General features: G+C 54.9%; 45 protein-coding genes and 1 pseudogene. 17 read left to right on the top strand and 29 right to left on the bottom strand.

Translation table 11 applies throughout. The features are described from left to right. Positions 1 to 238 precede the first annotated feature (238 nt). From ACOTX3_RS22230 to mgrB, 3 genes are all read right to left on the bottom strand, one after another. Positions 239 to 1,228, bottom strand: a complete 990-nt coding sequence (locus ACOTX3_RS22230; protein ID WP_072205096.1) for an MBL fold metallo-hydrolase — start codon at positions 1,226 to 1,228, stop codon at positions 239 to 241. A 23-nt stretch (positions 1,229 to 1,251) separates the two neighbouring features. Continuing rightward, positions 1,252 to 1,542 (bottom strand): YebO family protein, encoded by a 291-nt coding sequence (locus tag ACOTX3_RS22225; protein ID WP_058678596.1) that lies wholly within the window; start codon positions 1,540 to 1,542, stop codon positions 1,252 to 1,254. A gap of 74 nt (positions 1,543 to 1,616) precedes the next feature. Continuing rightward, on the bottom strand, positions 1,617 to 1,760 hold the full coding sequence (mgrB, locus tag ACOTX3_RS22220; RefSeq protein WP_013096124.1) for a PhoP/PhoQ regulator MgrB: 144 nt from the start codon (positions 1,758 to 1,760) through the stop codon (positions 1,617 to 1,619). 159 nt (positions 1,761 to 1,919) lie between these two features. Here mgrB and ACOTX3_RS22215 point away from each other — a divergent pair, with 159 nt between their 5' ends. Continuing rightward, on the top strand, positions 1,920 to 2,159 hold the full coding sequence (locus ACOTX3_RS22215) for a YobH family protein (RefSeq protein WP_013096123.1): 240 nt from the start codon (positions 1,920 to 1,922) through the stop codon (positions 2,157 to 2,159). 66 nt (positions 2,160 to 2,225) lie between these two features. Here ACOTX3_RS22215 and kdgR read toward each other — a convergent pair whose 3' ends face one another. Further along, positions 2,226 to 3,017 (bottom strand): DNA-binding transcriptional regulator KdgR, encoded by a 792-nt coding sequence (gene kdgR, locus ACOTX3_RS22210; RefSeq protein ID WP_013096122.1) that lies wholly within the window; start codon positions 3,015 to 3,017, stop codon positions 2,226 to 2,228. 178 nt (positions 3,018 to 3,195) lie between these two features. Between kdgR and ACOTX3_RS22205 the strand changes: the two genes are divergently transcribed. Further along, positions 3,196 to 4,569, top strand: coding sequence for an MFS transporter (locus ACOTX3_RS22205; protein ID WP_058680167.1), 1,374 nt, complete (start codon positions 3,196 to 3,198; stop codon positions 4,567 to 4,569). 50 nt (positions 4,570 to 4,619) lie between these two features. On the opposite strand, the gene htpX is transcribed toward ACOTX3_RS22205, so the two are convergent. The 4 genes from htpX to ACOTX3_RS22185 form a co-directional block, all read right to left on the bottom strand. Next, positions 4,620 to 5,501, bottom strand: coding sequence for a protease HtpX (gene htpX / locus ACOTX3_RS22200; protein ID WP_013096120.1), 882 nt, complete (start codon positions 5,499 to 5,501; stop codon positions 4,620 to 4,622). A 192-nt stretch (positions 5,502 to 5,693) separates the two neighbouring features. After that, positions 5,694 to 7,742, bottom strand: a complete 2,049-nt coding sequence (prc, locus tag ACOTX3_RS22195) for a carboxy terminal-processing peptidase (protein WP_013096119.1) — start codon at positions 7,740 to 7,742, stop codon at positions 5,694 to 5,696. A 19-nt stretch (positions 7,743 to 7,761) separates the two neighbouring features. After that, complete coding sequence (gene proQ / locus ACOTX3_RS22190; protein ID WP_020690828.1) at positions 7,762 to 8,448, bottom strand: RNA chaperone ProQ; 687 nt, start codon at positions 8,446 to 8,448, stop codon at positions 7,762 to 7,764. 96 nt (positions 8,449 to 8,544) lie between these two features. Continuing rightward, the gene (locus ACOTX3_RS22185) at positions 8,545 to 9,042 is read right to left on the bottom strand and encodes a GAF domain-containing protein (protein WP_013096117.1); all 498 of its coding nucleotides are present in this window, start codon (positions 9,040 to 9,042) and stop codon (positions 8,545 to 8,547) included. A 132-nt stretch (positions 9,043 to 9,174) separates the two neighbouring features. Here ACOTX3_RS22185 and yebS point away from each other — a divergent pair, with 132 nt between their 5' ends. The 4 genes from yebS to ACOTX3_RS22165 all read left to right on the top strand — a co-directional run bounded on the left by yebS (position 9,175) and on the right by ACOTX3_RS22165 (position 14,924). Continuing rightward, the gene (gene yebS, locus ACOTX3_RS22180; protein ID WP_058678594.1) at positions 9,175 to 10,458 is read left to right on the top strand and encodes a membrane integrity lipid transport subunit YebS; all 1,284 of its coding nucleotides are present in this window, start codon (positions 9,175 to 9,177) and stop codon (positions 10,456 to 10,458) included. After that, a complete protein-coding gene (locus ACOTX3_RS22175) occupies positions 10,427 to 13,060 on the top strand; it encodes a PqiB family protein (RefSeq protein WP_045294400.1) in 2,634 nt (877 codons plus the stop codon). Before yebS ends, ACOTX3_RS22175 begins: the two co-directional genes overlap by 32 nt. A 76-nt stretch (positions 13,061 to 13,136) precedes the next feature. Beyond that, the gene (rsmF, locus tag ACOTX3_RS22170) at positions 13,137 to 14,579 is read left to right on the top strand and encodes a 16S rRNA (cytosine(1407)-C(5))-methyltransferase RsmF (RefSeq protein ID WP_038419909.1); all 1,443 of its coding nucleotides are present in this window, start codon (positions 13,137 to 13,139) and stop codon (positions 14,577 to 14,579) included. A 105-nt stretch (positions 14,580 to 14,684) separates the two neighbouring features. Then, positions 14,685 to 14,924 carry a YebV family protein gene (locus ACOTX3_RS22165; protein ID WP_013096113.1) on the top strand — a complete coding sequence of 80 codons (240 nt, stop codon included), beginning with the start codon at positions 14,685 to 14,687 and terminating at the stop codon, positions 14,922 to 14,924. A gap of 33 nt (positions 14,925 to 14,957) precedes the next feature. On the opposite strand, the gene pphA is transcribed toward ACOTX3_RS22165, so the two are convergent. Continuing rightward, complete coding sequence (gene pphA, locus ACOTX3_RS22160; RefSeq protein ID WP_023620457.1) at positions 14,958 to 15,602, bottom strand: protein-serine/threonine phosphatase; 645 nt, start codon at positions 15,600 to 15,602, stop codon at positions 14,958 to 14,960. Between the two features lie 166 nt (positions 15,603 to 15,768). Here pphA and ACOTX3_RS22155 point away from each other — a divergent pair, with 166 nt between their 5' ends. Beyond that, a complete protein-coding gene (locus ACOTX3_RS22155; RefSeq protein WP_058678592.1) occupies positions 15,769 to 16,710 on the top strand; it encodes a VirK/YbjX family protein in 942 nt (313 codons plus the stop codon). A 407-nt stretch (positions 16,711 to 17,117) separates the two neighbouring features. Here ACOTX3_RS22155 and ACOTX3_RS22150 read toward each other — a convergent pair whose 3' ends face one another. From ACOTX3_RS22150 to yobA, 3 genes are read right to left on the bottom strand one after another with little or no spacing between them, the layout of a single operon-like run. Further along, positions 17,118 to 17,456, bottom strand: a complete 339-nt coding sequence (locus ACOTX3_RS22150; protein WP_013096105.1) for a YebY family protein — start codon at positions 17,454 to 17,456, stop codon at positions 17,118 to 17,120. A gap of 16 nt (positions 17,457 to 17,472) precedes the next feature. Beyond that, positions 17,473 to 18,342, bottom strand: coding sequence for a copper homeostasis membrane protein CopD (copD, locus tag ACOTX3_RS22145; protein WP_058678591.1), 870 nt, complete (start codon positions 18,340 to 18,342; stop codon positions 17,473 to 17,475). A 1-nt stretch (position 18,343) separates the two neighbouring features. Then, entirely contained in the window at positions 18,344 to 18,715 is a 372-nt protein-coding gene (yobA, locus tag ACOTX3_RS22140) for a CopC domain-containing protein YobA (protein ID WP_047352446.1), read from the bottom strand. A 137-nt stretch (positions 18,716 to 18,852) separates the two neighbouring features. Here yobA and ACOTX3_RS22135 point away from each other — a divergent pair, with 137 nt between their 5' ends. From ACOTX3_RS22135 to exoX, 3 genes are all read left to right on the top strand, one after another. Further along, complete coding sequence (locus ACOTX3_RS22135) at positions 18,853 to 19,083, top strand: DNA polymerase III subunit theta (RefSeq protein WP_013096102.1); 231 nt, start codon at positions 18,853 to 18,855, stop codon at positions 19,081 to 19,083. Positions 19,084 to 19,192: 109 nt separating this feature from the next. Then, entirely contained in the window at positions 19,193 to 19,843 is a 651-nt protein-coding gene (locus ACOTX3_RS22130; RefSeq protein WP_038419917.1) for a carbon-nitrogen hydrolase family protein, read from the top strand. Positions 19,844 to 19,866: 23 nt separating this feature from the next. Then, positions 19,867 to 20,529, top strand: a complete 663-nt coding sequence (gene exoX / locus ACOTX3_RS22125; protein WP_013096100.1) for an exodeoxyribonuclease X — start codon at positions 19,867 to 19,869, stop codon at positions 20,527 to 20,529. Here exoX and ptrB read toward each other — a convergent pair. Both ptrB and ACOTX3_RS22115 read right to left on the bottom strand, forming a co-directional pair. Then, entirely contained in the window at positions 20,526 to 22,586 is a 2,061-nt protein-coding gene (ptrB, locus tag ACOTX3_RS22120) for an oligopeptidase B (RefSeq protein WP_020690816.1), read from the bottom strand. The two genes, exoX and ptrB, sit on opposite strands and share 4 nt — an antisense overlap. Positions 22,587 to 22,671: 85 nt before the next feature. Further along, positions 22,672 to 23,322: a tellurite resistance TerB family protein gene (locus ACOTX3_RS22115; RefSeq protein WP_057071813.1), complete on the bottom strand. Its 651-nt coding sequence runs from the start codon at positions 23,320 to 23,322 to the stop codon at positions 22,672 to 22,674. A 170-nt stretch (positions 23,323 to 23,492) separates the two neighbouring features. Between ACOTX3_RS22115 and purT the strand changes: the two genes are divergently transcribed. Continuing rightward, positions 23,493 to 24,671 carry a formate-dependent phosphoribosylglycinamide formyltransferase gene (gene purT / locus ACOTX3_RS22110; protein WP_127869311.1) on the top strand — a complete coding sequence of 393 codons (1,179 nt, stop codon included), beginning with the start codon at positions 23,493 to 23,495 and terminating at the stop codon, positions 24,669 to 24,671. 41 nt (positions 24,672 to 24,712) lie between these two features. On the opposite strand, the gene kdgA is transcribed toward purT, so the two are convergent. The 3 genes from kdgA to zwf form a co-directional block, all read right to left on the bottom strand. After that, positions 24,713 to 25,354: a bifunctional 4-hydroxy-2-oxoglutarate aldolase/2-dehydro-3-deoxy-phosphogluconate aldolase gene (kdgA, locus tag ACOTX3_RS22105; protein WP_029882310.1), complete on the bottom strand. Its 642-nt coding sequence runs from the start codon at positions 25,352 to 25,354 to the stop codon at positions 24,713 to 24,715. Positions 25,355 to 25,393: 39 nt separating this feature from the next. Continuing rightward, a complete protein-coding gene (gene edd, locus ACOTX3_RS22100; RefSeq protein WP_029882311.1) occupies positions 25,394 to 27,205 on the bottom strand; it encodes a phosphogluconate dehydratase in 1,812 nt (603 codons plus the stop codon). 234 nt (positions 27,206 to 27,439) lie between these two features. After that, positions 27,440 to 28,915 carry a glucose-6-phosphate dehydrogenase gene (gene zwf / locus ACOTX3_RS22095; RefSeq protein ID WP_127869310.1) on the bottom strand — a complete coding sequence of 492 codons (1,476 nt, stop codon included), beginning with the start codon at positions 28,913 to 28,915 and terminating at the stop codon, positions 27,440 to 27,442. Positions 28,916 to 29,271: 356 nt separating this feature from the next. On the opposite strand from zwf, the gene ACOTX3_RS22090 reads away from it, so the two are divergent. Both ACOTX3_RS22090 and pyk read left to right on the top strand, forming a co-directional pair. Further along, positions 29,272 to 30,141 (top strand): MurR/RpiR family transcriptional regulator, encoded by an 870-nt coding sequence (locus tag ACOTX3_RS22090; protein ID WP_029882312.1) that lies wholly within the window; start codon positions 29,272 to 29,274, stop codon positions 30,139 to 30,141. 140 nt (positions 30,142 to 30,281) lie between these two features. After that, positions 30,282 to 31,724, top strand: a complete 1,443-nt coding sequence (gene pyk / locus ACOTX3_RS22085) for a pyruvate kinase (protein ID WP_013096092.1) — start codon at positions 30,282 to 30,284, stop codon at positions 31,722 to 31,724. A 51-nt stretch (positions 31,725 to 31,775) separates the two neighbouring features. Here pyk and lpxM read toward each other — a convergent pair whose 3' ends face one another. From lpxM to znuA, 3 genes are all read right to left on the bottom strand, one after another. Beyond that, positions 31,776 to 32,747, bottom strand: coding sequence for a lauroyl-Kdo(2)-lipid IV(A) myristoyltransferase (lpxM, locus tag ACOTX3_RS22080; RefSeq protein WP_038419920.1), 972 nt, complete (start codon positions 32,745 to 32,747; stop codon positions 31,776 to 31,778). A 119-nt stretch (positions 32,748 to 32,866) separates the two neighbouring features. Next, positions 32,867 to 34,186, bottom strand: coding sequence for a murein DD-endopeptidase MepM (gene mepM / locus ACOTX3_RS22075; RefSeq protein ID WP_127869309.1), 1,320 nt, complete (start codon positions 34,184 to 34,186; stop codon positions 32,867 to 32,869). 15 nt (positions 34,187 to 34,201) lie between these two features. Then, the gene (znuA, locus tag ACOTX3_RS22070; protein ID WP_013096089.1) at positions 34,202 to 35,146 is read right to left on the bottom strand and encodes a zinc ABC transporter substrate-binding protein ZnuA; all 945 of its coding nucleotides are present in this window, start codon (positions 35,144 to 35,146) and stop codon (positions 34,202 to 34,204) included. 77 nt (positions 35,147 to 35,223) lie between these two features. Between znuA and znuC the strand changes: the two genes are divergently transcribed. Then, a complete protein-coding gene (znuC, locus tag ACOTX3_RS22065) occupies positions 35,224 to 35,979 on the top strand; it encodes a zinc ABC transporter ATP-binding protein ZnuC (protein WP_014832401.1) in 756 nt (251 codons plus the stop codon). After that, a complete protein-coding gene (gene znuB, locus ACOTX3_RS22060) occupies positions 35,976 to 36,761 on the top strand; it encodes a zinc ABC transporter permease subunit ZnuB (RefSeq protein ID WP_058678589.1) in 786 nt (261 codons plus the stop codon). Before znuC ends, znuB begins: the two co-directional genes overlap by 4 nt. 60 nt (positions 36,762 to 36,821) lie before the next feature. On the opposite strand, the gene ruvB is transcribed toward znuB, so the two are convergent. From ruvB to aspS, 6 genes are all read right to left on the bottom strand, one after another. Next, positions 36,822 to 37,832 carry a Holliday junction branch migration DNA helicase RuvB gene (gene ruvB / locus ACOTX3_RS22055; protein WP_020687650.1) on the bottom strand — a complete coding sequence of 337 codons (1,011 nt, stop codon included), beginning with the start codon at positions 37,830 to 37,832 and terminating at the stop codon, positions 36,822 to 36,824. Between the two features lie 8 nt (positions 37,833 to 37,840). Beyond that, positions 37,841 to 38,455, bottom strand: coding sequence for a Holliday junction branch migration protein RuvA (ruvA, locus tag ACOTX3_RS22050; RefSeq protein ID WP_020687649.1), 615 nt, complete (start codon positions 38,453 to 38,455; stop codon positions 37,841 to 37,843). Between the two features lie 81 nt (positions 38,456 to 38,536). After that, entirely contained in the window at positions 38,537 to 39,058 is a 522-nt protein-coding gene (gene ruvC, locus ACOTX3_RS22045; protein ID WP_013096083.1) for a crossover junction endodeoxyribonuclease RuvC, read from the bottom strand. Positions 39,059 to 39,092: 34 nt separating this feature from the next. Then, a complete protein-coding gene (locus ACOTX3_RS22040; RefSeq protein ID WP_013096082.1) occupies positions 39,093 to 39,833 on the bottom strand; it encodes a YebC/PmpR family DNA-binding transcriptional regulator in 741 nt (246 codons plus the stop codon). A gap of 27 nt (positions 39,834 to 39,860) precedes the next feature. Further along, on the bottom strand, positions 39,861 to 40,304 hold the full coding sequence (gene nudB / locus ACOTX3_RS22035) for a dihydroneopterin triphosphate diphosphatase (RefSeq protein ID WP_023620451.1): 444 nt from the start codon (positions 40,302 to 40,304) through the stop codon (positions 39,861 to 39,863). Between the two features lies 1 nt (position 40,305). Further along, positions 40,306 to 42,078, bottom strand: a complete 1,773-nt coding sequence (gene aspS, locus ACOTX3_RS22030) for an aspartate--tRNA ligase (RefSeq protein WP_013096080.1) — start codon at positions 42,076 to 42,078, stop codon at positions 40,306 to 40,308. A gap of 264 nt (positions 42,079 to 42,342) precedes the next feature. On the opposite strand from aspS, the gene ACOTX3_RS22025 reads away from it, so the two are divergent. Further along, entirely contained in the window at positions 42,343 to 42,909 is a 567-nt protein-coding gene (locus tag ACOTX3_RS22025; RefSeq protein ID WP_013096079.1) for a hydrolase, read from the top strand. Further along, positions 42,906 to 43,385 (top strand): annotated as a pseudogene (locus ACOTX3_RS22020) (DUF72 domain-containing protein); the annotation flags it as partial. The gene ACOTX3_RS22025 and the pseudogene ACOTX3_RS22020, both read left to right, overlap by 4 nt. A gap of 51 nt (positions 43,386 to 43,436) precedes the next feature. Here the strand turns inward: ACOTX3_RS22020 and ACOTX3_RS22015 are convergent. Genes ACOTX3_RS22015 through ACOTX3_RS22005 form a run of 3 tightly spaced genes read right to left on the bottom strand, consistent with a single transcriptional unit; the run spans position 43,437 to position 44,161 of the window. Then, positions 43,437 to 43,775 (bottom strand): hypothetical protein, encoded by a 339-nt coding sequence (locus ACOTX3_RS22015; protein WP_127869307.1) that lies wholly within the window; start codon positions 43,773 to 43,775, stop codon positions 43,437 to 43,439. Beyond that, positions 43,768 to 43,956 carry a hypothetical protein gene (locus ACOTX3_RS22010; protein WP_071992640.1) on the bottom strand — a complete coding sequence of 63 codons (189 nt, stop codon included), beginning with the start codon at positions 43,954 to 43,956 and terminating at the stop codon, positions 43,768 to 43,770. The genes ACOTX3_RS22015 and ACOTX3_RS22010 overlap by 8 nt, the downstream gene beginning before the upstream one ends. A gap of 4 nt (positions 43,957 to 43,960) precedes the next feature. Beyond that, entirely contained in the window at positions 43,961 to 44,161 is a 201-nt protein-coding gene (locus ACOTX3_RS22005; RefSeq protein ID WP_250116804.1) for a hypothetical protein, read from the bottom strand. Between the last annotated feature and the right edge of the window lie 130 nt (positions 44,162 to 44,291).

Here is a 44,291-nt window from a genome sequence, read left to right as displayed (position 1 = left end):
GATGATCTGTTCGTCGGAAAAACGCTTCTTCATGGGGATGTCCTCATGTGGCTTATGAAGACATTACTAACATCGGGGTGTACTAATCAACGGGGAGCAGGTCAAAAATGTTATGCACCAAAATAATGAAATTTTTATGACTCTGCCTCAAAAGAAGGCAAGCAAAACGTTTCGATAAAAATAAAACATTAGATAGTGGCTTTAATAGCAGAATATATGCAACAAATCATCGCTTCGCTTACAAGGATAAATATTCACCAATTTTCAGTATCCTGAAGGAATTATTAACCGGTGCTAAATTAACAAGCGCGTCAGTTAACTCTCTGACTGGTTCATCAAGTGATTCATCCGCCAGTTCAAACACGCCCCAGTGAATGGGAAAGGCTAAGGGACTTCCCAGCTGCTGCCGCAATGCGACGGCAGATTGCGGATCCATATGGTGTACCGCCATGAACCATCTTGGTGCATAGGCGCCAATGGGCAACGCGGCGGCGTCGATTTTGCCCAATCGTTCCGGGATCAAAAGCAGCTCCGGAGAGTAGCCCGTATCGCCGCTAAACCAGAAACGGCGGTGTCGCCCCTCAAAGACCCAGCCACACCACAGAGAGCGATTGCGGTTCCAGAATGTTCGCATGCTCCAGTGCTGTGCCGGAACGGCGGTCAGGGTTATCCCCTGCCAGGTGATACTCTGCCACCAGTCGAGCTCAACGATGCGCCTTGCTCCCCGGCGGCGAAACCACTGTGCAAGTCCTAACGGCACGAAGAAACTGACATCGGGAAAGCGCTTCAGGATACTGCGAACGGTCGCGTCATCAAGGTGATCGTAATGATTGTGGGAGATAACCACTGCATCAAGCTGCGTGAGTTGTTCCACTGAGAGAGCGGGAGGCGTTCTGCGCAGGGGGCCCAGGAACGGTACGGGAGAGGCGCGTCGGGAAAACACCGGGTCGGTGAGAAGAGTATTGCCGTCCATTTGCAGCAGCATACTCGCATGCCCCAGCCACCATACCCCATCTTCATGAGGTTGATTAAGCGACACGGGCTGCCACCACTGGCGGATAAAGTCGTCATAACCGAGCGCAGGAGGTTTGGGCAAACCGGCTTCTTTACGCGCTTTACGCCAGCGCTCAAGGTCGCCGGGCTGATGCCCAACGGGACAGGTATTCTGAAAACCGTTCGGTGTGTGATGCTTCAGGGAGGCGTCATACCAGGGATTTTTCCAGACCACAACCACCTCCCAGGTCAGAAAGATTAACGCTCTGCCACCAGACGGATAAAGTCGTCTTTGTCGTCGCTCTCTTCCGCAGCAGCCTCTTTCGCCGTCTCTTTCTCTTCCGGTTCGTTGGCCTCACACAGACGGCGTAACAGCGCATTCTGACGCTTTTGCTGATCGAGCAGCGCTTCCAGCAGTTCGATCTGCTCGTTCGTCCGGGAGCTCGCACGGTTCACGAAAAACCAGATGACAAGTCCCACCAGCAAAACAACGACAGAAACCATCGGGGATGCCATATTCAGCAGCCCTGAATTCAGTAACTCACCCATTTCACCACCTCAATAAAAACACGCATTTTACCACTGGCGCGAAGGAAGGAAATCACCTGAAGAAAAAATGCCTGTTACCACGGAATAAACTTATTGATTGCGCAAACGCCGCTAAAAAACTGTACATCCTGATCGCACATCACATTGATCGTCTGCGTCCACAACACCACGCATGCAATCAGCACGATAACCAGAATTACCCAGCGTATTTTTTTCACTCCACACTCCGTCTTAACACCTGTTGCATACAGGTTATCACGGTTATCTTAAACAAGGACTAACTGTAACGCCTGTAAGCCCTTTTCAGAATCATGCACTTGTTTCATAGAGTAAACCGTTTAGTCTTGAGGCATGACAACAAAGATAAAGAGGCAATGATGCATTTAATCATTCGAACAATTATTGCACTGGCCGTAGTATGGATTGGCCTTTTATTAACCGGATATGGCGTGCTTGTGGGGAGCACCGAAAACGCAGCTGGATTAGGTATCCAGTGTAAATACCTGACCGCCCAGGGAATGAGCACCGCCCAGTACCTGCATTCTGATAGCGGGATCATCGGGTTAACCAACTGCCCGGTCCTGCGTAAAACTTCCGTCGTCATTGATAACGGTTAATTACCCTTTTTTACGACCGATAAAAAACGCCGCAATGTCTGCGGCGTTTTTTTATGCTGAGAGGGGTTAAAACGGATACGCGTTATAGCCCATCTGCTCAGAAATCTTACGCGCGGCGGTATGAAGAATAGCAACATACTCATGCAGACGCTCTTCTGAGAAGCGCAGCGTCGGGAAGGAGATACTCAAGCCCGCAATCACCACACCAAAGCGGTCAAATACCGGCACACCAATGCAGCGCAGCCCTTCTTCCTGCTCTTCGTTATCTTCGCCATAGCCCTGCTCACGTACCTTATCAAGCACCGTCAGCAGTTCGTCCGTACTGGTGATGGTACGCTGGGTACTGCGTTTGTACTCCACCCCATCCAGAATCTGCTTCACTTCTTCACGGTCGCGCCAGGCCAGCAGAACTTTGCCGATAGCCGTGCTGTATAACGGATTGCGACGCCCGATGCGAGAGTACATGCGCAGGTTATACATAGAGTCAATTTTATGGATGTAAACAATGCTGTCTTCATCCAGAGCACCCAGGTGAATGGTTTCTTTGGTCAGACGAGAGAGCTCACGCATCTGGATATCTGCACTACGCACCAGGTCAACGTTTTGCAGCGCACGGGCACCTAATTCGAACAGTTTCAGCGTCAGAGAATATTTTTCAGACTCGCCTTCCTGCGCGACATACCCCAGTGACTTCATGGTTTGCAAAAAGCGATAAACGGTGCTTTTCGACATCATCACACGCTGCGACAATTCTGTAATACCAATTTCACGCTCTTCTCCGAGCGCCTGCAGGATGCCAAACACCTTCAGCACGGAAGAAACAGAATCGGGTTGTTTATCCAAATCTGCAATTGCCATTCATCACCTCATAGAGAGTGTTTTATAAAAATCAGAACCGGTTTTTATTATAAATTCCCGTCATGCCTGCTGCAATCAATCCGCGTTTACTTCGTTACAAATCTGCGACATAAAGCGGTTGTAACAGTGCTAAAATAGTTACCCTGAGAATAATTTCACACTGAGCTATTCATCCCACATGGAAAAAAAACTGTCCGATGGCCTGCCTTTACCCCAGCGGTATGGCGCTATCGCTACGATTATCATCGGTATTTCAATGGCCGTACTCGACGGCGCGATTGCCAATGTTGCCCTGCCTACCATTGCCAGCGATCTGCATGCCTCACCCGCCAGCTCAATCTGGATTGTTAACGCTTATCAGATAGCGATCGTGATCTCACTGCTCTCGTTCTCGTTTCTGGGTGATATGTTCGGCTACCGGCGGGTGTATCAGTGCGGTCTGGTTGTGTTTACCTTAACCTCCCTGTTCTGCGCCCTCTCTGATTCGCTGCATATGCTGACGCTGGCCCGCATTGCGCAGGGTTTTGGCGGCGCGGCGTTGATGAGCGTTAATACCGCGTTGATTCGCTTAATTTATCCTCAGCGCCATTTAGGGCGCGGAATGGGAATAAACTCCTTTATTGTGGCGGTATCCTCGGCCGCCGGGCCCACCATTGCGGCGGCTATACTGTCTGTCGCCTCATGGCAATGGTTGTTCGCCATCAATGTGCCGCTGGGTATGGTGGCCATTTTCTTTGCCCTGCGCTATCTGCCGGGGAACGGCCCCAAAAGCACCATGCCTCGTTTTGATATCGCCAGTGCGGTGATGAATGCGCTGACCTTTGGCCTGTTGATTACGGCCCTGAGCGGCTTTGCGCAGGGTCAATCACTCCTGCTGACCGTCGCAGAGGTTGCTGCTCTGCTTATCATTGGCTACTTCTTTGTTCGCCGTCAGCTCGCTTTACCTGTGCCGTTACTGCCGGTGGATCTGCTGCGTATTCCGCTTTTTTCGCTCTCAATATGCACCTCCATCTGTTCGTTCTGCGCCCAGATGCTCGCCCTCGTCTCTCTGCCCTTTTTCCTGCAGAGCGTAATAGGACGTTCGGAAGTGGAGACTGGACTGCTGCTGACCCCATGGCCGCTGGCAACGATGGTGATGGCACCGCTGGCAGGTTATCTCATAGAGCGCGTGCATGCCGGATTACTGGGCGCGCTGGGGCTGGCAGTCATGGCGGCGGGTCTGTTTGCGCTGGCGCTGCTTCCCTCGCAACCTACGGATCTGGATATTATCTGGCGCATGATCCTCTGCGGTGCCGGTTTTGGCCTGTTCCAGTCGCCGAACAACCACACCATTATCACCTCCGCACCGCGCCACCGCAGTGGAGGAGCCAGTGGCATGTTGGGTACCGCGCGCCTGCTGGGGCAAAGCACCGGTGCGGCACTGGTCGCCCTGATGTTCAACCTTGCCGGGCAGAATGGTAATCACCTTGCGCTCCTCACCGCAGGCGCACTTGCCACACTTGCCGCGATCGTCAGCGGCCTGCGCGTCACGCAGCCCAGCGTACAGGCGTAAAAAAAGCCGGGCGGAGTTACCTCCGCCCGGCTCAGACTGCATCTTCAGCGTTACTTCAGGTATTCCCCACTGCGCAGCGCTTCAATACGTTTATCCAGCGGCGGGTGAGACATAAACAGCTCGCTCAACGATTTTGATTTACCGTTGATGCAGAATGCCATCATGCTGTTTGCTTCCTGCGGCTCGTAGCTGGTTTTCAGACGCTGCAGGGCAGCAATCATCTTCTCACGACCAACCAGTTTCGCAGAGCCGGCATCCGCATGGAATTCACGGTGACGGGAGAACCACATGGTGATGATGCTGGCCAGAATGCCGAACACCAGTTCCAGAACCATTGATACCGCGAAGTAGATCAGCGGGTTACCGTTGCTCTCTTCACCTTCATCGCGGTTTCCACCCATAAAGCCAGCGGCGATCTGCGCCAGAATACGGGAAATAAAGATCACAAAGGTGTTCACCACGCCCTGAATCAGCGTCATGGTTACCATGTCACCGTTCGCAATATGGCTGATTTCGTGCGCGATAACCGCTTCGGCTTCGTCACGGCTCATGTTCTGCAGCAGCCCGGTACTTACGGCAACCAGCGACGCATCGCGACGGGCACCCGTAGCAAAGGCATTGATGTCCGGCGCATGGTAAATGGCAACCTGCGGCATGGCGATCCCCGCCTGCTTAGCTTGCTGCGCCACCGTATTCATCAGCCACTGCTCCATATCGTTGCGCGGCTGTTCAATGACCTCACCACCTACCGATTTCAGCGCCATCCACTTCGACATCAGAAGTGAAATAAAAGAGCCACCAAAACCAAACAGCAGCGCCATAATCAACAGACCCTGAACGCTACTCGACTGAATTCCTGTCAGGCTTAGCACCAGCCCGAATACCACCATTACCGCCAGGTTGGTGAGCAGGAAGAGCGCGATTCGCATCATAATTTTCTTTTAACCTCAGTTTAACAAAACGCACTATGCGATTACCCACATCGTATGGGTATTGTGGCTATTTTCAAGCATCCGAAGGGCGTAAGTCACCAGAAAGACACAACTTTACACAATTGGAAATCTGCCTGACGGAAGGATGCAGAACAAAAAGAAACAGGCACAATTTCTTGTGCCTGTTGGGGATTATTTTGCCGGAGCAGGTTGCTCGGCGGGCCTGGCTTTTTCGAGTTTCGCCAGGTCAAGAGCGATATGTACCGTCTCGTCCAGGTACGGATCCGGCTCCTGGTAATCTTTTGGCAGATCGTCCAGTTTCTTGAGCAACGGTTTACCTTCACGTTTGAAGCGATCGTTGATACGCGCCAGACGCGTTGCGTCATCCTCATTGTTCTCTTTCTCACGCTGAGCGTAGTTAAGAGAAACAATATTCCGTTTTTCTTTCAGGGCATTAAAGCGGGCAATGTCCTTCATGATGTACTGGAATTCAGGATCTTTCGCGATGCGTTCGTTGTGGTCTTTCAGTAGCTCCGGACCAAACTGGGTCATATCACCGGCTTTCACGTAAGTCGCGGCATTGATGCTATCCCACGGCAACGCGTTATCTTCAAACTTCTCACCGGTTTCCGTCTCTTCCGTGCCTGTCGGCATCATGATGTCTGGCGTCACGCCCTTACGCTGCGTACTGCCGCCGTTCACACGATAGAATTTCTGAATGGTGTACTGAACAGACCCCAGCGCAGGCCATTCCGGACGCAGCATCTGATCGTAAATACGATTCAGGGAACGATACTGCTGCACGGTACCTTTACCGAACGTCGGCTCACCCACGATCAGCGCGCGACCATAGTCCTGCATTGCAGCGGCAAAGATTTCTGACGCTGACGCACTGAAGCGATCGACCAGCACCACCAGCGGGCCTTTGTAGTAAACCACGCCATCATTGTCGGCATCTTCACGCACTTTACCGTTGTTATCGCGCACCTGCACGACCGGACCAGACGGGATAAACAGGCCAGACAGAGAGACAGCTTCTGTCAGTGCACCACCGCCGTTGCTGCGCAGATCGATGATCACGCTGCTGACGTTCTGCTTCTCAAGCTTCTGCAGCTGCACTTTTACGTCATCGGTCAGCCCTACGTAGAAGCCAGGGATATCAAGTACACCCACCTTCTCTTTACCAACGGTTTTCACCGACATTTTCACCGCGCGGTCTTCAAGACGAATACGCTCGCGGGTCAGGGTTACGATACGGGTTTTGGTGCCTTTCCCGGCAGGCAGAATTTCAAGACGAACTTTGCTGCCTTTCGGACCTTTGATCAGCGCAACCACATCGTCCAGACGCCAGCCGATGACATCAACCATGTTCTGCCCGGTTTGGCCTACACCGACAATGCGATCGCCTACGCTTATCGCTTTGCTTTTTGATGCCGGGCCACCCGCAACCATGGAGTTGATCACCGTGTAATCGTCGTCCATCTGCAGCACCGCGCCGATACCTTCCAGAGACAGGCTCATTTCGGTATTGAACTGTTCGGTGTTACGCGGGGAGAGATAGTTCGTATGCGGGTCGATTTCGTGGGCAAAGGCAGTCATTGCCAGCGAGAAAACATCTTCGCTGTTGGTTTGTGCCAGACGACGAATGGCAAACTTGTAACGGCGCGTCAGCGTGTCACGGATCTCTTTCTCATCTTTGCCAGTGAGCTTGAGACTCAGTTCGTCGTACTTCACTTTGCTGTCCCACAGGGCGTTCAACTCGGCTTCGTCTTTCGGCCAGGGCGCTTTGCTGCGGTCCAGATTAAAGGTGTCGTTGCCGGTGAAGTCCATCGGACGTTCCAGCACTTTCAGCGCATATTGATAACGTTCAAAGCGGCGCTTTTGTGCCAGATTATACAGATCGTAGAACAGATCCAGCTTGCCGGAACGCAGCTCATCACCGACGTCGGATTTACGTTTGGCGAACTGCTCGACATCGCTGGCGAGCAGTACGTTATGGCTGTAATCCAGCAAGTTCAGATAGCGGTCGAAGATTTTGGCCGAAAAGGCCTGATCGAGATCGAACTGACGATAGTGCGAACGGGTGAAGCGTGACGTCACACGCTCGCTCACCGTCGCGTGCTGCGTCTCTTCCTTGAGAACCGGAATTTGATCAACACGCGTAATATCGTCCACTGCGAAAGCATGGCCTGTTATGGCAAACAGGCCCGCCAGCGCGGTGAGCTTAAAAAAAGTGTTCATGCCAGGCTTGGCCTCCGTTTCAGAACAACAAGTGTTCTGCGCGTACAATCATTGACATACCAGAAGTCAGCTGTACACGAACGCCATCTTTGGTGATTTCCATAACGGTGGCGTCCATTGCATTGTTACCCGCTTTTACCTTCAGTGCCTGACCGACGCTCAGGGCGTTGATGTCTGAAACCGGAGTGTGGCGCTGCTCTTCACGAGGCGCGCGCGGGGCTTTAGCTGCTGGTTTGTCAGCACGCGGTTTGCGATCGTTATTTTCGGTGCGACGCGGTGCAGGACGCGGTTTACGCTCACGACGAGGCGCTTCTTCCTGGCCGTTTGCCGCAGCGGCTTCACGTTTTTTCGCCTGCTGTTCTGCACGTTGTGCCTGAACGCGTGCTTTGGCTTCTTCAAGCTGCTTACGCGCATGCTCGACGTGCTGCTCGTCCAGCTCACCACATGGGTTGCCGTCAAGATCCACGCGAGTCGCGCCCGGTTTGATACCGTACAGGTAGCGCCAGCTCGAAGTATAAAGACGTAAGGCGGAACGCAGCTGAGTTTTGCTGAGGTTCATTTCCCCCTCAACGCGTGCTACCAGATCCTGAAAAATACCGACTTTCAGGGGACGAGCTTCGCCTTCAGCGCTGAAGCACTGTGGGAAACGCTCGGCCAGAAATGCGATAACTTCTTTACTGCTATTCAACTTAGGTTGATTTTCCATGAAATTTCCTGATTACAACGGACGTTGCCAACAAGCGCAGGCATGAACAGGCGTCATTATAATGACGCTATCAGTAAATGCTACGTTATCCGTTGATTATCCTGCGACGCTCGCAAAGAATTTTTGATAATCGGTTGCTGCAAGAACGTTTTCCAGATTCGCCACCAGCTCGCGCAGCCCCTGTTCGTCCTCGATTGTAAAGCGACTGAAGACCGTACTGTCGATGTCCAGAACGCCAATAATCTGATTTTTTACCACCAGCGGCAGCACGATTTCAGAATTACTGGCGGCATCACAGGCAATGTGCCCGTCAAACGCATGCACATCCTCCACACGCTGTACCTGATTCTCGGCGACTGCCGTGCCGCAGACACCCCGGCCTACCGGAATGCGCACGCAGGCCAGTTTGCCCTGAAACGGCCCCAGCACCAGCGTTTCACCTTCCAGAAGATAAAAACCGGCCCAGTTCACGTCAGAGAGACGTTCAAACAGCAATGCGCTAGTATTTGCCAGAGTGGCTAAGAAGCTGGTTTCACCCGCCATCAATGCCTTAAAATCGCGGTTCAGATCCGCGTAGAATTCTGTTTTGTTCATTCTTCAATCACTTAGTTGTCTTACAAAATTACCGCATAGCCTATTAAAATAAGCATTAAATGCGCTCATGCTCAAGATGAATCCATTCATGAGTTATTATAACTTTCAACAATACCTATTTGTGCGCAACTGATGGCCTTAAAAACAACCAAAATCACGCCGACAAAAAAGATAACTGTCCATACGGTAAGCGCAGCTTTGCCTCGTGCACATTATCAGCGTTGCCCCCAGTGCGATACGCTTTTTATGTTGCCGAAGATGAAATCGCATCAAAGCGCCTTTTGTCCCTGCTGCGACGCCAAAATTCGTGACGGCCGCGACTGGTCATTAACCCGTCTCGCCGCCATGGCGGTCACCATGCTGCTGTTGATGCCCTTTGCCTGGAGCGAGCCGCTGCTGAAGCTCTACCTGCTCGGCGTGCGCATTGATGCCAACGTGCTACAGGGGATCTGGCAGATGACGCGCCAGGGCGATCCGGTGACTGCAGCCATGGTGCTTTTCTGCACCGTTGGTGCACCGCTGGTGCTGGTCGCCGCCATTGCGTATCTCTGGTTCGGTAATATTCTCGGCATGAACCTGCGTCCGGTGTTGCTGATGCTCGATAAACTCAAAGAGTGGGTGATGCTGGATATCTATCTGGTGGGCGTTGGCGTGGCCTCCATAAAAGTGCAGGACTACGCGTTTCTGCAACCGGGCGTCGGCCTCTTTGCTTTTATCTGTCTGGTATTGCTCAGTATCCTGACGCTGATCCATCTCAACGTTGAGCAGCTCTGGGAGCGATTTTACCCGCAGCGCCCCGCCACGCGCCCGGACGAGAATCTCCGGGTCTGTCTGGGCTGCCACTACACCGGGCTGCCCGATGCGCGCGGCCGCTGCCCACGCTGCCATATTCCCTTGCGACTGCGGCGCAACAACAGCCTGCAAAAATGCTGGGCCGCCCTCATCGCCTCGTTGATATTCCTGCTTCCTGCCAACATGTTGCCGATATCGATTATTTACGTGAATGGCGGGCGGCAGGAGGATACCATCCTCTCGGGCATTATCTCCCTTGCGCACAGTAATATTGGCGTGGCGGCAATTGTGTTTATCGCCAGTATTCTGGTGCCGTTTACCAAAGTGGTGGTGATGTTTACCCTGCTCATCAGCATTCACTTTAAATGTGAGCAAGGCTTACGTACCCGTATCCTGCTCCTGCGCTTCGTTACCTGGATTGGCCGCTGGTCGATGTTGGATCTGTTCGTGATTTCGTTGATGATGTCGCTGATTAACCGCGACCAGCTACTTGCTTTTACAATGGGACCCGCAGCTTTTTATTTCGGCTCTGCGGTGATATTGACTATTCTTGCTGTGGAATGGCTGGATAGCCGCTTACTTTGGGATGCACATGAGTCAGGAAACCCCCGCTTCGCCGACTGAAGCGAGAATTAAAACAAAACGCCGCATTTCGCCATTCTGGTTGCTGCCTGTCATCGCCCTGATGATTGCAGGCTGGCTTATCTGGACGAGCTATGAAGATCGCGGAAGTACCATCACCATTGATTTCCAGTCTGCCGACGGCATTGTGGCCGGACGTACCCCGGTGCGTTTCCAGGGGGTGGAAGTCGGTACCGTCCAGGACATCTCCCTTGGAAAAGGGCTGAATAAGATTCAGGTGCGGGCCAGCATCAAATCCGATATGCAGGATGCGCTGCGCAGCGAAACACAGTTCTGGCTGGTCACGCCAAAGGCCTCTCTGGCCGGGGTGTCCGGTCTGGATGCGCTGGTTGGCGGGAACTATATCGGTATGATGCCGGGTAAAGGTGAGCCACAGGATCACTTTGTGGCGCTTGATACGCAGCCCAAATATCGTCTCAATAACGGGGATCTGATGATCCACCTGCAGGCGCCGGACTTAGGGTCACTCAACAGCGGCTCGCTGGTGTACTTCCGTAAAATCCCGGTGGGCCGGGTGTACGATTACGCCATCAACCCCAACAAGCAGGGGGTGACTATCGATGTGTTAATCGAGCGTCGCTTTACCAATCTGGTGAAAAAAGGCAGCCGTTTCTGGAACGTTTCCGGCGTGGACGCTGACCTAAGTCTCAGCGGTGCGAAAGTGAAGCTTGAAAGTCTGGCCGCGCTGGTCAATGGTGCCATTGCCTTTGACTCCCCGGAAAATTCCAGCCCTGCCGCCGCAGATGACACGTTCGGTCTGTATGCCGACCTGGCGCACAGCCAGCGTGGCGTGATCGTCAAACTTGCCCTGCCCGATGCCAAAGGGTTAAAAGCCGGTTCTACGCCACTGATGTATCAGGGGCTGGAGGTCGGTCAGCTCACCAAAATGACGCTCAATCCGGGCGGTTCCGTAACCGGGGAGATGACGGTTGACCCAAGCGTGGTAGATCTTCTGCGCGAGAAAACGCGTATCGAAATGCGCAGCCCGAAACTGTCCCTGAGTGATGCCAGCATCAGCAGCCTCCTGACAGGCAGTACCTTCGAGTTGATCCCCGGCGAAGGCCAGCCCAGCAACACCTTTGTGGTTGCCCCGGCGGATAAAGCCCTGCTGCAAAAACCCGGCGTGGTGACAATAACGCTGAACGCGCCGGAAAGTTACGGTATCGAAGCCGGTCAGCCGCTGATCTTACACGGTGTACAGGTAGGTCAGGTGCTGGAGCGGTCGCTGTCGGAAAACGGTGTGAGCTTCTCCGCCGCAATCGATCCGCAATACAGCAATCTGGTGCATGGCGACAGCAAATTTGTGGTTAACAGCCGCGTTGACGTGAAGGTCGGGCTGGACGGCGTTGAATTCCTCGGAGCCAGTGCGAGCGAGTGGGTAAACGGCGGGATCCGCATCCTGCCGGGCAGCAAAGGTCCTGTCCACGACAGCTATCCGCTGTATGCCAATCTGGATAAAGCGATTGAAAACAGCATGAGCGATCTGCCGACCACCACGCTGACGCTGAGTGCGGAAACGCTGCCGGACGTTCAGGCAGGCTCGGTCGTGCTGTATCGCAAATTTGAAGTTGGGGAGGTCATTACCGTTCGCCCTCGTGCAGACGCCTTTGATATTGAACTGCACATCAAGCCAGAGTATCGCAAACTGCTTACCCCGAACAGCGTCTTCTGGGCGGAAGGTGGCGCAAAAGTTCAGCTTAACGGTAGCGGGCTGACCGTGCAGGCCTCCCCGCTCTCTCGCGCGCTGCGCGGGGCGATCAGCTTCGATAATCTGCCCGGCGCGGGCGGCAATATGCGCAAGGGTGACAAGCGTATCCTCTTCCCGTCTGAAACCGCTGCACGTGCGGTTGGCGGGCAGATTACCCTGCACGCCTTTGATGCCGGGAAGCTGGCGGAAGGAATGCCCATCCGCTACCTGGGCATTGATATCGGACAGATCCAGAAGCTGACGCTGATCACCGCCCGCAATGAAGTGCAGGCCACCGCAGTGCTTTATCCGGAATATGTGCAGACGTTCGCCCGTTCAGGCACGCGTTTCTCCGTGGTGACGCCGCAAATCTCGGCCGCGGGCGTTGAGCATCTCGACACCATCCTGCAGCCGTATATCAACGTCGAGCCTGGCCGTGGTAACGCGCGTCGTGATTTTGAACTGCAGGAAGCCACCATCACCGACTCGCGCTATCTTGATGGTCTGAGCATTGTGGTGGAGGTACCGGAAGCCGGCTCGCTTAGCATCGGCACGCCAGTTCTGTTCCGCGGTATTGAAGTGGGAACGGTGACCGGCCTGACGCTCGGCACGCTCTCCGACCGCGTGATGGTGGCGTTACGCATCAGCGATCGTTACCAGCATCTGGTACGGAATAACTCGGTGTTCTGGCTGGCCTCCGGCTATTCGCTGGACTTCGGCCTGACGGGTGGCGTGGTGAAAACCGGTACGTTCAACCAGTTTATTCGCGGCGGTATTGCTTTCGCCACGCCGCCGGGTACACCGCTGGCGCCGAAAGCACAGCCGGGCAAACACTTCCTGCTGCTTGAAAGCGAACCTAAAGAGTGGCGTGAGTGGGGAACCGCCCTGCCGCGTTAATCTCAGGGCTCCGGTGTCAACGCGCCGGAGCCTTTATGTTACACTGCGCACCTGAACTTTTCCCTGTGGTGTGCCCGTGGCTCAAAACTCCGTATATCTTCCTGAACAATTCCTGGCGCAGATGCGCGAGGCGCTTCCTTCTCACCTCTCGTTAGACGATTTTATCGCCGCCTGTCAGCGACCGTTACGCCGGAGTATTCGCGTCAACACGCTGAAAATCAGCGTCGCGGATTTCCTTGCGCTGGTATCACCTTACCACTGGCAGCTCACGCCCGTTCCGTGGTGTGAAGAGGGTTTCTGGATCGAACGGGAGGACGAGGCGTCACTGCCGCTGGGCAGTACCGCCGAGCATTTGAGCGGTCTGTTTTATATTCAGGAAGCCAGCTCAATGCTGCCGGTTGCAGCGCTGTTTGCCGATGGCAACGCGCCTGAACGGGTCATGGATGTGGCTGCCGCCCCCGGTTCAAAAACCACGCAGATTGCCGCCCGCATGGCTAACCGCGGGGCCATTCTCGCCAATGAGTTTTCAGCCAGCCGCGTGAAGGTGCTGCATGCCAACATCAGCCGCTGCGGCATTCAGAATGTTGCCCTGACGCATTTCGACGGACGCGTGTTTGGCGCCGCCCTGCCGGAAGCGTTTGACGCCATACTGCTGGACGCTCCCTGCTCCGGTGAAGGCGTGGTACGCAAAGATCCCGATGCGCTAAAAAACTGGTCAGTTGAAAGCAACCTCGACATTGCCGCAACGCAGCGCGAACTGATCGACAGCGCGTTTCATGCCCTTCGTCCAGGCGGTACGCTGGTTTATTCCACCTGCACGTTAAACCGTGATGAAAACGAAGACGTCTGCCTGTGGCTGAAAGCGCAATACCCCGATGCGGTTGAGTTTCTGCCACTGAATGACTTATTTGCCTCGGCTGAAGACGCCATCACCCCGGAAGGTTTCCTCCACGTATTCCCGCAGATTTATGACTGCGAAGGTTTTTTTGTCGCCCGTCTGCGTAAAACTGCCGCCATCACACCACTGCCCGCGCCAACATTTAAGGTCGGTAATTTCCCCTTCACACCGCTGAAGAGCCGTGAAGCAGAGCAGGTCACCACCGCAGCCCGCATAGCCGGACTGAACTGGAATGACGATCTTCACCTCTGGCAGCGCGATAAAGAGATTTGGCTTTTCCCGGCGAACATCGAACCGCTTATCGGCAAAGTTCGTTTTTCCCGAATCGGGATCCGCCTGGCGGAAGTGCATAACAAGGGCTATCGCTGGCAGCACGAGGCGGTCATTGCCCTTGCCGGCACGGCTAACACCTTCGCGTTGACGCATCAGGAAGCTGAAGAGTGGTACCGGGGGCGCGATGTCTATCCGGAAACGGCCCCTTCTCAGGATGACGTTGTGGTGACGTACCAGGGATACCCGCTGGGACTGGCAAAGAAAGTGGGTTCGCGTCTGAAAAACAGCTATCCACGCGAACTGGTGCGCGATGGTCGCCTGTTTACCGGTAACGATCGCGCCGACTAAAAAAAGCGCACTTTTTTACTGGCGATTTTGCTCTCCTTGTCTACGATCAAAAATGGATGGCTGTACTGGTCATACCAGATTTTGACAACACACCCGGAGAGCATTATGACGAAAACCAGCGTGCGAATTGGCGCTTTTGAAATCGACGACGCAGAATTGCGCGGCGAAACACAGGGCGAACGAACGTTAAGTATTCCCTGCAAATCCGACCCGGATTTGTGTATGCAACTGGATGCCTGGGATGCCGACACCAGCGTTCCGGCAATCCTTGATGGCGAACATTCCGTCCTTTACCGCGAGCATTACGATAGTAAAACCGATGCCTGGGTCATGCGTCTTGCCTGACCAGAGAGAACCCGCCCGAAGGCGGGTTATTTATTACTGCAGCTGCGCCAGCGTGAAATAGCCGTCAAACACCGCGCCGGTATCAATGTAGTGCAGGTTGTCAAAATCATATCGCTTATCCAGCGGCGTATGACCAAACCAGAAGTGATCCGCTCCGCGAATTCCCTGCCCTTTTCCTGCCATAAACCCCATTAGCCGATCCCGATCCCACAGCACCCGCTCAGCGCTCACCGGCTGCTGCCAGCGATATTCCGCTGCCGGATAGTCAGCATGAGCAATAACATTCAGGCCGTTTGTGCAGGTTATCTCAATAATCAGCGGCAACTGTCGGCACGCTTCTAACAGGGTCAGCGCCTGCTGCTGTTGCGAATCACCAAGCTGCGAAAACCAGCTTCCACCATTCATCAACCAGAGCGCAAAGTCGTTATTTTCCACGCTGTCGATTGCCATTTGCTCATGGTTCCCCCGGACTGCGCGAAACCATTTTTCATTGATCAGTTGCAGGCACTTAACGCTGTCAGGGCCACGATCAATCAAATCCCCAACGGAGATCAGCAAATCCTCATAAGGATTAAAACGGCGGCGTTTCAGTTCGTCCAACAGCCACTGATAGCAACCGTGTATATCGCTCACAACCCAGACGTGACGCCACTTTCCACCATCGATTCGCTGATACATAAGGCCTCCCTGAATAAGTATAGCCGCATCAGAAAATGCAAATATCAGCGCCGGGCATCACAAAGCCAAACAAACGCTAAACCAAACGGAAATAAACCTTCCCGCGCTATTAATCCCTTTTTATCGGGCCTTTAAAATAAGCGCTAAATAAAAGAGAGGTTTCAACGTGTCCAATACTCACCTGCATAACGATGTGCTCTATCCGCATCGTACACATATTATTTCCGACCTGGTCAACGGAAGATGCGTTCCGGGCCCCATCTGGAAAAAGCGTGAGTATCGGCTGAAATTCCTGTTACGCTCGCTTCTGTTCTGGTCTTCTACCCGACGCATGCTTGAGGCACTCTCTGGCCGGGATGACTTCGATCGGCTGCTGGCCGCGCAAATCACGTTACCCAGTAAAACCCACCGGCAGTACTTGATGCGCAGCCTGAATGCCGGCGACCGTGCTGACGCGATCGTCAGCCACTACCACTGGATTGATGGTCTGAAAGACCCCTTACTCGCCCATGCGCTGACCAGCCCTCAGGAGCAACCTGTCGTGCAGTTCAGGGCTAAAAATGAGGTGCTCTATACCGTCAACGCCTCCTCCGCTCACAAAGCCGAGCGCGAAGGTGAAAGCACACTGTGGCTGCGCGATGACGAGAATACCTTGCTCGCAAGCCTGACCTTCACTGTTGCGCACAGCGCGGGACAACGGGTACTGGTGATCGGCGGTCTTCAGGGGCCTCGCCGTGGCGTCACGCGCGATGTGATAAAACAGGCTACCCGCGCCTGCCACGGTCTGTTCCCAAAACGCGTACTGATGGAAGTGATTTTCCAGCTGGTCGCACAGTCAAACATCCGCGCCATCTATGCCGTCAGTGATGAGGGCCATGTTTTCCGCGCGTTGCGTTATCGCCTGAGCAAAGGCCGTCATTTCCACGCCAGCTACGATGAGTTTTGGGAAACCCTGGACGGTAAGAAACGCTCGACCTTCTGCTGGCAGTTGCCACTTGAGATGGCGCGCAAATCCCTGGACGAGATTGCCAGTAAGAAACGGGCAGAATATCGCCGCCGCTTTGAGCTGCTTGATGAAATTAAAACGGCCATTAACGCCCGCTTTTAACCCTGCGTCTTGCTTTTGCCAACCACATACAAAAATTTAACAAAACCGTCAAAAAGGGCTGGACTTCCGCCTGCCGTAGTGTGGTATGGTTGAAGGCGGTTCACTGGAACTGTCCCTTCTGAGAGAGTCGATAAGTGGATTTTGTCGTTACTTTCAATCAGATAAAAAGAGACCGAATACGATTCCTGTATTCGGTCCAGGGAAATGGCTCTTGGGAGAGAGCCGTGCGCTAAAAGTTGGCATTAATGCAGGCTAAGTCGCCTTGCCTTTTAAGAATAGATGACGACGCCAGGTTTTCCAGTCCACAGCTAAAGCGGCCGGAAAAAAAGCGTCAAAACATCAATAAATATGAAAAACCGCAGTGCTTTCGCAAGCCACTGCGGTTTTTTTTTACTGGAAACCGAAAGCTAGCAGAGCTTGTCAGCGCGTTCGATAAACGGCGCCAGGCTCATTTTCTGCCCTGGGCTGGACGGGTCGTCAATCTGGATAACGCTGATGGGCTGTCCGCTGCTCTTACCGCTGGCGACCTGCTGTTCGGCCGCGTCGTTTAACGGGTATTGCACCAGCGTGCTTGGGTTGATGGCATACAGCGCATGACCCGGACGGCAGGTCAGCATCACCTCTTCACGATTGAACGCCCATTTATCCTTACCCACTTCAAAACGGCTGACGGTAATAACCTGCGGTGCCGCCAGCGCGCTACCCGTGCAGGCCAACAATAAGAGAGAAAGTACTGTCTTTTTCATATGCTTTTTAACCTTGTTAAAAGGGTTCCCAGGTCGCGAACAGGCTGACCGTTGCCAGCACCAACGCCCCCAGCACCACCTCTGCCTGTGTCATCCTGATAAAAATCTGTTGTTCGCGCCCGATGTGGGCACCAAACCGTGGCACCAGAAAATACCGATTCACCAGCGCAATTACCACCATCAATGCCACCAGCGCACATTTGAACAACAATAGTTGCACGTAGCCCGTCTGCCAGGGCACCGTAATGCCCAGAATAAAGAGCCCATTGATCGCGCCGGTAAGCACTACCCCCGCTACGGCATAATGCCCCACGCGAGAGAAGCGCATCATGGTGTAAATTGCCGCAACCCGCCAGCGCCCTTTCGCCAGATGCATGCAATACAGCAGCGGCAGGAGGCCGCCAACCCAGGTGGCGGCACAGAGCAGATGCAGAGCGTGATTGATACGCTGCAACGCCCCCGCTGCACCGTCGTTCATTGCCGCATGTCCTACGCCTGCCAGCAGGACAAATTGCCCCATGGCGAGCAGCAAGAGTCGCGATCCTTTCTGAGGCGCAAGCCAGGCGACACAGGCCGCAATTACGCCCAGGATAATTTGCCACAGCCACACGCTACCAAACTGCGTTGCCAGCACGCTCTGCCAGACGTTCGGGTTAAACACGTCTCCCCAGCCGTTGCCCATGAGCCCCGCCTGGATCATGAACATCAGCATGGCTGACGTCAGACTGACCAGCGCCGCAATCTGCTGCTGCACCTGAAAACGACAGGACATCAGACGGTACAAAGAAGACGGCGCGAACCAGACGCTATACAGCGCATTACCAAAAATCAGCATCAGCGCGCCGAAATGGATAAAGCGCAACCCCACGTAGATGAAGGCCAGCATATTATTTCACGCTGAAGCGATAGCTGCCTTTGGTTTTGTGACCATCTACCGAGACCACATGCCAGTCAACCTGGTACGTGCCGGTCACCAGCGTCTGCTCCAGCGGAACATTAAACTGGGCCTTATTCTGCTCGTCACGCTGTATATCACCGGTTTTAACCACGTTCCCCTGTGCATCCTTCACCACGACACCGCTGAATCCGGGTTCAATGCCTTCGGAAAAATTCAGGGTAAGCGCCTGAGGAGCCGTTACCTGGCTATCGGCTGCCGGGATTTGTTGCTGGAGGTGCGCATGCGCCAGCACCGGGGTCGCTGTAACGGAAGAGAAGAGAAAAGCCAGCGCGCATACCGCGCGGGCAGCGGATAAACCCATCGCAATCATTCCTTTTTGTTATGCCTGTATGCTAAAGAATAACGCTGTATAATAATCGAGTCGAGGATCATCCCACCTCCGCTTGTCATCATCGTGCAATCGCGGTAACGTTGCCGCCGCATAAAAAGGAGAAGGTAATGAAGATCAATCTGGCTGCCCTTCCTCAGGACGAGATGGATAAAGTGAATGTCGATCTCGCTGCCGCAGGTGTCGCGTTTAAAGAGCGTTACAACATGCCAATCGTGGCTGAGGTGGTGGAACGTGAGCAACCCGCCCATCTGCGTGACTGGTTCCGCGAGCGTTTGATTGCGCACCGACTCGCGTCGGTCAATCTCTCTCGTTTGCCGTACGAACCTAAAGTTAAATAAGCTTAACGACTCGTTACACTTCCTTACGCGGAATATGCCAGGATAAGAAAACCCTGATTAGTTTAGGTGTATTCTTAAATCCTGCGACTCTGTGTATAAGGAAGTCACGATGTCACAATGGAATATTGCCGCCGCCCAGTATGCCGGGCAGCATCACAGTGTAAATGACCACGTAGCGCACCATCTCCGTTTCGTTGCGGAAGCGGCACAACAGCGGTGCGATCTCCTGGTCTTTCCTGAACTCTCGTTAACAGGATCGGGAAGGACGGACCTACCTCCCCCACCCGATGACGCACAGCTGGCCCCCTTGCTGGCTGCCGCAAAGCGTTACCGGATCACCATCATTGCTGGTCTGCCCCTTGATCTGAATGGTCAGCGCGTAAAGGGCCTCGCCCTGTTTTCGCCGTCCCGGCACAGCATCCTGCGCTACCCCCAGGGAAGCGGAGCCAGCCTGGTGCCGGGAGATAAACAGCTGACGATTGTTGATACGCATGCCGATTCCCCCAATCTGGATCCGCAGGCGACGCTGTTCACCAGCTGTCAGTCGGTGGGCGATACCCGCTGGCGCCAGTCCATCAACACGTTGCAGCGCTTCGCGCACAGGTATGCCATTGCCGTGTTAATGGCGAACGCCCGTGGCGGTAGCGCGCTGTGGGATGAAAAAGGCCAGCTGATTGTCCGTGCGGATAAGGGCGAACTATTATTGACCGGATCTCTGGGCCGACAGGGTTGGCAAGGCGATATCATTCCTTTAGGCTAAGCGTTTTAGCTCAGGAGCGTTAAATGCTGCGCGTCATCGATACCGAAACTTGCGATCTTCAGGGCGGAATAGTGGAAGTGGCGTCTGTTGACGTCATTGACGGTAAAATCGTCAATCCCATGAGCCATCTGGTGCGTCCCGACCGCCCGATTAGCCCGCAAGCGATGGCCATTCATCGCATTACAGAATCGATGGTGGCGGATAAACCCTGGATTGAAGAGGTCATTCCGCACTATTACGGCAGCCCGTGGTATGTCGCGCACAACGCCAGCTTTGACCGCCGGGTACTGCCCGAGATGCCCGGCGAATGGATTTGCACCATGAAGCTGGCGCGTCGACTGTGGCCGGGGATCAAATACAGCAATATGGCGCTGTATAAATCGCGTAAGCTCAGCGTCAGAACGCCCGAGGGGCTGCATCATCACCGCGCCCTGTACGACTGCTATATCACCGCGGCGCTACTCATAGACATTATGAATACCTCTGGCTGGACGCCAGATGATATGGCGACGATCACCGGGCGACCGGCGCTGCTGACCACTTTCACCTTTGGCAAATACCGCGGCAAAGCGGTGTCCGATATCGCCGATAAAGATCCGGGCTACCTGCGCTGGCTGTATAACAACCTCGACAAAATGAGCCCGGAGCTTCGCTTAACGCTCAAGCACTATCTGGGCGAAGCTTAACTTCCGGCACGGCCTGGCAGCGTTTCCTGCGCCAGGCCAATCAAAAAGGCATACTCCAGCGCGACCCCTTCATACGATTTGAATCGTCCCGATTTCCCGCCGTGTCCGGAGTCCATGTCGGTACAGAGTAGCAGCAGGTTATTATCGGTTTTCAGCTCCCGCAGCTTCGCCACCCACTTTGCGGGCTCCCAGTATTGCACCTGTGAATCGTGCAGACCGGTGGTCACCAGCATGTGCGGATAGGCTTTAGCTTCCACGTTATCGTACGGGCTGTACTCTTTCATGTAGCGGTAATAGATCTCGTCCTGAGGATTCCCCCACTCTTCAAACTCACCGGTCGTCAGCGGAATAGACTCATCCAGCATCGTGGTTACCACGTCGACAAACGGAACCTGCGCGATGACCCCTTTGAAGCGGTCAGGACGCTGGTTAATGGCCGCCCCCATCAGCAGCCCTCCCGCACTGCCGCCCATGCCAAAGCAGAGCTGCGGATCGCCATAACCCTGCTCTATTAGCGCATCGCAGACGTCGAGGTAGTCGTTAAAGGTGTTTTTCTTCTTCAGGAATTTCCCGTCTTCGTACCAGTGCTGGCCCAGCTCGCCGCCACCGCGCACGTGGGCGATGGCGAAAACAAAGCCACGATCGAGCAGGCTTAATCTGCTGCTGCTGAAATCGGCATCCATGCTTGAGCCGTAGGATCCATACCCGTAGACCAGGATCGGGTTTTTCCCTTTCTGGAAATGCGCCTTGTGATAGACGAGCGAGACGGGCACCTCAACGCCATCCCGGGCGGTGACCCACAGGTGTTCGCTTCGGTAGTTATCGGAATCAAACCCTTTTACCTCAGACTGCTTAAGCACCTGACGTTGTCCGGTCTCCATGTCCAGCTCAAACAGCGTATCCGGCGTGGTCATTGACGAGTAGCCATAGCGCAAGCGGGACGATTCCGGCTCGGGATTAAACCCAATCCACGTAACATAGGCCGGATCGTCAAACGCAATCCCGATGACCTCCCGCGTTTTGCGGTTAATTTGCCGCAGGCTGGTCAGCCCCCGCTGGCGCTCTTCCACCACCAGCCAGTCGGTAAAGAGGGTAAATCCTTCGAGCATCACCTGTTCCCGCGCAGGAATGAGCACTTCCCATTTCCGTTCATCGCGTACTTTGGTTTTATAGAGGCCAAAGTTTTTGCCCTCGCGGTTAGAGCGCAGGTAAAAGCTGTGCTGGAAGTGATCCAGGCTGTACTCATGATCTTTACGACGCGGCAGGAAGCAGAGCGGCTGCGCATCAGGCAGCTCGGCATCAAGGAGCAGAACTTCAGAGGTGGTTGCGCTGGCGAGGAAGATAATCACATAGTGGCGTGACGACGTTTTATGCAGACTGACATAGAACGTTTCATCTTTCTCTTCGTAGACCAGCTCGTCATCATCCGCACTGGTGCCGACGGTATGACGCCATACCTGATAAGGCAGCAGCGTGGAGGCATGTTTCTTCACGTAGTAGACGGTTTCAGAATCATTCGCCCAGACAAAATCCGGCGAAACGTTCGCAATCATCTCCGGGTACCAGTTACCGGTTTCCAGATTGCGAAAACGCAGGCCGTACTGACGCCGGGAGAGGTAATCTTCCGCCAGCGCCATAATGGCGTTATCGGGCGAGACCGACATGCCGCCCAGCGTATAAAACTCGCTGTGGGCAGCACGCTGGTTGGCATCCAGCAAAATATCCCATTCATCCCACTCGGCGCTTAACACCGACTGACGCTGGTAGATGGGATATTCGTTACCGGGCTCGTAGATATGGCGATAACGATAGCCGTTTTTGGTCCAGGGTGCGGAGACATCGCGCTGGGGAATACGCTGCACCATTTCATTCAGCAACTGATCCTGAAGCGCCTGCTGGCTGGCCATGACCTTGCGGCCATAGTCATTTTCCGCGTGCAAATAGTCGAGCACCTCTGGCCGGGAACGCGAATCGTCCCGAAGCCAGTAATAATTGTCAATGCGCGTATCGCCATGCGTGGTGATCGCATAAGGAGTACGTCGGGCTTTTGGTGGCATGTCATGTTTCTTTTGAGTTTTACACCCTATAAGGTTGGCAAAACACGCGCATGATGCAAGCGAAACATGACCGCGACGGTGACAGTTAACCCGCTAACGCCTGTTTTTGCTCCCTGATATCCTTCTCAATGCCGTCGCGCACGTCCTGAGGAATCTTCAACGCGTCGCCGAGGGCATTGAGGTAGCTGCGCTCCATAAAGTGGTCAATATCAATGGCGGCACAGCTTAAGAAATAGAGTTCAAGCGCCTCCTCCTCATTCTTTACGCTTTGCGCAAGGCGCTGCGGATCCAGCGGCTGTTCGATGGCCTGGGCCACCAGCGTTCTGCCCTGCTCTTCCACACCGGCCTCCCGCAGCTGCTGCTCAATCGCCGACCGTTCTTTATCGTCGATATGCCCGTCACTTTTCGCGGCAAAAACCAGCGCAAGGATCAGCCGTTCAGTGCGCAGATCCAACGGTGACGTGTGCTGACCATAATCGGGTTCATCGCTATGTGCGGTTCGTACTCTGTCCTTGTATTTGTTCCACAGAACCGTGCCCGCAATGGCTCCGCCACCGGCCAGTAACGCGCCGGTGCCATATTTTGCCAGCAACTTGCGCGAGGATTTATTCGCCACCAGCAGGCCCGCCAGCCCGCCGAGCGCCCCGGGGACCAGCAGTTTGCTTAGCCCCTGCTCGCCGGATGGCGATGTTTTCTGCCCTAACAGTGATTGCAATTGATTTAACCAGCCAGACATGGTTTCCCTCACTTAACGGTGTACATGTTCCACAGCGTAAGCGAGCAGGCGTCAGGAAATGTCTGGCGGGGCTAAAGAAGCGCAAATTTCTTCCCCGCGCACGGGCCCCGATCAAGACACACGCAAACGTTTTCGTTTATACTGCGCGCAACTTTTTCAGGGGGATTGTTATGACTCGTTTAGGAACCGCGCTGCGACCTGCGGCGACGCGTGTAATGCTGTTGGGATCGGGTGAACTGGGCAAAGAGGTCGCCATTGAGTGTCAGCGTTTAGGCGTGGAAGTCATTGCCGTTGACCGGTACGCCGATGCACCCGCCATGCACGTTGCCCACCGTTCTTATGTGATTAACATGCTGGATGGAGATGCCCTGCGCGAGCTGATTACGCGTGAGAAACCGGATTTTGTCGTACCGGAAATCGAAGCCATCGCCACCGATACGCTGCTTGCCCTTGAACAGGAAGGCCAGCGCGTGGTGCCCTGTGCAAAGGCCGCGAAGCTGACCATGAATCGCGAAGGCATTCGTCGCCTGGCGGCGGAAGAGCTGGGATTACCCACCTCTGGCTATCGTTTTGCCGGCGATAAAGCTGCTTTCCTGCAGGCCGTTGAGGAGATTGGCTATCCGTGCATCATTAAGCCGGTGATGAGCTCCTCCGGTAAAGGGCAGAGCTTCATCCGCGACAGCAGCACGCTGGACAAGGCATGGGATTATGCCCAACAGGGCGGTCGCGCCGGAGCCGGTCGCGTGATTGTTGAAGGCGTGGTGAAGTTTGATTTCGAAATTACCCTCCTGACCGTCAGTGCCGTTGATGGCGTCCATTTCTGCGATCCGATTGGACACCGTCAGGAGGATGGCGATTACCGTGAATCCTGGCAGCCGCAGCATATGAGTGCCCTGGCGCTGGCGCGCGCGCAGGAGATCGCCCGTAAAACGGTGCTGGCGCTGGGCGGTTACGGCCTGTTCGGCGTGGAACTGTTTGTCTGCGGTGATGAGGTGATTTTCAGCGAAGTGTCCCCTCGCCCGCACGATACGGGGATGGTGACCCTGATTTCCCAGGATCTCTCCGAGTTCGCCCTGCACGTGCGCGCGTTCCTCGGCCTGCCGGTTGGCGGTATTCGCCAGTATGGTCCGGCCGCCTCGGCGGTGATCCTCCCGCAACTGACCAGCCAGAACGTCACCTTTGACAACGTTGAAGGCGCGGTTGGGGCAGGTCTGCAGGTTCGCCTGTTCGGGAAACCGGAGATCGACGGTACGCGTCGACTGGGCGTGGCATTGGCCACTGGCAATAGCGTGGATGATGCCGTGGCAAGGGCGAAAGCTGCCGCTGCCGCGGTTAGCGTTAACGGATAAAAAAAACGGGCCTGATGGCCCGTTTTTCATGATGCAGGTGCTTACTGCTTCGCGCCTTCAACCGCTTCGCGAGCCAGTCTGGTGATGCGATCCCAGTCGCCTGCTTCCAGGGCATCCGCCGGTACCAGCCAGGAGCCGCCGATGCACAGCACGCTCTTCAGCGCCAGGTAATCACGGTAGTTGGCCGGAGAGATGCCGCCCGTCGGGCAGAAGCGCACCTGAGAGAAGGGACCCGCAATCGCCTGCAGCGCTTTGGTGCCGCCGTTGGCTTCTGCCGGGAAGAATTTGAACTCTTTCAGACCGTAGTCCATGCCCAGCATCAGTTCAGAAACGGTGCTGATCCCGGGGATCAGCGGGATGGTGCCCTCGGTTGCCGCTTTTAACAGCGGCTCGGTCAGACCCGGGCTGATGGCAAACTGCGCGCCCGCTTCAGTCACTTCAGCCAGCTGTTTTGCGTTCGTAACGGTACCCGCACCAATGATGGCATCCGGCACTTCTTTAGCGATTGCGCGAATCGCGTCCATCGCGCAGGCGGTACGCAGGGTCACTTCCAGAACGCGAACGCCACCCGCAACCAGCGCTTTCGCCATCGGTACCGCGTGCTCCAGTTTGTTCACCACGATAACCGGCACAACGGGCCCAGTGGTCAGGATTGCTTCTGCACTTGTTTTCCAGTTTTTCATCAGAGTTTTCTCTCGCCAGATCGATAAAATCAAGTCGTCTTAAAACGTAATACAGGTTGCGCCCTGCTCCGCCCCGGAGAGTTTCTCACGCAGCGCGCCAAACATTTCGCGTCCGGTTCCTACGCGCGATGCGCTCAGGTCTGGAATATGCGGCTGACGGGCCGCCAGCTCGGCTTCGTCCACCAGCAGGGTTAACTCACCTGTCTGGCCATTGACGCGGATGATGTCGCCGTCACGCACCTTAGCCAGCAAACCACCATCATACGCTTCAGGCGTTACGTGGATGGCTGAAGGCACTTTACCTGAGGCACCCGAGAGGCGTCCATCGGTGACCAGTGCAATTTTGAAACGGCGGTCCAATAATACACCAAGTGGTGGCATAAGTTTATGTAATTCTGGCATCCCGTTCGCTTTGGGTCCCTGATGACGCACCACCACCACGCAATCCTTGTCGAGAAGGCCCGCATCAAAGGCAGGTAAAACATCATGCTGGCTCTCAAAGACCACTGCCGGGGCTTCAATCACCTGGTTCTCTTCCGGCACGGCAGAGGTTTTCATCACCGCGCGTCCCAGGTTGCCGCTCAGCACTTTCGTGCCGCCGTGGCGTGAGAACGGCTGTTCGAAGGTAGCAATGACCTGCGGATCAAGAGAGGCGCTCGCCCCATCACGCCAGTCCAGCTCACCGTTGTTCAGCCACGGCTCAAGGGTATAGCGATGCAGACCATAACCCGCCACCGTGTTCACGTCTTCGTGCAGCAGACCGCCCTTGAGCAGCTCACGCATCAACACCGGTACGCCACCGGCGGCCTGGAAGTGGTTAATGTCTGCCGGACCGTTCGGATACAGGCGCGCCATCAGCGGCACCACGGAAGAGATGTCGGAGAAATCATCCCAGTTGATCAGGATGCCAGCCGCACGTGCCATTGCCACAAGGTGCATGGTGTGGTTGGTTGAGCCCCCCGTTGCCAGCAGGGCCACGATGCCGTTAACGATCACTTTCTCGTCGACCATTTTACCCAGCGGCATCCACTCGTTGCCGTTCCCGGTCAGACGCGTCACCTGACGGGCGGCGGCTTCGGTCAGAGCCTTGCGCAGCGGCGCATCGGGTTGAATGAAGGAGGAACCCGGAAGCTGCATCCCCATAAATTCCACCACCATCTGGTTGGTGTTGGCCGTACCGTAGAAGGTACAGGTACCCGGCGCATGGTAAGAGGCGGCTTCCGCTTCCAGCAGCGCCTGGCGGTCTGCTTTACCTTCGGCATACAGCTGGCGGATACGCACTTTTTCTTTGTTTGGCAAACCGCTGGCCATTGGACCTGACGGCACAAAAATGGCCGGAAGATGACCAAACGACAGCGCCGCCATGGCGAGCCCCGGGACAATCTTGTCGCACACGCCGAGGTACAGCGCGCCATCGAACATATTATGAGACAGACCGACCGCTGCAGACATGGCAATGACTTCGCGGCTCAGCAGCGACAGCTCCATCCCGTCCTGTCCCTGGGTCACACCGTCACACATGGCCGGCACGCCCCCCGCCACCTGGCCCACCGCATTCACGCTGTGCAGCGCTTTACGGATGATGTCCGGGTACACTTCGTACGGCTGATGCGCGGAGAGCATGTCGTTATAGGAGGTAATGATGGCGATATTGTTACGCAGCATGCTCTTTAATGAGGCTTTGTCTTCAGGCTGACAGGCGGCGAAACCGTGCGCCAGATTACCGCAGGCCAGCTGCGAGCGATGTACGGTATTGGTCTTAGCCTGTTCAATGCGGGCGAGGTAGGCCGAACGGGTCTCTTTCGAGCGCTCGATAATGCGTTGTGTTACGCGTAACAATGTCGGATTCATAAAAGCTCCTCTAATTTATCTGTCCGGGCTCGGGAGTTTACAAAGTCGCTGGCAGTTGTTAACAACGCTGAAACGCTTGCTGTCCGGAGCTCAGGGGCAAAATCGCTTCCGGCAGTGTAATAAAAAAAGCCCCGCGGGTGAATCCACGCGGAGCTTAAAAGTATAAAAATTGTGCCACTAGCTGTGTTAGATCATGTTACCGGTAAAATAACACCTTCGGGCTAGAGGATTATCTTACTCAAACTCGTTCCAGGAGCGGCCATCACGGGTGATCATCGCCACGGAGGCGACAGGTCCCCAGGTGCCCGCCTGATACGGTTTTGGCGGATCCTGATCGGCAGCCCAGGCTTCGGTGATGGAGTCGACCCATTTCCACGCCTCTTCCACTTCGTCGCGACGCACAAACAGCGCCTGGATACCGCGCATGGTTTCCAGCAGCAGGCGCTCGTAAGCATCCGCCAGGTGCGTTTGATTGAAGGTCTCGGAGTAGCTCAGATCCAGTTTGGTGGTCTGCAGGTTATGTTTGTGATCCAGCCCCGGCACTTTGTTCAGGATCTGGATATCCACACCTTCATCCGGCTGCAGACGGATAGTCAGTTTGTTCTGCGGCAGCTCCTGCCACGACTCTTTGAACAGGTTCAGTTCAGGGTTTTTGAAGTAAACGACAACTTCAGAGCATTTGGCTGGCAGACGTTTACCGGTACGCAGGTAGAACGGCACACCCGCCCAACGCCAGTCATCGATATCCACGCGGATCGCCACGAACGTCTCAGTGTTGCTGGACTTGTTCGCGCCCTCTTCTTCCAGATAACCAGGGACTTTTTTGCCCTGCGCAAAGCCGGATGTGTACTGACCACGCACCGTCTTCTCGCGCACGTTAGAACGGTCGATACGACGCAGTGACTTCAGCACTTTCACCTTCGCGTCGCGGATGCTGTCAGCGGTCAGGTCTGATGGCGGAGACATGGCAATCATGCAGAGTACCTGCAGCAGGTGGTTCTGGATCATGTCACGCATCTGACCGGCCTGGTCAAAGTAACCCCAGCGGCCTTCGATACCCACCTCTTCGGCCACGGTGATTTCCACGTGGTCGATGGTGCGGTTGTCCCAGTTGTTCACAAACAGGGAGTTGGCAAAACGCAGCGCCAGCAGGTTCAGTACCGTCTCTTTGCCCAGATAGTGGTCGATGCGGTAGACCTGGCACTCTTCGAAGTATTCGCCCACCTGGTCGTTGATTTCGCGGGAGGTAGACAGTGAGGTACCCAGCGGTTTTTCCATTACCACACGCGCAGGTTTGGCGTTCAGATTCGCTTCGCCCAGACCTTTACATATGGCACCGAAGGTGCTTGGTGGCATGGCGAAATAGTTAATGGTGACCCGGTTTTTCTGATCCAGCATCTCACCCAGACGGTTAAACGCGCTCACGTCGTTCACATCCAGATTGCAGAAATCGAGACGTCCGCTCAGGGTATCCCACAAACTTTCATCAATTTTCTCTTTCATGAAAGTTTCGAGCGCTTCACGCACGACTTTGGTGTATGCGTCCTTGTCCCAGTCGGCGCGCCCTACACCCAGGATACGGGTATCCGGATGAAGTTGGCCCGCTTTCTCCAGTTGATACAGGGAAGGCAGCAATTTTCGGCGTGCAAGATCGCCTTTCGCGCCGAAAATGACCAGGTCACATGCCTGGGCTGTTTGCGTTACCGCCATGTCATTCTCCTCAGTTGGATCACCTGGTGCTTCTGCCAGGTATCGTTGTAATTTTATTACAATGCACTGTACTGCTTTTACGTCATTCCCGAAACCATTAGCGCTTAACGTCGCGTGCGATACGGCGATTTTTCACCCTTAAGAGGATTACGCTGGCCTGATGACGCAACAAGCGTCGATTCTTTGCGCAACACGGTCACAGTAAAACCCGACACCGATCAAGTAATGAAAAAAAACAACAACATTATCTTGTCGACTGTTACCCTTTATGGAAGCCACGAGGGTAATATCGGCTAAATCGAATCTCAATTTCATCTATGGATGAAATCGTTTACACCCATGAGCGTCCTGTTAACATGAACATGCTGGAAAAAATCCAGTTTCAACTGGAACACCTTAGCAAATCCGAGCGAAAAGTGGCTGAAGTTATTCTCGCCTCGCCTGCTCAGGCGATTCATTCAAGCATCGCCGCTCTGGCACAGGATGCAGGCGTCAGCGAGCCGACGGTGAATCGGTTCTGCCGGAGCCTGGAAACGCGTGGCTTTCCTGATTTTAAACTGCATCTGGCACAAAGTCTGGCAAATGGTACGCCCTATGTTAATCGCAATGTGGATGAAGACGACAGCGTTGATGCATACACGGCGAAAATATTTGAATCGGCCATGGCCACGCTTGACCATGTGCGTCAGTCGCTGGATATGAGTTCCGTTAACCGGGCGGTCGATTTGCTGACCCAGGCCAAGCGAATTGCATTCTTCGGACTCGGTTCGTCGGCGGCCGTGGCGCATGACGCCATGAATAAATTCTTCCGCTTTAACGTCCCGGTCATTTATTCCGATGACATCGTGTTGCAACGCATGAGCTGTATGAATTGTAGCGAGGATGACGTGGTGGTCCTGATTTCCCATACCGGGCGCACCAAAAGTCAGGTTGAGCTGGCGCAGCTGGCGCGTGAAAACGATGCCATGGTTATCGCCCTCACGACGGCAGGCACGCCGCTGGCTAGAGAAGCCACTCTCGCCATTACTCTGGACGTTCCGGAAGATACGGATATCTATATGCCAATGGTCTCCCGTCTGGCGCAGCTGACGGTGATTGACGTCCTGGCAACCGGTTTTACCTTACGCCGCGGCGCTAAATTCAGAGATAACTTGAAGCGTGTCAAGGAAGCGCTCAAGGAATCGCGTTTTGATAAAGAATTGCTTATAAAGAGCGATGTTCCCTGATAGTAGATAACTAAGACGTAACGAATAATTACGATGTAACGATTTACGGCATTCGGTCCCCTCGCGGTTGCTTTGCAGCAGATGAAGGCCGATTCAATCTTCACGCAACACCAAAGTTGTTTCAGTCAACGGAGTATTACATGTCCAGAAGGCTTCGCAGAACCAAGATCGTCACCACCTTAGGCCCGGCCACCGATCGCGATAATAACCTCGAAAAGATTATCGCCGCGGGTGCCAACGTGGTGCGTATGAACTTCTCTCACGGTACGCCAGAAGACCATAAATTACGTGCCGACAAAGTGCGTGAGATCGCGGCTAAACTGGGCCGCCATGTTGCTATCCTCGGTGACCTGCAGGGTCCAAAAATTCGTGTCTCGACCTTCAAAGAAGGCAAAGTTTTCCTCAATATCGGCGATAAATTCCTGCTTGATGCCAACCTGGGTAAAGGTGAAGGCGATAAAGAGAAAGTGGGTATCGACTATAAAGGTCTGCCGGCTGACGTTGTGCCTGGCGATATCCTGCTGCTCGACGACGGTCGTGTTCAGCTGAAAGTGCTGGAAGTTCAGGGGATGAAGGTGTTCACCGAAGTCACCGTCGGCGGCCCACTCTCTAACAACAAAGGCATTAACAAGCTCGGCGGTGGCCTGTCTGCCGAAGCGCTGACCGATAAAGACAAAGCGGATATCGTTACCGCGGCGCTGATCGGCGTGGACTATCTGGCCGTCTCCTTCCCGCGCTGCGGCGAAGACCTGAACTATGCCCGTCGTCTGGCGCGTGATGCTGGCTGCGACGCGAAAATCGTAGCAAAAGTTGAACGTGCGGAAGCCGTTTGCGATCAGGATGCCATGGACGACGTGATTCTGGCGTCTGACGTGGTGATGGTTGCCCGTGGCGATCTGGGTGTGGAAATTGGCGACCCGGAACTGGTCGGCATCCAGAAAGCGCTGATCCGTCGCGCGCGTCAGTTGAACCGCGCGGTGATCACCGCAACCCAGATGATGGAATCCATGATCACCAACCCAATGCCGACCCGTGCAGAGGTGATGGACGTGGCTAACGCCGTGCTGGACGGTACCGATGCGGTCATGCTTTCCGCTGAAACCGCAGCCGGTCAGTACCCGGCAGAGACCGTTGCCGCGATGGCGCGCGTCTGTCTGGGCGCGGAGAAGATCCCAAGCATCAACGTCTCTAAACACCGTCTGGACGTGCAGTTCGACAACGTGGAAGAAGCGATTGCGATGTCCGCCATGTATGCGGCTAACCATCTGAAGGGCGTCACGGCGATCATCACCATGACCGAATCAGGCCGTACCGCGCTAATGACGTCCCGTATCAGCTCCGGTCTGCCGATCTTCGCGATGTCCCGCCACGAGCGCACGCTGAACCTGACGGCGCTGTACCGCGGCGTAACCCCGGTTTACTTCGACAGCACCAATGACGGTGTGGCAGCGGCGCACGATGCCGTTAATCTGCTGCGCGACAAAGGCTACCTGGTATCCGGTGATATTGTCATCGTGACCCAGGGTGATGTCATGAGCACCATCGGCTCAACCAACACCACTCGCGTATTAACCGTCGAATAATAAACAGATGTTTCCCTCTCCCCCACGGGGAGAGGGTCAGCGTGAGGGGTTTTATTTCTTTGGGTAAAGTTCTTTGCGCTGATACGGCTCTTTCTCGCCAGGCTTACGCGTTTTGAGCAACTTCAGGATCCACGTGTATTGCTCAAGATGCGGTCCCACCAACACCTCCACCTCTTCGTTCATGCGACGCGCGATGGTGTTATCGTCCGCGGTCAGTAAGTCGTCCATCGGCGGGCGAACCTCAATGCTCAGACGGTGCGTGTTGCCATCGTAGACCGGGAACAGCGGAATAACCCGGGCGCGGCAGACTTTCATCAGACGGCCAATCGCCGGAAGTGTCGCCTTGTAGGTGGCAAAGAAATCGACAAACTCGCTGTGCTCAGGACCGTGATCCTGATCCGGCAGATAATAACCCCAGTACCCCTGTCGCACGGACTGAATAAACGGCTTGATACCATCGTTACGGGCGTGCAGGCGTCCACCAAAACGACGACGCACGGTGTTCCAGACGAAATCAAAGACTTTATTACCCTGGTTATGGAACATGGCCGCCATCTTCTGGCCCTGAGATGCCATCAGCATGGCCGGGATATCCACTCCCCAGCCGTGCGGAACGAGAAAAATCACTTTTTCATCGTTGCGGCGCATCTCGTCAATGATCTCCAGCCCTTTCCAGTCAACACGCTTGAGGACCTTTTCTGGCCCTTTTAGCGCCAGCTCTGCCATCATCGCCATGGCCTGTGGCGCGGTGGTATACATGTCATCAATAATCGCTTCGCGCTCGGCATCGCTCTTTTCCGGGAAGCAGTAGAAGAGATTGATTTGCGCGCGACGGCGGGCACTTTTGCCCATTCGTCCTGCAAGACGGCCAATTTTACCCAGAACGGGATCGCGCACAGAGGCAGGTAACATGGCAATGCCAGCAAACGCGTAAACGCCAAGCCAGGCGCCCCAGTTACGCGGGTGGCGAAAGGATTTTTCAAACTCAGGAATGAACTCAATATTGTTTTTTTTGGTTTCCATGCTGGTTCCAGGGTCTGGTGACGCAAAATATAATGACGATAGTGTAGCGAGGCAGCGCCCCACGCACAAAAGAAAAAGCCGGCGCTTACTGACGCCGGCTTTAGACAAAACGGAAGGGTTTAGTCGAAACGCAGTTGCGGCACAACCTCTTTCACCTGCGCCAGGTAATCTTTACGATCTTTACCCGTCAGCCCTTCGGTGCGCGGCAGTTTCGCCGTCAGCGGGTTTACCGCCTGCTGGTTGATCCACACTTCATAATGCAGGTGTGGCCCTGTAGAACGTCCGGTATTGCCTGAGAGGGCGATACGGTCGCCACGTTTCACTTTCTGGCCTGGTTTCACCAGCAGCTTGCGCAGGTGCATATAGCGGGTGGTATAAGTGCGACCATGACGGACCGCAACATAGTACCCGGCAGCCCCGCTGCGTTTGGCGACAACCACTTCACCATCTCCCACCGCCAGCACCGGTGTGCCCTGTGGCATGGCGAAGTCCACGCCACGGTGCGGCGCCACACGCCCGGTGACCGGGTTCAGACGACGCGGGTTGAAGTTGGATGAGATGCGGAACTGTTTCGCCGTTGGGAAGCGCAGGAAGCCTTTCGCAAGCCCGGTACCGCTGCGGTCATAGAATTTGCCGTCTTCGGCGCGAATGGCGTAGTAATCTTTGCCATCAGAGCGCAAACGTACACCCACCAGTTGGCTCTGCTCACGCTTACCGTCCAGCATTTCGCGGGACATCAGTACGGAGAACTCATCACCTTTTTTCAGCTTACGGAAATCCATCTGCCACTGCATGGCTTTGATAACCGAGCTGATTTCAGCGCTGGTCAGGCCCGCATCGCGCGCGCTGGAGACAAAGCTTGCGCCTACGGTCCCTTTCATCACGCTGTTAACCCAGTCGCCCTTCTGCAACTCGCTGGTCATCTTGAAACCGTTTGCAGTACGGTCGTAGGTGCGCGTTTCGCGACGGGACATTTCCCAGGTCAGGCGCTGCAGATCGCCCTCTGGCGTTAACGTCCACGAGAGCTGCTGGCCAATTTTCAGGTTACGCAGGTCTTTATCTGCGGCAGCCAGCTGGCTGATATTCCCCATGTCAATGCCGTACTGGTTCAGTACGCTGCTCAGCGTATCGCCAGTGGAGACCGCATATTCATGGATCCCGGCTTCATTCTCGGTTTTATCGTCCAGCTCATCCTGCGGAATGGCTTCATCTTCCTGAGCCGCCTGGTCGATAGGCTCACTGGCCTCCGGCAGCAGAGAACGGATTTCGTTCTTCTCAAGCTCGATGGTTTTGATGATAGGGGCAGAACTCGGGTGGTAAACATAGGGCCGCCAGACGGCGACCGCTAAGGTGAGAACTGTAAGCGACCCCAGCATAACGCGATGGGGTCGGGGCAGATTGTTAAATGCCAGGGCGACAGAGCGGGCTATCTGTTGCACGTATTCACTTCCTCGTTAATCTCCTTTCAGGCAGCTCGCATACTGGTTCGCCAGTTGAGTGAGGAACTGCGAATAGCTCGCTTTACTCAACTGGATGTTCGTTCCTAGCGGGTCAAGGGTTCCCATGCGCACGGATGTTCCCCTGGCCACGGCTTCTACGACCGCTGGCCTGAACTGTGGCTCAGCAAAAACGCAGGACGCTTTTTGCTCAACCAACTGTGTTCTGATCTCATGTAAACGCTGCGCACCAGGCTGAATTTCAGGGTTGACGGTAAAATGCCCACGCGGGGTCAGGCCGTAGTGTTTTTCGTAATAGCCATAGGCGTCATGAAAAACGAAATACCCTTTTCCTTTCAGCGGTGCCAGCTCGTTACCCACCTGCTTATCGGTTGCGGCTAATTGTGCCTCAAAATCTTTCAGGTTGGCGTCTAGTTTGGCTCGACTTTGCGGCATAAGTTCCACTAATTTGTCATGGATTGCAACCGCCGAAAGCCGCGCTATCTCTGGGGAGAGCCAAAGATGCATATTGTACTCGCCGTGATGGTGATCCCCGTCACCTTTTTCATCATGAGCATGATGACCTTCGTGTTCGTCACCGTCGTCATCACTCCCCTTCATGAGCAACGGTTTCACGCCAGAAAGTTCGGCAATGGTGACCTTTTTCGTGTCCGCGATCTGGTTCGCAGACTTCTGCATGAAGGCTTCCATCTCCGGCCCAATCCAGACAACTAAGTCCGCGTTTTGTAAGCGTTTTACATCGGATGGACGCAGGGAATAATCATGCTCAGAGGCCCCATCGGGCAGCAGAACCTGGGTTTCCGTCACCCCATCTGCAATGGCCGATGCAATGAATCCCAGCGGTTTGAGCGAAGCGACAACGGCAGCGTTAACATCTTGTGCTGTTGTGCCCCAAAGGGCAGCGGATAATGCTGCGAAAAGAAGCGTATTTTTATGTAACATAATGCGACTAATCATCGTAATGAATGCGTGAAATGTGATATTATAACATTCGTTGACTTCTGCAAGCTTAAATTGACATGACAACTTTGGTTTCTCTTGAAAATGTTTCGGTCTCTTTCGGTCAGCGCCGCGTCCTTTCTGACGTGTCGCTGGATCTGAAGCCCGGTAAAATTCTGACGCTGCTCGGTCCGAACGGCGCGGGTAAATCCACCCTTGTGCGCGTGGTGCTGGGTCTGGTAGCCCCTGATGAAGGTGTCATCAAGCGTGAAGAAAAATTGCGTATCGGCTACGTGCCGCAAAAATTACATCTTGATGCCACGCTGCCGCTGACCGTCAGCCGCTTCCTGCGCCTGCGCCCTGGTACGCGCAAAGCCGATATTCTTCCGGCGCTGAAACGTGTCCAGGCGGGCCACCTGGTGGACGCGCCACTGCAAAAACTGTCCGGCGGGGAAACCCAGCGCGTGTTACTTGCCCGGGCGCTGCTCAGCAGCCCCCAGTTGCTGGTACTGGATGAGCCAACGCAGGGTGTGGACGTCAATGGTCAGGTCGCGCTTTACGATTTAATTGACCAGTTGCGCCACGAACTGAACTGCGCGGTGCTGATGGTCTCCCACGACCTGCATCTGGTGATGGCGAAAACCGACGAAGTGCTCTGTCTGAACCATCATATCTGCTGTTCCGGCACGCCTGAAGTGGTGTCAATGCACCCCGAATTTATCTCTATGTTTGGCCCTCGCGGGGCTGAACAACTGGGTATTTATCGCCATCATCATAACCACCGCCATGATTTACAGGGACGAATTGTCCTGCGCCGGGGAAATGGACACTCATGATTGAACTGTTACTGCCCGGCTGGCTGGCCGGGATTATGCTCGCCTGCGCCGCGGGTCCGCTTGGCTCGTTTGTGGTCTGGCGCAGAATGTCCTATTTCGGCGATACCCTGGCCCATGCTTCACTGCTGGGCGTGGCCTTTGGTTTGCTGCTGGACGTCAACCCGTTCTATGCGGTGATTGTCGTTACTCTGCTCCTCGCCGCCGGTCTGGTCTGGCTGGAAAAACGCCCTCACCTCGCCATTGATACCCTGCTCGGCATTATGGCGCACAGCGCCCTGTCGCTGGGCCTGGTGGTAGTGAGCCTGATGTCAAATATCCGCGTTGACCTGATGGCCTATCTGTTTGGCGACCTGCTCGCCGTGACGCCTGAAGATCTCATTGCTATTGCCATTGGCGTGGTGGTGGTGCTGGGTATTCTGCTGTGGCAGTGGCGTAATTTGCTGGCGATGACCGTCAGCCCGGATCTGGCGTTTGTTGACGGCGTGAAGTTGCAGCGGGTGAAACTGCTGCTAATGCTGGTGACAGCGTTAACCATCGGCGTGGCGATGAAGTTCGTCGGTGCGCTGATTATTACGTCGCTGCTGATTATTCCTGCGGCCACCGCGCGTCGTTTTGCCCGTACGCCGGAGCAGATGGCAGGCGTGGCGGTGATTATCGGGATGATTGCGGTAACGGGCGGGTTAACCTTCTCGGCGTTCTATGACACGCCTGCGGGGCCGTCAGTGGTGCTGTGTGCGGCGGTACTGTTTATTTTCAGTATTATGAAGAAGACCGCTAGTTGATATCGAGGGCGCTGATGCCCTCATCCTAACCCCTCTCCCCGTGGGAGAGGGAATTAAGCATTACGGCATTGCCGGTGGCGTGATACCAAAATGATTCCACGCCCGCACCGTGGCCATACGCCCACGCGGGGTACGTTGCAGGAAGCCCTGCTGGATCAGATACGGTTCGAGTACATCTTCAATTGTCTCACGCTCTTCCCCGATTGCCGCCGCCAGGTTATCCAGCCCGACCGGCCCGCCAAAGAATTTGTCCAGCACCGCCAGCAGCAGCTTGCGGTCCATGTAGTCAAAACCCTCAGCATCGACATTCAGCATATCCAGCGCCTGAGCAGCAATTTCGGCAGAAATAGAACCATCGTGCTTCACTTCTGCAAAGTCACGGACGCGGCGCAGCAGGCGGTTAGCGATACGCGGTGTTCCGCGCGAACGCTTCGCCACTTCAAATGCCCCCTCTTCGCTCATATCCAGCCCCATATAACGGGCACTGCGGCCCACGATATGCTGGAGGTCGGCGACCTGATAAAACTCGAGGCGCTGCACAATACCAAAGCGGTCGCGCAGTGGAGAGGTTAACGACCCGGCGCGGGTGGTGGCGCCAATCAGGGTAAACGGCGGCAGATCGATTTTGATCGAACGCGCGGCAGGGCCTTCGCCGATCATGATATCCAGCTGGTAGTCTTCCATTGCCGGATAGAGAACCTCTTCCACCACCGGCGACAGGCGGTGGATCTCATCGATAAACAGCACGTCGTGCGGTTCAAGATTGGTCAGCATTGCCGCCAGATCGCCTGCTTTTTCCAGCACCGGGCCAGACGTGGTACGCAGGTTCACGCCCATTTCATTAGCAACGATATTCGCCAGGGTGGTTTTCCCCAAACCCGGAGGACCGAATATCAGCAGGTGATCGAGCGCATCGCCGCGCAGCTTTGCCGCCTGGATGAAGATCTCCATCTGGGAACGCACCTGCGGCTGGCCAATATACTCATCAAGCAACTTCGGACGGATCGCACGATCCACCACGTCCTCTGCCTGAATAGTGCCTGCCGATACCAGGCGATCTGCTTCAATCATCCTTTACCTCACAATGCAGCGCGCAGCGCTTCACGAATCAGAGTTTCACTGCTGGCATCCGGTTTGGCAATTTTGCTCACCATTCGGCTGGCCTCCTGAGGTTTATAGCCCAGCGCCACCAGCGCGGCAACCGCTTCCTGCTCGGCATCATCATCCGACACAGGCGCACCCGGCGAAGTCAGCACCAGATCGGCAGCAGGGGTAAAGAGATCGCCATGCAGACCTTTAAAGCGGTCTTTCATCTCAACAATCAGGCGCTCTGCCGTTTTCTTACCAATGCCCGGAAGCTTAATCAGCGCGGCAGGATCTTCGCGCTCAACGGCATTCACGAACTGCTGGGCGGACATACCGGAGAGAATGGCCAGCGCCAGCTTCGGCCCGACGCCGTTGGTTTTAATCAGCTCGCGGAACAGGGTGCGTTCCTGTTTGTTGTTGAAGCCATAGAGCAGTTGAGCATCTTCACGCACCACAAACTGGGTAAAGACAATCGCCTCTTTGCCCGCGTCCGGCAGCTCGTAGAAGCAGGTCATTGGCATATGGACTTCATAGCCCACGCCGCCCACTTCCAGCAGCACTAACGGGGGTTGTTTTTCAATGATAATGCCTCTGAGTCTGCCTATCACGTGACGCTCCTGCGTTCTGGAAAATTATTGATTTGCGACATAATAAAAAAAGGCTGGATAAACATCCAGCCTGATTTCTCATTATCGTAACCTGCCTCGCGCCAGATTGAGCCGCGACTCGCTCATTTGCATCGCGTTCTGGCTGACATGACAGTGGGTGATCGCAATTGCCAGCGCATCGGCGGCATCGGCCTGCGGGTTCGCGGGGAGCTTCAACAGGGTACGCACCATGTGCTGCACCTGGCTTTTCTCCGCGCTGCCAATCCCTACCACCGTCTGCTTGACCTGTCTTGCCGCGTATTCAAATACCGGAAGATCCTGGTTCACGGCAGCAACAATTGCCACGCCCCGCGCCTGACCGAGCTTTAACGCCGAATCGGCGTTTTTCGCCATGAAGACCTGCTCGATGGCGAAATAGTCAGGCTGAAACTGGGTGATAATCTCCGTCACACCTGCATAAATGAGCTTCAGTCGCGACGGCAGATCTTCAACTTTGGTGCGAATACAGCCACTGCCAAGGTAGGTTAACTGGCGTCCAACCTGACGGATAACGCCGTAACCGGTGACGCGTGAGCCGGGGTCAATCCCAAGGATAATCGACATCACGCGTCTCCCGTAAACGGTTTAAACGCTCTCATCAGAGAGTCGCTGCAACCTCATCAGAGATCTCACCGTTGTGATACACTTCCTGCACGTCGTCGCAGTCTTCAAGCATGTCGATCAGACGCAGCAGTTTTGGTGCCGTTTCAGCATCCATATCCGCTTTGGTGGACGGGATCATGGAGACTTCAGCGTTGTCGGCTTTCAGGCCCGCCGCTTCCAGCGCATCACGTACTGCGCCCATCTCTTCCCACGCGGTGTAGACATCGATAGCGCCATCGTCGAAGGTCACTACGTCTTCCGCACCCGCTTCCAGCGCCGCTTCCATGATGACATCTTCGTCGCCTTTCTCGAAGGAGATGACGCCTTTTTTGCTGAACAGGTACGCTACAGAACCGTCAGTCCCCAGGTTACCGCCGGTTTTGGTGAACGCATGGCGCACTTCTGCAACGGTACGGTTACGGTTGTCGGACAGACATTCAACCATTACCGCGGTGCCGCCAGGACCGTAACCTTCATAAATGATGGTTTCCATGTTCGTGTCTTCATCACCGCCCACGCCACGAGCGATAGCACGGTTCAGGGTGTCACGCGTCATGTTGTTGGACAGCGCTTTATCTACTGCCGCACGCAGACGTGGGTTAGACGCCGGATCGCCGCCGCCCAGACGCGCTGCTGTCACCAGCTCGCGAATGATTTTGGTAAAGATCTTACCGCGCTTGGCATCCTGTGCCGCTTTGCGGTGTTTGGTGTTGGCCCACTTACTATGACCTGCCATAAAAAGTTCTCCAAAAATCGCGCCTTTTCAGGCTGCGTTAATTACAAATTCTTCAATCGCCTGCCGGTTGCTCCACGATTTGGTCAGTGCGGCGGCATCCGCCGCATCCACCCAGCGGTAGGTCAGATGTTCAGTGAACACGATCTCCCGTTCGTGAGGGAGCGCGAGACAGAACCACGATTCCGTGTTGCGCTCGATACCCGGTGCATAGCGATGACGTAAATGGCTAAAAATTTCGAACTCCACCGTGCGCTGACAGTCCTTCAGGGTCAGTTGCTCGCAAGCAACGTCAATGGTGACCTCTTCCTTTACTTCACGCGCGGCGGCCTGCGGCGCGGTTTCGCCCTCTTCCAGACTGCCGGTAACCGACTGCCAGAATTCAGGGTCATCGCGCCGCTGCAACATCAGCACCCGCTTCGTGTCCTGAGCGTAAATTACAACTAAGACAGAAACGGGACGCTTATATGCCATATCAGTTTTTCTCTTCCTTTTTCACCACGTCGATACCCAGCTCAGCCAGCGCGGCCGGGTTAGCGAAGCTTGGCGCTTCGGTCATCAGACACGCCGCTGCGGTGGTTTTCGGGAAGGCGATAACGTCACGGATGTTGTCGGTGCCGGTCAGCAGCATAGTCAGACGGTCGAGACCGAATGCCAGGCCTGCGTGAGGCGGCGTACCGTACTTCAGCGCATCCAGCAGGAAGCCGAACTTCTCGCGCTGTTCCTGTTCGTTGATGCCCAGAATGCCGAACACCGTCTGCTGCATCTCACCGCTGTGAATACGCACGGAGCCGCCGCCCACTTCATAGCCGTTGATAACCATATCGTAGGCGTTCGCGACTGCCTCTTCCGGTGCCGCTTTCAGCTCTGCCGCCGTCATGTCTTTTGGCGAGGTGAACGGGTGGTGCATGGCAGTCAGGCCGCCTTCACCGTCGTCTTCAAACATCGGGAAGTCGATAACCCACAACGGCGCCCATTTGCTCTCGTCGGTGAGGTTCAGATCTTTGCCCAGTTTCAGACGCAGCGCGCCCATTGCATCGGCAACAATTTTCTTGTTGTCAGCGCCGAAGAAGATCATGTCGCCATCCTGTGCGCCGGTGCGCTCAAGGATCGCTTCTACAATCTCCGCGTTCAGGAACTTCGCCACCGGGCTGGTGATACCTTCCAGACCTTTCGCACGCTCGGTTACTTTAATATAGGCCAGACCTTTCGCGCCGTAGATCTTGATGAAGTTGCCGTAGTCGTCAATCTGCTTACGGCTAAGCGCTGCACCGCCCGGTACACGCAGGGCTGCTACGCGACCTTTCGGATCGTTAGCCGGGCCGGCAAACACCGCAAACTCAACGGATTTCACCAGGTCAGCAACGTCCACCAGCTCCATAGGGTTACGCAGGTCTGGTTTGTCGGAGCCGTAACGACGCTCGGCTTCGGCGAAGGTCATAATGGGGAAGTCGCCCAGCTCCACGCCCTTCACGTCATTCCACAGGCTGCGCACCAGCGCTTCCATCACTTCACGCACCTGCTCAGCGGTCATGAAGGAGGTTTCCACATCGATCTGGGTAAATTCTGGCTGACGGTCAGCGCGCAGGTCTTCGTCACGGAAGCATTTTACGATCTGATAGTAGCGATCGAAGCCGGACATCATCAGCAGCTGTTTAAACAGCTGTGGAGACTGCGGCAGCGCGTAGAATTTGCCTTTATGAACGCGGGATGGCACCAGGTAATCGCGCGCGCCTTCCGGCGTGGCTTTGGTCAGCATCGGGGTTTCGATATCGAGGAAACCGTGGTCATCCATAAAGCGACGCACCAGGCTGGTGATTTTCGCACGGGTTTTCAGGCGCTGTGCCATCTCCGGGCGACGCAGATCTAGGTAGCGGTATTTCAGACGCGCTTCTTCAGTGTTGACGTGGTTGGAGTCCAGCGGCAGCGCTTCAGCACGGTTGATGATCGTCAGATCGGAGGCCAGCACTTCAATGGCACCGGTCGCCATATCTGCGTTGACGTTTTTCTCGTCACGCGCACGTACGGTGCCGGTGACCTGAATGCAGAACTCATTACGCAGCTCAGAAGCCAGCTTCAACGCGTCCGCGCGATCCGGATCGAAGAACACCTGAACGATACCTTCGCGGTCGCGCATATCGATGAAGATAAGGCTACCAAGATCACGACGACGGTTGACCCAACCACACAGGGTCACCTGCTGTCCGACGTGGGACTGACGCAGCTGCCCGCAATATTCTGTACGCATGAGATATCCCTTAATTAGCCGCAGGCTAAATGTCGCCTGGTATGCAGGCTACTATGTCGCAGCTTTCTGTATGTCACAACTGGATGAAAAAAGGCGGCTATTATACTGGAAATTCCGCCGGACGATAAGAGCGAAGCACGGCCAGACGCACGTTTGCTGCGCTCTTATTGCGCATTCTCACAAAAATTAACAAAATTATCCGACCGATAACAGGCCATAACGTCGTAAGGTGTAACGGAAGCGATTCATTTTACTGGAGTTACCATGCTGACACTTGATGCCCGCAAAACCGCCCTGGTGGTGATTGATCTACAGGAAGGGATCCTTCCCTTTGCCGGTGGCCCGCACACCGCTGATGATGTCGTCAGCCGTGCCGCCCGTCTGGCGGAAAAATGCCGCGCCAGCGGTGCGCCGGTTGTCATGGTGCGCGTTGGCTGGTCGGCCGATTTTGCCGAAGCGTTAAAACAGCCGGTTGACGCTCAGGCGCCCGCGCACGCCCTGCCGGACAACTGGTGGACGTATCCGGTCTCGCTCGGCAAACGCGACAGCGATATCGAAGTGACCAAACGCCAGTGGGGCGCCTTCTACGGCACCGACCTGGAGCTACAGCTGCGCCGCCGCGGTATCGACACCATTATCCTGTGCGGGATCTCCACCAACATTGGCGTGGAATCCACCGCCCGTAACGCCTGGGAGTTGGGCTTTAACCTGGTGATTGCCGAAGACGCATGCAGCGCGGCTTCTGCGGAACAACACCAGGGCAGCATGACCCATATTTTCCCGCGCATCGGTCGCGTGCGCAGCACGGATGAGATTTTAAGCGCGTTATGATGTACGTGGGCCTGCCCCAGTGGTCGCACCCGAAATGGGTGCGCCTTGGCATAACCAGCCTTGAAGAGTACGCCCGGCACTTTAACTGCGTGGAGGGCAACACCACGCTGTATGCCCTTCCCCGGGCAGAGATTGTCGAGCGCTGGCGGGATCAAACCACGGATGATTTCCGCTTCTGCTTTAAATTTCCGGCAACCATCTCCCATAACGCCGCCCTGCGTAACTGCGGTGATTTAACCGAAGAGTTTTTTGGCCGAATGTCGCCACTGGCAAACCGTATCGGCCAGTACTGGCTGCAGCTTCCCGCCACCTTTGGTCCGCGCGATCTGCCCGCGCTCTGGCCATTCCTTGATGGCCTGCCCCGGGACTTTACCTACGGCGTTGAAGTGAGACATCCTGAATTTTTTGCCAAAGGCGAGGTGGAAAAAGCACTCAACCGGGGATTGCATGAGCGCTCAGTCAACCGCGTCATCCTTAAATAACCTTTCTAATGATACACTCTAAAAGATGGGTATTTGCAGCGGGGATTAAGCGGCTTCAAGCAGATGAGACAGAGCAATCATTCGGATTCGCTCTTGTGTGTAACCTGCTAAACGGTACTTTTTCACCAACTCATAGCCTACACGGTCAAGGTTATCTAAAGCGGCTTCAGAGAGCTTCACAATGATGTTATTTCGATTGTCTCCACCTTCACAGTGAAACGGTGCTCTTGCTGCTGAAGCGGTTACACGTGCAATCTGTGGCTTTGGTTTAGGCGGCTGTCTACGGCTCTTTGAACAGTCCACACAACTACCCGATGAGACATAACGGATAAGTGAGCCGCAATGAATACACGGCTTATCAGAGTTAGTGAAAGTATTAGCCATTTAAGAGTCCTTCTAAGTAGCTGGTGATTCGTGCTTGCTGTGAACGGGTTGAACCATCGTTTGAACGGCGAACCAACTTATCAAATAATTGAGGGTGGATTTTCCCAACCAGATTGTGACCAACAATTAGACAGCCGTTAGAATCGTAATAGGTAATCGGGACGTTAATCGCATCTTCCATTTTATCAGCCCCCGCTTACCATCTGTTTAATAGCCTCTTTCAAGGCTGCATCTCTTTGCTGTTCAATCGTTGGCTTAGGCTTCACCTTATACGTGGTGACCGCTTTAGCTGGCTTCACAGTTGGTTTAGGTTTATTACCTGAAGCAAGCAGCTTATAAGTTGATTCGCTAATCTCTGCTTGACCATTGAAATATTTGAATTCCATTGAGTCAGTAAGATGATTATAACTACTGACCTGCCCCCACGATTAGATACAACACTCAGTTAGTAACGTCGGAATCTTCATTCTCAGAATGACCCTTTCTCCAGCCCGCTGCAAATTCAGACGGTGTCTG

Source organism: Enterobacter cloacae complex sp. IR5384, assembly GCF_049237265.1.
GTDB classification, from domain to species: domain Bacteria; phylum Pseudomonadota; class Gammaproteobacteria; order Enterobacterales; family Enterobacteriaceae; genus Enterobacter; species Enterobacter cloacae.
Note: the sequence above shows the minus strand (reverse complement) of the source record. Positions and strands in the feature narration are given on the sequence as shown.

What these genes read in the sequence shown, in the direction of transcription:
- purT (WP_127869311.1), top strand. Translation starts at nt 23,493, where the DNA reads ATGACTCGTTTAGGAACCGCGCTGCGACCTGCGGCGACGCGTGTAATG.
- ACOTX3_RS22225 (WP_058678596.1), bottom strand. Translation starts at nt 1,542, where the DNA reads ATGGGTGAGTTACTGAATTCAGGGCTGCTGAATATGGCATCCCCGATG.
- aspS (WP_013096080.1), bottom strand. Translation starts at nt 42,078, where the DNA reads ATGCGTACAGAATATTGCGGGCAGCTGCGTCAGTCCCACGTCGGACAG.
- pyk (WP_013096092.1), top strand. Translation starts at nt 30,282, where the DNA reads ATGTCCAGAAGGCTTCGCAGAACCAAGATCGTCACCACCTTAGGCCCG.
- znuB (WP_058678589.1), top strand. Translation starts at nt 35,976, where the DNA reads ATGATTGAACTGTTACTGCCCGGCTGGCTGGCCGGGATTATGCTCGCC.
- znuA (WP_013096089.1), bottom strand. Translation starts at nt 35,146, where the DNA reads ATGTTACATAAAAATACGCTTCTTTTCGCAGCATTATCCGCTGCCCTT.
- ACOTX3_RS22165 (WP_013096113.1), top strand. Translation starts at nt 14,685, where the DNA reads ATGACGAAAACCAGCGTGCGAATTGGCGCTTTTGAAATCGACGACGCA.
- proQ (WP_020690828.1), bottom strand. Translation starts at nt 8,448, where the DNA reads ATGGAAAATCAACCTAAGTTGAATAGCAGTAAAGAAGTTATCGCATTT.
- kdgR (WP_013096122.1), bottom strand. Translation starts at nt 3,017, where the DNA reads ATGGCAATTGCAGATTTGGATAAACAACCCGATTCTGTTTCTTCCGTG.
- prc (WP_013096119.1), bottom strand. Translation starts at nt 7,742, where the DNA reads ATGAACACTTTTTTTAAGCTCACCGCGCTGGCGGGCCTGTTTGCCATA.
- ACOTX3_RS22185 (WP_013096117.1), bottom strand. Translation starts at nt 9,042, where the DNA reads ATGAACAAAACAGAATTCTACGCGGATCTGAACCGCGATTTTAAGGCA.
- yebS (WP_058678594.1), top strand. Translation starts at nt 9,175, where the DNA reads ATGGCCTTAAAAACAACCAAAATCACGCCGACAAAAAAGATAACTGTC.
- pphA (WP_023620457.1), bottom strand. Translation starts at nt 15,602, where the DNA reads ATGTATCAGCGAATCGATGGTGGAAAGTGGCGTCACGTCTGGGTTGTG.
- ruvB (WP_020687650.1), bottom strand. Translation starts at nt 37,832, where the DNA reads ATGATTGAAGCAGATCGCCTGGTATCGGCAGGCACTATTCAGGCAGAG.
- ACOTX3_RS22135 (WP_013096102.1), top strand. Translation starts at nt 18,853, where the DNA reads ATGAAGATCAATCTGGCTGCCCTTCCTCAGGACGAGATGGATAAAGTG.
- znuC (WP_014832401.1), top strand. Translation starts at nt 35,224, where the DNA reads ATGACAACTTTGGTTTCTCTTGAAAATGTTTCGGTCTCTTTCGGTCAG.
- ruvC (WP_013096083.1), bottom strand. Translation starts at nt 39,058, where the DNA reads ATGTCGATTATCCTTGGGATTGACCCCGGCTCACGCGTCACCGGTTAC.
- ACOTX3_RS22005 (WP_250116804.1), bottom strand. Translation starts at nt 44,161, where the DNA reads ATGGAATTCAAATATTTCAATGGTCAAGCAGAGATTAGCGAATCAACT.
- htpX (WP_013096120.1), bottom strand. Translation starts at nt 5,501, where the DNA reads ATGATGCGAATCGCGCTCTTCCTGCTCACCAACCTGGCGGTAATGGTG.
- nudB (WP_023620451.1), bottom strand. Translation starts at nt 40,304, where the DNA reads ATGGCATATAAGCGTCCCGTTTCTGTCTTAGTTGTAATTTACGCTCAG.
- copD (WP_058678591.1), bottom strand. Translation starts at nt 18,342, where the DNA reads ATGCTGGCCTTCATCTACGTGGGGTTGCGCTTTATCCATTTCGGCGCG.
- ACOTX3_RS22215 (WP_013096123.1), top strand. Translation starts at nt 1,920, where the DNA reads ATGCATTTAATCATTCGAACAATTATTGCACTGGCCGTAGTATGGATT.
- edd (WP_029882311.1), bottom strand. Translation starts at nt 27,205, where the DNA reads ATGAATCCGACATTGTTACGCGTAACACAACGCATTATCGAGCGCTCG.
- exoX (WP_013096100.1), top strand. Translation starts at nt 19,867, where the DNA reads ATGCTGCGCGTCATCGATACCGAAACTTGCGATCTTCAGGGCGGAATA.
- ACOTX3_RS22130 (WP_038419917.1), top strand. Translation starts at nt 19,193, where the DNA reads ATGTCACAATGGAATATTGCCGCCGCCCAGTATGCCGGGCAGCATCAC.
- lpxM (WP_038419920.1), bottom strand. Translation starts at nt 32,747, where the DNA reads ATGGAAACCAAAAAAAACAATATTGAGTTCATTCCTGAGTTTGAAAAA.
- ACOTX3_RS22015 (WP_127869307.1), bottom strand. Translation starts at nt 43,775, where the DNA reads ATGGCTAATACTTTCACTAACTCTGATAAGCCGTGTATTCATTGCGGC.
- ACOTX3_RS22010 (WP_071992640.1), bottom strand. Translation starts at nt 43,956, where the DNA reads ATGGAAGATGCGATTAACGTCCCGATTACCTATTACGATTCTAACGGC.
- ACOTX3_RS22150 (WP_013096105.1), bottom strand. Translation starts at nt 17,456, where the DNA reads ATGAAAAAGACAGTACTTTCTCTCTTATTGTTGGCCTGCACGGGTAGC.
- ptrB (WP_020690816.1), bottom strand. Translation starts at nt 22,586, where the DNA reads ATGCCACCAAAAGCCCGACGTACTCCTTATGCGATCACCACGCATGGC.
- zwf (WP_127869310.1), bottom strand. Translation starts at nt 28,915, where the DNA reads ATGGCGGTAACGCAAACAGCCCAGGCATGTGACCTGGTCATTTTCGGC.
- yobA (WP_047352446.1), bottom strand. Translation starts at nt 18,715, where the DNA reads ATGGGTTTATCCGCTGCCCGCGCGGTATGCGCGCTGGCTTTTCTCTTC.
- ACOTX3_RS22090 (WP_029882312.1), top strand. Translation starts at nt 29,272, where the DNA reads ATGAACATGCTGGAAAAAATCCAGTTTCAACTGGAACACCTTAGCAAA.
- kdgA (WP_029882310.1), bottom strand. Translation starts at nt 25,354, where the DNA reads ATGAAAAACTGGAAAACAAGTGCAGAAGCAATCCTGACCACTGGGCCC.
- ACOTX3_RS22115 (WP_057071813.1), bottom strand. Translation starts at nt 23,322, where the DNA reads ATGTCTGGCTGGTTAAATCAATTGCAATCACTGTTAGGGCAGAAAACA.
- ACOTX3_RS22040 (WP_013096082.1), bottom strand. Translation starts at nt 39,833, where the DNA reads ATGGCAGGTCATAGTAAGTGGGCCAACACCAAACACCGCAAAGCGGCA.
- ACOTX3_RS22205 (WP_058680167.1), top strand. Translation starts at nt 3,196, where the DNA reads ATGGAAAAAAAACTGTCCGATGGCCTGCCTTTACCCCAGCGGTATGGC.
- ACOTX3_RS22175 (WP_045294400.1), top strand. Translation starts at nt 10,427, where the DNA reads ATGAGTCAGGAAACCCCCGCTTCGCCGACTGAAGCGAGAATTAAAACA.
- ACOTX3_RS22025 (WP_013096079.1), top strand. Translation starts at nt 42,343, where the DNA reads ATGCTGACACTTGATGCCCGCAAAACCGCCCTGGTGGTGATTGATCTA.